Here is a 57,154-nt window from a genome sequence, read left to right as displayed (position 1 = left end):
CGCGACCGCGCCAGGAGTTCCCGGTGCGGTCCATTGTCCCGCTATCTCCCGCTGTCCGCCGTCTCCCGCCCGGCGCCCCGCTCAGTCCCAGGACCCGCGCGCCCGGGGCAGCCCGGCGATCTCCGCCAGGGCCGCCGCGTCCAGCTCCACCCCCGCCGCCTCCGCGTTCTCCACCGCCCACCGCTCCCGCTTCGTCCCCGGCACCGCCACCACATGCGGGCCCTGCCGCAGCACCCACGCCAGCGCCACCTGGGCCACGCTCGCGCCGAGCCGCTCCGCGATCCGCCGCAGCCCGGCCACCACGGGCTGGTTCGCGGCCATCATCTCGGCGGTGAACCGCGGGTGCCGGGCCCGTAGGTCCTCGGGCTCGAAACCCTGGCCCGGCTTGAGCGTCCCGGTCAGATAGCCGCTGCCGAGCGGCATCGCGGCGAGTACCCCGACCCCGCGCGCCGCACACCACGGAAGCAACTCCTCCAGCGCCTCCGGCGACCACACCGACAGCTCCGCCTCGACGGCGCTGACCGGGAAGACCTGCTGGATCCGCTCCAACTGCCGGATCGTTCCCGCATGCGGCCCGGCGCCCGACCGGCGCGGAGCGCGCGCCCCGACCGCGCACAGCCCCAGCGAACGGACCTTGCCCGCCGTCACCAGCTCCGCCATCGCACCCCAGGTCTCCTCCACCGGCACCTCGGGGTCGGCCCGGTGCAGCTGGTAGAGGTCGATCACATCGGTCTGGAGGCGCCGCAGCGAGGCGTCGCAGGCCCGTCGTACGTAACCGGGGCGGCCGTTGGCGACGATGTGCTGATCACCCACCAGGAGCCCGCACTTGGTGGAGAGGAAAGCCTCCGACCGCCGCCCCCTGAGCGCCCGGCCGACCAGCAGCTCGTTGGTGAACGGCCCGTACATGTCCGCGGTGTCGAGCAGCCGGACCCCCGCGTCGAGCGCCGCGTGCACCGTACGCACCGAGCGGTCACCGAGCTGCTGCGACGCGCTGTACCCCCAGCTCATCGGCATACAGCCCAGACCCACCGCGCCCACGGCCAGCCCCGACGCCCCGATAGTCCTGCGCTCCAACTCCCCGAACCCTCCCTCGTTCCCGCGGTCACGGGGCCGTACCGCACCCCGAACCAGGGCCTCTCGTTCGGATCATGCCGGACCCCGCGGGTCCGGCATGATCCGAACGAGAGACCCTAACCTCTGACCCGGCCGCGACTTCGATCAGCCGTCCTGGAGCACTCGCACACCCGTCGCATAGCCTCCTGACCATGACTGCGACGACTGCCCGCGCGACGACCGCCGACGTATGGCTGCCCTTCCCGGCCGAGGAGATCGAAGGGCTCCCCGAAGGCCTCGACTACCTCTTCTGGGACGGCGGCCCGGAGTACCCCGGCGACCCCGCGCACTGTGTGTACTACGTGGTCCCCTACATGAAGGGCTCCGAGATCGCCGTCCGGCCCATGGGCGCGATGAGCGCCGTCCAGGTGGTGCAGACGCTCTCGGCGGGCATCGACCACGTGGAGCCGGGTCTCGGCCTCCTGCGCGCCGGCGTACGCCTCTGCAACGCCAAGGGAGTCCATGAGGCGTCCACGGCGGAGCTGACGCTCGCCCTGATCCTGGCCTCCCTGCGTGACATCCCCGGCTTCGTCCACGGCCAGGACAACGAGGAGTGGCGGTCCGGGTTCTATCCGGCCCTCGCCGACAAGTCCGTCCTCATTGTCGGGTACGGCTCCATCGGCGCGGCCATCGAGGATCGGCTCGCGCCCTTCGAGTGCGCGCAGGTCGCACGCGTCGCGCGCTCCGCGCGGACCACGGAGCGCGGTCCCGTACACACACTCGACGACCTCCCGGCCCTGCTGCCCGCCGCCGATGTCGTCGTGCTCTCCACCCCGCTGAACCCCTCCACCCAGGGGCTGGTGGACGCCGAGTTCCTCGCCGCGATGCCGGACGGCGCCCTCCTCGTCAACGTGGCCCGCGGTGGAGTCGTGGACACCAAGGCCCTGTTGGCCGAACTGGAATCCGGACGGCTGCGCGCCGCGCTCGATGTCACCGATCCGGAACCGCTGCCCTCCGGCCATCCTCTCTGGCATGCTCGGAATGTCTTGATCACGCCTCATGTCGGCGGCAGCACCTCGGCGTTCGAACCGCGTGCCAAGCGGCTGCTGGCCGCACAGCTCACCCGGTTCGCCGCCGGAGAGCCGGTGGTGAACGTCGTCAGCACCACCGGCTGAGGCGCCCCGGGCGACCCGGAGCAGTCACGCCGAGGTGCGTTCCGCATGCACACAGCGCCGCCCACCTCGCATTTCGTCACGGAGCGTAGAGAGGCTATGGCCCTGTGTGACGAACCTGGTGTATCGTCCGCACCGGAGGGCTGCGCCGTGGCAGGGGCGGTGCGGGGGGAGCATCGGAACGCGAGGGGGCGACGGGCGATGTGCTGGGCATGGAGAGACGACCCGAGGCCGTGGAGCGGAGTGCGGCGGCCATCGGCGCTGCCCGGACGCGGCGCCCGCAGGTGGCCGGATTTCACCCCGGGGCGGCGGCCGGGGCCGGGACGGGGAGCCCTCCGGTGAGCGTGCTGGGGACCTGGCTCTCGCCGCGGACCGCCGCCGGCTCCACAGGACTGCTCGCCCGGATCCTGCTCGGCACGGTCTGCGCCGGATACTCGATCGGAGCGGCCTTCGGCTGGGGCTCACCGGAACTGGCCCGCTTCATGGGCGACTTCGGTCTCGCCGCGGCGGCGCTGATCGCCGCCGTCTCCTGCTTCCTCTACGCCCGGGTGAGCGCGGGACGGCTGCGGCCCGCCTGGCTGCTCTTCTCGCTCTCCTCCCTCATGGCGGCCTGTGGCAACGCCGTCTGGGGGTGGTACGAGGTGGTGCTCGGCGTCCCCGTGCCCACACCGTCGGCGGCCGACGCCTTCTTCCTCTGCTTCGCGCCGCCCGCCATCGTCGGCCTGCTCGTCCTCGCCAAACGCCCGGTCACCCGGGCCGGCTGGGTCTGTCTGGCCCTGGACGCCTGGCTGATCGGCGGGTCCCTGCTGACCCTCGCCTGGAGCCTCGCCCTCGCGCACGCCGCGCACATGGCGGGCGCGGAGGAGGCCAGCGTGGGCCCGGCGGCGCTCTCGCTGGCCTATCCGCTGCTGGACATCGTCCTCGTCTCCATGGTGCTCGCGCTGCACTTCCGCCGCTCCGGCGCCAACCGCTCCGCGGTCAACACCGCGATCGCCGCCCTGGCGCTGACCGTCCTGTGCGACGCGGTGTTCACCTCGCCGCTGCTGCGCTCCACCTACCACTCGGGCCAGTTGCTCGACGCCGGCTGGTTCGCCGGCTCGCTGCTTCTCGCCTACGCGCCCTGGGGCGTACGGAGCCGCGCGCCCGGCACCGACCGCCCGGGCCCGCCGCGCGCCATGAGCCGCCCGATCGCCGGGTCGCTGGCCGCGCTGACCCCGTATCTCGCCGCGGCCGTCTGCACGTTGGGCATCCTGTACAACGTGGTCGAGGGCCGCCGGGTGGACCGGGTCGTCATCTTCACCGGCTGCACGGTCGTCCTCGCGCTGGTCGTCCGGCAGGGGATCATGCTGCTGGACAACATCTCCCTCACCCAGGAGCTGGCCCAGAAGGAGAACCACTTCCGCTCCCTGGTCCAGGGCTCCAGCGACGTCATCATGATCGCCGCCCCCAGCGGCACCCTGCGCTACGTCAGCCCCGCCGCCGCCGGCGTCTACGGGCGCGACGCGGAGGACCTCGTCGGCGCGGAGCTCTCCTCGATCATCCACCCCGACGACCTCGGCCGGGTCGTCCATGAGGTGCGGCGCTTCCTCGCCGCCCCACCGCACGAGGAGCCCACCACCCGCATCGAGTGCCGCTTCCGCTCCGGCACCGGCGACTGGCTCCATGCCGAGTCCACCGTCAACCGGCACCAGGGCGGGCTCCTGCTCAACAGCCGGGACGTCACCGAACGGGTCCGGCTCCAGGCCCAGTTGCAGCACAACGCCGAGCACGACCCGCTCACCGACCTGCCCAACCGGGCCCTGTTCACCTCCCGGGTCCGCCAGGCGCTCACCGGCCGCCGCGCCGGAGACGCCGGCACCGCCGTGCTCTTCATCGACCTGGACGGCTTCAAGGCGGTCAACGACACCATCGGCCACCAGGCCGGCGACGAGCTGCTCATCCAGGCCGCCCGCCGCCTCCAGGAGTCCGTCCGGGCCGGCGACACCGCGGCCCGCCTCGGCGGCGACGAGTTCGCCGCGCTCATCATGGGCGACGGCACCCGCGACCAGGGCGCCCGGGAGTACCAGGTCCACGAGATCGCCGAGCGGCTCCGCCTCACCCTCTCCCAGCCGTACCGGATCGGCGTCAGCGAGGTCCGGGTGGCCGCCTCCATCGGCGTCGCCTTCGCCGAGCCCGGCATCACCCCCACCGACCTCATGCGCAACGCGGACCTCGCGATGTACCGCGCCAAGGCCGGCGGCAAGGACCGGGTCGAGCTGTACGCCCCGCAGATGCAGGCCGACGTCGTACGCCGCTCCGAGCTGGCCACCCGGCTGCGCACCGCCCTGCGCGAAGGCGAGTTCGCCCTGCTGCACCAGCCGGTCGTCCACCTCGCCAGCGGTTCGGTGGCCGCGGTCGCCGCCCAGGCCCGCTGGCGCTCCGCCCAGGGCATCCTCTTCACCCCGGCCGAGTTCCTGCGGGTCACCGGCGACGACGACCGCACCGCCGAGCTCGGCCGCTGGCTCCTGGAGGAGGCCGTCAAGCAGGCCGCCGACCGGGCGAGGGCCGGACACCCGGTCGCCGTCTCCGTACGCCTGACCGCCACCCGGCTGCTGGACAAGGCGCTGCCCTTCGGCTCCATCGAGGCGCTGCTGACCCGCCACGGGCTGCCGTCCGGGGCGCTGATGATCGAGGTGGCCGACAGCGACCCCCGGGTCTCCTTCGACGAGCTGGAGCAGCGCCTGGTCGCCCTGCGCCGCCTCGGTGTCCGGATCGCCCTGGACGGCTTCGGCAGCGGCTTCGCGGCCATCAACGCGCTCCGCCGCCTCCCCATCGACGTACTGAAACTCGACCGGAACCTGGTCGAAGGGGTGGTGGAATCGGCCAGGCTGCACAAGATCACCAGCGGGCTGCTCCGGATCGCCTGCGACCTCGGCCTCCAGTCCGTCGCCGACGGCGTCGACGTCCCCGAGCAGGTCCTCGCGCTGCGCGCCATGGGCTGCACCCATGGTCAGGGGATGGCCTTCTCCGGGCCGCTCGACGAGTACCGGCTGCGCCGCGCCCTGGTGCGCGGCCAGTTCCCCGTGCCGGGCGTCCCCGGCCCCCGTACGGTGATGGCGGGAGGCTCGATCCCGCTGCTCACCGGATCACATGCTGAGACGCCCGTCCCACCCACTTGACACGTCATGCGTGCCGGAGAGAGGGTCAATGCCATGCGCACCCGAATTCTCGTACTTGGAAAGCGCGTCGGCTGAAGCAGAGTCACTCCACGACACTCTGCGGACCGCACCCGGCGCGCTCCCCTCGCTTGCCTCACGGCACGAGGGGTTTTTTGTTGCACTGACACCTCTCAAAACGCTGCAAAACACCCGCGAAAACCCTCAGCTTCGAGAAGAGAATGCCGATGACCGAGCAGGCCACCGGGGCCCACCACCCGCAGCCGCGCGCCCGTACCGGCGGACAGCCGTCCGTCACCGTTGAGCACGTCACGGGCGCGCAGTCCCTCATCCGCTCTCTCGAGGAAGTCGGCGCCGACACCGTGTTCGGCATCCCCGGCGGCTGCATCCTCCCCGCCTACGACCCGATGATGGACTCCACCAAGGTCCGTCACGTCCTGGTCCGCCACGAGCAGGGCGCGGGCCACGCCGCCACCGGATACGCGCAGGCCACCGGCAAGGTCGGCGTCTGCATGGCCACCTCGGGCCCCGGCGCCACCAACCTGGTCACCCCGATCGCCGACGCGCACATGGACTCCGTGCCGCTCGTCGCCATCACCGGCCAGGTCGCCTCCAAGGCCATCGGCACCGACGCCTTCCAGGAAGCCGACATCTGCGGCATCACGATGCCGATCACCAAGCACAACTTCCTGGTCACCCGCGCCGACGACATCGCGCACACCATCGCCGAGGCCTTCCACATCGCCTCCACCGGCCGCCCGGGCCCCGTCCTCGTCGACATCGCCAAGGACGCCCTCCAGGCCCGGACCACCTTCAGCTGGCCGCCCGCCCAGGACCTGCCCGGCTACCGGCCCGTCACCAAGCCGCACGCCAAGCAGATCCGCGAAGCCGCCAAGCTGATCACCCAGGCCAAGCGCCCCGTGCTCTACGTCGGCGGCGGCGTCATCAAGGCCGGTGCCACCGCCGAGCTGAAGGTCCTCGCGGAGCTGACCGGAGCGCCCGTCACCACCACCCTGATGGCGCTCGGCGCCTTCCCCGACACCCACCCGCTGCACGTGGGCATGCCGGGCATGCACGGAGCGGTCACCGCCGTCACCGCGCTGCAGAAGGCCGACCTGATCGTCGCCCTCGGCGCCCGCTTCGACGACCGCGTCACCGGCAAGCTGGACAGCTTCGCCCCGTACGCCAAGATCGTCCACGCCGACATCGACCCGGCCGAGATCGGCAAGAACCGCACCGCCGACGTGCCGATCGTGGGCGATGCCCGCGAGGTCCTGGCCGACCTGGTCCAGGCCGTCCAGGCCGAGCACACCGACGGCAACACCGGCGACTACACCGCCTGGTGGAAGGACCTCAACCGCTGGCGCGACACCTATCCGCTGGGCTACGACCTGCCCGACGACGGCAGCCTCTCCCCGCAGCAGGTCATCCAGCGCATCGGCAAGCTCGCCCCCGAAGGCACGATCTTCACCGCCGGCGTCGGCCAGCACCAGATGTGGGCCGCCCACTACATCGACTACGACCAGCCCGCCACCTGGCTCAACAGCGGCGGCGCCGGGACGATGGGCTACGCGGTCCCGGCCGCGATGGGCGCCAAGGCCGGCGCACCCGACCGCACGGTCTGGGCCATCGACGGCGACGGCTGCTTCCAGATGACCAACCAGGAACTGGCCACCTGCGCGCTCAACAACATCCCGATCAAGGTCGCCGTCATCAACAACGGCGCCCTCGGGATGGTCCGCCAGTGGCAGACCCTCTTCTACAACCAGCGCTACTCCAACACCGTGCTGCACTCCGGCGCCGACACCGACGGCACCCCGGCCAAGGGCACCCGTATCCCGGACTTCGTCAAGCTGTCCGAGGCCATGGGCTGCCACGCCATCCGCTGCGAGGACCCGGCCGACCTGGACAAGGTCATCGAAGAGGCCAACTCCATCAACGACCGCCCCGTCGTGATCGACTTCATCGTCCACGAGGACGCCATGGTCTGGCCGATGGTCGCCGCCGGCACCTCCAACGACGAGGTCCAGGCCGCACGCGGCGTCCGCCCCGACTTCGGCGACAACGAAGACGACTGAGAGACAGAGAGAGAACGACTCCCATGTCCGAAAAGCACACGCTCTCCGTCCTGGTCGAGAACAAGCCCGGTGTCCTCGCCCGGATCACCGCCCTGTTCTCCCGACGCGGCTTCAACATCGACTCGCTCGCGGTCGGTACGACCGAACACCCCGACATCTCCCGCATCACCATCGTCGTGAATGTCGAGGGCCTGCCCCTGGAGCAGGTGACCAAGCAGCTCAACAAGCTGGTCAACGTCCTGAAGATCGTCGAACTCGAGCCCGCCGCCGCGATCCAGCGCGAGCTCGTCCTGGTGAAGGTCCGCGCCGACAGCGAGACCCGCTCCCAGATCGTCGAGATCGTCCAGCTGTTCCGCGCCAAGACCGTCGACGTCTCCCCGGAGGCCGTCACGATCGAGGCGACCGGAGGGGCCGACAAGCTGGAGGCGATGCTCAAGATGCTGGAGCAGTACGGCATCAAGGAGCTCGTCCAGTCCGGCACCATCGCCATAGGGCGTGGCGCGCGCTCGATCACCGACCGCTCGCTGCGCGCCCTCGACCGCTCCGCCTGACCGGCGGCGCGAGCGGCCCGCACCGCTCGTATGGCGAGACCCGATCACGTACACGACGCCCCCGCCGTACGGTGGGACGCAACACCTGCACACCAAGGAGAAGACCCAGTGGCCGAGCTGTTCTACGACGACGATGCCGACCTGTCCATCATCCAGGGCCGCAAGGTCGCGGTTCTCGGTTACGGCAGCCAGGGCCACGCCCACGCGCTGTCGCTCCGCGACTCCGGCGTCGACGTCCGCGTCGGTCTGCACGAGGGCTCGAAGTCCAAGGCCAAGGCCGAGGAGCAGGGCCTGCGCGTGGTGACCCCGTCCGAGGCCGCCGCCGAGGCCGACGTCATCATGATCCTGGTCCCGGACCCGATCCAGGCCCAGGTCTACGAGGAGTCCGTCAAGGACAACCTCAAGGACGGCGACGCGCTGTTCTTCGGCCACGGCCTGAACATCCGCTTCGGCTTCATCAAGCCGCCGGCCGGCGTCGACGTCTGCATGGTCGCCCCCAAGGGCCCCGGCCACCTGGTCCGCCGCCAGTACGAGGAGGGCCGCGGCGTTCCCTGCATCGTGGCCGTCGAGCAGGACGCCTCGGGCAAGGGCCTGGAGCTGGCCCTGTCGTACGCCAAGGGCATCGGCGGCACCCGCGCCGGCGTCATCAAGACCACCTTCACCGAGGAGACCGAGACCGACCTGTTCGGTGAGCAGGCCGTCCTCTGCGGTGGCACCGCCGCCCTGGTCAAGGCCGGTTTCGAGACGCTGACCGAGGCCGGCTACCAGCCCGAGATCGCGTACTTCGAGTGCCTGCACGAGCTGAAGCTCATCGTCGACCTCATGTACGAGGGCGGCCTGGAGAAGATGCGCTGGTCCATCTCGGAGACCGCCGAGTGGGGCGACTACGTCACCGGCCCGCGGATCATCACCGACGCCACCAAGGCCGAGATGAAGAAGGTCCTCACCGAGATCCAGGACGGCACCTTCGCCAAGAACTGGATGGCCGAGTACCACAACGGTCTGCCCAAGTACAACGAGTACAAGAAGGCCGACAGCGACCACCTGCTGGAGACCACGGGCCGTGAGCTGCGCAAGCTCATGAGCTGGGTGAACGACGAAGAGGCGTAAGTCTCGGGGGAGCGGGGCGGGTCCCGGGGGCCCGCCCCGCTCCGCATCACCGGAACGTGGCCTTCCGTACGGGTGTACACCGCGTCCACCCTCGTGCGGGTGATCCTTCCACCGGGGCGCAGTCGAAAGCCCTCCGCACCACTACACTTCTCAACACATACACGCGTCAGGGCCCACAGTGTCGTGCGTCTACCACGCGGCTAGCCCCTCCACCGCCTGCGGCCGTCGGGACGGCCGTCCGGCACTGGACTTGTGAGGACTCACGTGAGCTCGAAACCTGTCGTACTCATCGCTGAAGAGCTGTCGCCCGCCACGGTGGACGCTCTGGGTCCGGATTTCGAGATCCGGCACTGCAACGGCGCTGACCGCGCCGAACTCCTCCCGGCGATCGCCGACGTCGACGCCATCCTGGTGCGTTCCGCCACCAAGGTCGACGCCGAGGCGATCGCCGCCGCGAAGAAGCTCCGCGTGGTGGCCCGCGCGGGTGTCGGTCTGGACAACGTCGACGTCTCCTCGGCCACCAAGGCCGGCGTGATGGTCGTCAACGCCCCGACCTCCAACATCGTCACCGCCGCCGAGCTGGCCTGCGGTCTGCTGGTCGCGACCGCGCGCAACATCCCGCAGGCCAACACCGCCCTCAAGAACGGCGAGTGGAAGCGCTCCAAGTACACCGGGGTCGAGCTCAGCGAGAAGGTCCTCGGCGTCGTCGGCCTCGGCCGCATCGGTGTCCTGGTCGCGCAGCGCATGTCGGCCTTCGGCATGAAGATCGTCGCCTACGACCCCTACGTCCAGCCGGCCCGCGCCGCGCAGATGGGCGTCAAGCTCCTCAGCCTGGACGAGCTCCTGGAGATCGCCGACTTCATCACCGTGCACCTGCCGAAGACCCCCGAGACCCTCGGTCTCATCGGGGACGAGGCGCTGCACAAGGTGAAGCCCTCGGTCCGCATCGTCAACGCCGCGCGCGGCGGGATCGTGGACGAGGAGGCGCTGTACTCCGCGCTCAAGGAGGGCCGCGTCGCCGGCGCCGGCCTGGACGTGTACGCGAAGGAGCCCTGCACGGACTCCCCGCTCTTCCAGTTCGACCAGGTCGTCTGCACCCCGCACCTCGGCGCCTCCACCGACGAGGCCCAGGAGAAGGCGGGCATCGCGGTCGCCAAGTCGGTGCGCCTCGCGCTCGCCGGTGAGCTGGTCCCGGACGCGGTCAACGTCCAGGGCGGCGTGATCGCCGAGGACGTACGCCCCGGTCTCCCGCTCGCCGAGAAGCTCGGCCGGATCTTCACCGCGCTCGCGGGCGAGGTGGCGGCCCGGCTCGACGTCGAGGTGTACGGCGAGATCACCCAGCACGACGTCAAGGTGCTGGAGCTCTCGGCGCTCAAGGGCGTCTTCGAGGACGTCGTCGACGAGACCGTGTCGTACGTCAACGCCCCGCTCTTCGCCCAGGAGCGCGGGGTCGAGGTCCGCCTCACCACCAGCTCCGAGTCGCCCGACCACCGCAACGTGGTCACCGTGCGCGGCACGCTCGCCAGCGGCGAGGAGGTCGCGGTCTCCGGCACGCTGGCGGGCCCGAAGCACCTCCAGAAGATCGTGGCCATCGGCGAGCACGACGTGGACCTGGCCCTCGCCGACCACATGGTCGTCCTGCGCTACCAGGACCGTCCCGGTGTGGTCGGCGCGGTCGGCAAGATCCTCGGCGAGGCCGGTCTGAACATCGCGGGCATGCAGGTCTCGCGGGCGGCCGAGGGCGGCGAGGCGCTGGTCGTCCTCACCGTCGACGAGACCGTCCCGCAGACGGTGATCGGTGAGATCGCCGACGAGATCGGGGCCTCCTCGGCCCGCTCGGTGAACCTCACCGACTGACCCGTCCCGCTCCGCACCCGGCTGCCGGGCGCCTCCTCACCGAGGGGCGCCCGGCAGCTTTCTGCGTACGCGGACCCAACCCGCCTCTATGGGCCTCGGGTTGGGTCCTGGGGCCCACGACGGGTGAGGCTGCCCGACCCTAGGGTGTCCGGTTGTCACGTCACTCATGGGCGCCGGGGATCGGATCACGTATGTCTGCTGTCGGTGGCATACCCGTAGCGGGAGGCCCGGCTCCGGCCGCCGCCCCGCACCGTGACCTCCCGGGCCCGCTCGTCGTCGTACGGGTGCTGCTCCTCGTCCTGCTCGGCGCGACGGCGCTCGGCGCGATCGGCCTCTCCGGCTCCGCGATCGCCGCCGACGCCATGGGCGCGCAGGTGCTCGGCATCCTGCTGTACGCCTCCGCGCCCGGCGTGCTCTGCGCGCTGCTGGCCTGGCACCTGCGGACGGGCGGCAGGCTCGTCCGGTGGGGGATCGTCGCCGTCCAGGTGTGGCTGATCATCGGAGGCCTGGGCAACCTGGCGGACGGGTCACCGGACGGGCTCACGCAGCTGGTGCTGCCCGTCGTGATCCTGGTGCTGCTGAGCCGGCCGCAGAGCCGGGCGTGGTTCCTGCTGCCGCCCCGGGAGCGCGGGGAGCCGCCGAGGTTCTCGCTCCCGCACCTGATCACCTGGCGCCGGGACCGGGGGCAGTCCGCGCTGGAGTACCTGGGGCTGGTCCTGATCGTCCTCGCGCTGATCGCGGCATTGACGGTGGGGGGCCTCGGCGGCCGGATCACGGAGGGGCTCCAGTCGGCGATCTGCTCACTGACCGGCAGCTCGTGCCCGGTCCCGGGCGGCAGCGGCGAGGTGGAGGCGGGGGATTCATCGGGCGGGACAGGGGCGGACGGGGGTTCGTCCCAAGGTGCCGATGGAGGCGCGGACGGCGGTTCCACGGTCACGGGTGGTACGGGAGCGTCCGGGGGCGACGCGACCGGCGGTACGGGTGGGCCTGGCGGCACGGGAGGGACCGGTGGTACGGGAGGGAGCGGCGGTACGGACGGAGCCGGCGGGACCACCACCGGCGGGACCACCACCGGCGGCGAGACGTCCGGCTCCACCGGCTCCACCGGTTCTCCAGGCACCACCGGCTCGACCTCAAGCGGCGGCACCGGAGGACCCGACGACGACGGCCGTCCCGGTACCGGCGTGGACACCTTCCCCGAGGACGACGAGGAGCCCGAAGCCGCCTACGACCTGCCGGTCTCCGCAGAGGGGGACGGCGAGAGCGGCGACGGCGGCGAGGAGGCCGGCGAACAGGAGGACTGCGGCGGCTGGGGCTTCTTCGGCTGCGCCTGGGACCGTACGACGCAGGTCTTCAAGGGCCTGGTGATCGACGGCATCTGGGGCGACATCTCCGGGATCATCGACCTGTTCAAGCCCGAGACGTGGGCCGGTCTCGCCGACTACGGCCGCCAGCTCGGCGACCGGTGGATGAAGGATTCGCAGGGCGCGGGCGACAAGTGGAGCGACGGCGACTACCTGGGCGCCATCTGGGACTGGGGCAAGGCCTCCGTCAACACCGTGGTCACGGTCGGGGACGACGTCTTCGTCGGGGACGAGGTCCGCGAGCGCTGGAACAACGGCGAGAAGACCCGGGCCGTCACCGATGTGATCTGGAACGTCGGCTCGCTCTTCATCCCCGGCTACAACGTGGCCAAGGTGGTCGGCAAGGCCGGAAAGCTCGGCAAGGCCGGCAAGGTGGCATCCGAGGTCGCGGACGCGGCGGGCGACGCGGGCGCGGCCGCCCGGCGGGCCCGGCTGGCGTCGGAGGCGGGCGACCTCGACGGCGTACGCAAGGCGGCGAAGGAAGCGGACGAGGCGGCCGACAGCGCGGAGGACGCGGCACGGAGGACCGGTTGTGCCATCGCCTCCGGGCCGCCGCCGCTGGTGCGGTACGGGGGCGGCGGGCCCGGCGGTGTCCCTGGCGACGGTACGGGAGTGCTGGCGGGCGGCCCGCCGGGCCGGGTGGTCGCGGCCAACGGAGGCTGCGACGAGGCGGCCAAGAAGGCGGCGGCGGAGGCGCGGGCGGCGGAACGGGCCGCACACCTGGAGCAGAAGCGGCTGGAGGAGCCGGAGCGGGCGCGAAAGGCGGAGCTGGAGAAGAAGCAGTATCCGGAACCGCAGCGCAACGACACCTCCGACCCGCGCAACTACAACCCGCCGTCCTGGGCCGACGATCTGACGAGCCGCACGCTCGGTGACGCGGACGCGGGCGACGGCTACTGGGCGAGCCGGGACCGCAACCCGGCGCCCAACTGGAAGAACGAGTCCTGGCTGCGCTACCAGGAGCAGATCACGGGGACGAACCGCGGCCAGGAGTACGTCGTTCCGCATCCGCGCGAGGGCAGGCCGGCCGTGGAGTACGACGGCTGGGACTCCTCCCGGCAGACGTATCTGGAGGCCAAGAACGGCTACGGCAGCTACCTCTCCAAGACCGACCCGGGCACGCTCACCGCCTCCGGCAAGGAGAAGTTCGTCGCCGAGGCCCGCGCGCAGGTGGAGGCGGCCGGCGGCAAGCCGGTGGAGTGGCACTTCTCGGACCCGGAGGTGGCGAAGGCGGCGCGCAAGGCGTTCCGGGACGAGGGGCTGCCGGTCAAGGTGGTTCCGACACCGGTGAAACCGGGCGACAGTACGAGGAAGCCCGGGGCCTTCGACGAGTAGCCGCGTTAGCCTGCACGCGAGCCGGCCGAGCGGTCCCGCGACGGAGGAGAGAGATCAGCATGCGACGTGTGGTGCGGGGCTTCTGGGGCCCGAGGCCGGAGCCGGCCGAGGCGCTGGCCGAGCGGTGGCGGCGGACCCTGGAGGGGCTCGCCGGGCTGGTCCCGGAGGCGGCGGAGGCCTGGAGCCAGATCCACGCGAACGGACCCGCCACCGCCCTCACCCCCGAGGGCGAGGCCCTGCTCGAAGCGGTGCGCGCCGCCCGGAGCGCGGCCGACTGGTCGGATCTGACGGGCACCGGGCTGCGGCTGGTCGGCACGGGCACGCCCGGCTGGGAGGCGGAGGTCAGCGGAGTGGCGGGCGGCGCACCGGAGTTCCTGCTCCAGTCGATCGCGGTGGTGCTCCACGCCCCGGACGACGCGCCCGTCCCCGAGGAGGACGTTCTCGCGCTCCTCGCCCGGGTGTGGGAGCCGGACTTCGGCGATGTGAGCGACGACGACGTGCTGGACGCGCTGGAGGACGAGGCCGGATTCTCGGTCGGGGATCCGGCGGTGGGCCGGGCCGGCTATCTCTCTCCGGCCCGCGCCGCCCTCGTACCGGACGGACTGGAGGCGGTCGGCCAGGAACTCCCCGGCGGCGGGCTGCTGTTGAGCGTCGCGCCTCCCGGTGACACCGCGCCGGTGGTGCGCGTGTGCGAGCGCCTGCGCGAGGCGGGGGCCCTGGCGCCGCTGCCCCGCCCGATGGACCGGTCGGTGTTGTGAGCTCCCGGGCCGGGGAGTCCTTCGTGCCGGCCCGCGCGGTGGCCGAGGCCGAACAGCTCCTCGCCACCGCCGTACCGCCGACCGGCCCCACCATCGCGCACGGTGACCCGGCGACGGGCGAGTGGACCGCCACCGAGGGCGCTGGCTTCCGTATCGTGCCGCTCTGGGAGGGCGACCCGCTGACCGGCGTGTACGCCCCCGAGTGGAACGACGCCGAAGACGCTGCCGAGGCCCATCTGGCCGGCCTGGCAGAGAAGTTGGACCTCCGCTGGGGCCCGCACACCACCGTCCGGCTGCATGTGCCGTTGCTGCGCCGGCAGTCCGGCGGCGGCGCGCCCGTGGAGCCGCTGTTCCAGGCGCTGTTCGCCGAGGATCTGTACGGGGACCTGGCGGTCTGGGGGCCGATCGGCGCGGCAGGCCCGGGAGGCTCCGGCGACCGCTGGTTCGCCGTGACGGTCGGCCACAGCGACGGGGACGCACCGCTGGTGCTGGCCGCTCTGGTCAGCGACCGGCCCTTGACGGAACCGGACGGCGGACCCGAAGGTCTTTGAGGAGGGCTTGAGCGGCCTTGCCACTGACGACGGGGGTAGTCATGGAGACGCTCTGGGCGGTCATCGCGGCCTTCGTGGTCCTGAACATCGTGGGCTTCCTCGGAGCCCTCGCCTTCGTCAAGCTCCACCGCCTGCTCGGCCGGCGCCGGGGCTGGTTTCGGCGCTGCTCTACAGCCGCGCCCGCTTCACCGCCATGTGCAGCAGCAGCCGGTCCTCGCCGTCGTTCAGGTCGAGGCCGGTGATCTGCTCGATCCGGGAGAGGCGGTAGTAGAGCGTCTGGCGGTGGATGCCCAGCTCGGCCGCTGTCCGGCTCGCCTGGCCCGCGCAGTCCAGGAACACCTCGGCCGTGTGCGCCAGCTCCTTGTGCAACGGGGTCAGCAGCGAGGCGACCGCCGGGTCGGCCGGATCCGTGCCGGTGCCGGGGAGGGCGGTGAGCAGGCGGTACGGGCCGATGGACGACCAGCGGGCGACCGGGCCGAAGCGGGTCTCGGCGCGGGCCGCGCGGGCCGCCGCCGTGGCCTCGCGCCAGGAGGCCGGCAGCGCGTCCAGGCCCCGCCGGGGCGCCGCCACCCCTCCCGTTGCTCCCGGACCCGCCCCCGTACGCAGGCGCTCCGCGGCGCCCGTCGCCGGGTCCAGCCGGTCCGCCGACCGCAGCCGGATGAGCGCCGCGAGCGACACGGACCCGGATCCGCCGTCACCACCGCCTCCCGCTCCGGTGATCGTCGCCAGTGCCGCCGCCGATGCCACCCCCCGTACCGACGGCGTGTCCTCCGCTTCCCACGGCGTCACGCACACCACCGTGTGCAGCCCCCCCGCGTCCGGGCCCAGCGCCTCCCGCAGCGCCGCGACCGCCGTGTCGTGCTGCCGTCCAGGCCCGGCCGTCAGCACCGCGCCGAACTCCCGCGAGAGGTCCGCGCCCGCCCGCGCCTCGTCGGAAAGCAGCGCTCCGATGCGGGCCGTGACCTCCATCGCGGCGGTCAGCTGCTCATCCGCCGGGCCGGGGTCGGTGTCGAGGAGCCAGACGTAGCCGAGGACGACGCCCCGATGGCGTACCGGAAGACAGAGGCGGTCCCGGAAGACCCCGGCCTCCGGCGCGGCGGGGATGCGGACCGGGCCGGTCGCCCGGGTGATGCCGAACCCCTCGAACCAGGCGCGGACGGCCGGGGTGGAGCGGCGGGTGAGGATCGAGCGGGTGCGGACCGGGTCCATCGCGGTGTCGTCGTCGCTGTCGTGGGCCCCGAAGGCGACCAGGCCGAAATCGCGGTTCTCCAGGGTGGCGGGTGCGCCGAGGAGGGCGGAGATCTCGTCGACCAGTTCCTGGTAATCGCCTGTCACACCGCCATTCTCGCACCCCTCCCCGCCTCCCTTCATACAGATGTCTGAGATGGCGGCCACGGATGCGTGACAGGTGTCGATGGCACAGGCTCGGCGGGGTACCTAGATTTCACGGTGGTTATCCGTGCCGTACCGGTCTGTTCATGTCCGTTCGCATACGTTCAGGTACATATCGTTACGGTCCTTCGTCCGTATATTCGTGGAGGTCCCCGTGCTGGGTCCCGTGATTCTCGCCGCGTCCCGCAGCGACAAGATGCGCCGGTTCATCTCGGCCGCGCCCGGCACCAAGCAGGTCGTCGACCGCTTCATCGCCGGGGAGACCGTCGACCAGGTCGTGCCGATCGTCGAGGACGCGGCGGACAAGGGCCTGGAGGTCACGCTCGACGTCGTCGGCGAGGACATCACCACCCCCGCGCAGGCCGAGGCCGCCCGGGACGCCTATCTGGAGCTCGTCGAGCGGCTGAAGGCCCTGGAGCTGGGCCCGCGCGCCGAGATGTCCGTCAAGCTGTCGATGTTCGGCCAAGCGCTGGAGGGCGGCCACGAGCTCGCTCTCGCCAATGTGCGCCCCGTCGTCGAGGCGGCCGCCGCCATCGGCACCACGGTCACCCTGGACGCCGAGGACCACACCACGCTCGACTCGATGTTCGCCATCCACGAGGAGCTGCGGAAGGACTTCCCGCAGACCGGCTGCGTCATCCAGTCCTACCTCTTCCGCACCGAGGCCGACGCCCGCCGCCTGGCCGCCGCCGGCAGCCGCGTCCGGATCGTGAAGGGCGCCTACAAGGAGCCCGCCTCCGTCGCGTACCAGGACAAGGCCGAGATCGACAAGGCGTACGTCCGCATCACCCGGATCCTCATGGAGGGCGAGGGCTACCCGATGATCGGGTCGCACGATCCCCGTCTCATCGCCATCGCACAGGAGCTCGGCCGGCAGACCGGGCGCAAACTGGATGAGTACGAGTTCCAGATGCTGTACGGGATCCGCAGCGACGAGCACATCCGGCTCGCGGCCGAGGGCCACCGGATGCGCGTCTACACGGCGTACGGCACCGACTGGTACGGATACTTCATGCGCCGCCTCGCGGAGAAGCCGGCCAACCTGCTGTTCTTCGGCCGCTCGATCCTCACCAAGGGCTGAGCCGGCCACCGGGCCGACCCACATCCCCGCCGACACCAAGGAGACAAGGCACTCATGGACGCCGTCACCCAGGTCCCCGCGCCGGTCAACGAGCCGGTTCACTCCTACGCCCCGGGCTCCCCGGAGCGCGCCCGCCTGGAGGCGAAGCTCAAGGAGCTCAGCCACAACCCGATCGACCTGCCGATGACCATCGGCGGCGAGAAGCGGATGGGCGGCGGCGAGCGGGTGAACGTCGTACAGCCGCACAACCACCAGGCCGTCATCGGCACCTTCGCCGGCGCCACCGAGCAGGACGCCCGGGACGCCGTCGACGCGGCCCTCGCCGCCGCTCCGGCCTGGCGCGCGATGTCCTTCGACGACCGCGCCGCGATCATCCTGCGCGCCGCCGAGCTGCTGTCGGGCCCCTGGCGCGAGACGCTGGCCGCCTCCACCATGCTCGGCCAGTCCAAGACCGCCCAGCAGGCCGAGATCGACACCCCCTGCGAGCTCGTCGACTTCTGGCGCTTCAACGTGCACTACGCGCGCCAGATCCTCGCCGAGCAGCCCCCGGCCAACTCGCCGGGCGTGTGGAACCGCATGGACCACCGCCCGCTGGAGGGCTTCGTCTACGCGATCACGCCGTTCAACTTCACGGCCATCGCGGGCAACCTCCCCACCGCGCCCGCGCTCATGGGCAACGTCGTGGTGTGGAAGCCGTCCCCGACCCAGACCCACGCCGCCGTGCTGCTGATGCAGCTCCTGGAGGAGGCCGGGCTGCCCAAGGGCGTCATCAACCTGGTCACCGGAGACGGCAAGGCCGTCTCCGAGGTGGCGCTGAACCACCGCGACCTGGCCGGCATCCACTTCACCGGCTCGACCCCCACCTTCCAGCACCTGTGGAAGACGGTCGGCAACAACATCGCCACCTACCGCACCTACCCGCGGCTCGTCGGCGAGACCGGCGGCAAGGACTTCGTCGTCGCGCACCCGAGCGCCGACCGCGCCGTGCTGAAGACCGCGCTGACCCGCGGCTCCTTCGAGTACCAGGGGCAGAAGTGCTCCGCGTCCTCCCGTGCGTACGTCCCCGCCTCCATCTGGAACTCCGGCTTCAAGGAGGAGTTCGCGGCCGAGGTCGACTCGATCGCGATGGGTGACGTCACCGACCTGAGCAACTTCATCGGGGCCGTCATCGACGAGCGCTCGTTCGCCAAGAACAAGGCCGCGATCGACCGCGCGAAGTCCGACCCGGCGTGCGAGATCGTCGCCGGCGGTACGTACGACGACTCGGTGGGCTACTTCGTCCGCCCGACCGTCATCGTCTGCTCGGACCCCGAGAACGAGGTCTTCACGACCGAGTACTTCGGCCCGATCCTCGCGATCCACGTCTACGAGGACGCGGAGTACGACGCCATGCTGGAGCAGATGGAGTCGGTCTCCGACTACGCGCTCACCGGCTCGGTCATCGCGGGCGACCGCGCGGCCGCCGCGCACACGATGGAGAAGCTCCGCTACGCGGCGGGCAACTTCTACATCAACGACAAGTCGACCGGCGCCGTCGTCGGCCAGCAGCCCTTCGGCGGCGGCCGCGCCTCCGGCACCAACGACAAGGCGGGCGCGCCGCAGAACCTCCAGCGCTGGACCCTGACCCGGGCCATCAAGGAGACCCTGGTCGCGCCGACCGAGTACACCTACCCCCACCAGGGCTGACACCCCTCCCCGGGACGCCGCAGCACGGCGCCCCGGGCCCCAGGGCCTTTTCGTGCAGGCCCCCTGAGCACCGCCCCCCGACCGGTCCCCCAACCGGCCGGGGGGCGGTTTCCACATACGCCCCGGTATGAGGGGCGGAGGCAGGGCGGTACGGATCGCGTCAACTGCCTCTGTGGCACGCGGTCTTGTGGTGAAGGTAATGAACATGCCAAATTCCTTCTCGGTACGTCCCCACACGTCACCCGAGAAGGAGCTCCCCCATGAGACGCAACTCCCGCGCCCGCCTGAGCCTTTCCCTCCTGCTCGTCGCCGGTGCCCTCGGCCTCGGCGCGACCCCCGCCACCGCCGCCGACGTCCACACCGCCGCCGCTGTCCCCTCGGCGATCCCCTCCGCCTCCGCGTACGCACTCGACGCCTCCGTCGAACGCACGCTCGGCGCCGGCACCGCCGGAACCTACCTGGACCGCAAGACCGGTGACCTCGTCGTCACGGTCACCACTGACCGGGCCGAGGAGCAGGCCCGCGCCGCCGGAGCCACCGTACGCAGGGTGGCCCGCAGCGCCGCCCAGCTCGACGCCGCCATGAAGACCCTCGAGACCGAGGCGAAGATCACCGGCACCTCCTGGGGCGTCGACCCGCGCACCAACCAGGTCGCCGTGGAGGCCGACTCCTCCGTCTCCGCACGGGACATGGCCCGCCTCGAAGCCGTCGCGAAGCGGCTCGGCGGTGCCGTGAGCATCAGCCGCGTCCCCGGCGTCTTCGACCGCGAGGTGCTGGGCGGCGGAGCCATCTACGGCGGTGGCAGCCGCTGTTCGGCCGCGTTCAACGTCACCAAGGGCGGGGCCCGTTACTTCGTGACCGCCGGACACTGCACCAACATCTCCGCCAACTGGTCGGCCGCCTCCGGCGGTTCGGTCATCGGCGTCCGCGAGGGCACCAGTTTCCCGACCAACGACTACGGCATCGTCCGCTACACCAACGGCTCCTCGCCCGCCGGAACCGTCGACCTCTACAACGGCTCCACCCAGGACATCAGCTCCGCCGCCAACGCCGTCGTCGGCCAGGCGATCCGCAAGAGCGGCTCCACCACCAAGGTGACCTCCGGCACCGTCACCGCCGTCAACGTCACCGTCAACTACGGTGACGGGCCCGTCTACGGCATGGTCCGCACCACCGCCTGCTCCGCCGGAGGCGACAGCGGCGGCGCCCACTTCGCCGGGACCGTCGCCCTCGGCATCCACTCCGGCAGCTCCGGCTGCTCCGGCACGAGCGGCTCGGCCATCCATCAGCCGGTGGTGGAGGCGCTCCAGGCCTACGGCGTCTCGGTGTACTAGAGCCGGACGCCCGGCGAGAGCCCTGGGGTACGGAGCCGCCGCGACCGGTTCCGTACCCCCATCGGCCCTGCGTGCCTGGTGGGAGCGGGTGCCTGGGAAACTGGGACCATGACCGAGCTCCCCGCGGTGCGCGCCGCCCACACCTATGAGCTGACCGCGGCCGTACGGGACGAGATCCGCACCCTGCTGGACACCGCCTTCGACGGCGACTTCGGCGACGACGACTGGGAGCACGCGCTCGGCGGTGTCCATGCCCTGGTCCGCGACACCGGCGGGCTCCTCGTGGCCCACGGCTCGATCGTCCAGCGGCGGGTGCTCCACGACGGCCGCTCGGTGCGCGCCGGTTACGTCGAAGCCGTCGCCGTCCGTCCCGGCCGCCGCCGCCAAGGGCTCGGCCACCGGGTGATGGGCGCGCTGGAGCGGGTCGTCGACGGGGCGTACGAGTTCGGTGCGCTCTCCGCCTCCGACGCGGGCGCGCCGCTCTACGCGGCGCGCGGCTGGCAGGTGTGGCCGGGCGGCCTCGCCGCTCTCGGCCCGCACGGGACGGTGGCGCTGCCTGAGGAGGAGGGCTCCACCTACGTCCGCCCGGCCGCCGGCCACGCACTGCCCTCGGCCGCGCACCCGCTCGTCTTCGACTGGCGCGACGGCGACCTGCTGTAGGCGGAGCGGCTCGACTCCCTTGCGTGCCGGCCCCACCCCGGAACACCGCCGCCAGGGCGTCGTGGTTTCCCGGGGGCCCGGTAGGTGATCATGCCCGGTCTGTCCCTCTGCGGAGCACCCGACGGAATCGAGATCACCGCTCTCGGACTCGCCCGCCCGACCCGCTCGATCGGCTGCCTCACCGCCCCTGAGCAGGCACGATCCCTCGCCGTGCGGGCGCTGATCCGGGAGCTGCGGGCAGAGCGTGGGGGAGCGGCCGTCTCAGATAGTAGGAAGTCCGACTAACTGTAGAGACAGAGCGGCCCGACTGTCCTAGCTTTGTAGGAGCCGAACGAATCGCTCGATCGAGCGACTGTGGCGGTTGCGGGCGCGCGCCCCGAAGCAGGTCACCCCCTGCGGCGTACGCTCCCCGCTCCTTCCGGCACCTCGAAATCCGATCCCGGTCCCGGCCTCGGCGCCGCACCACGCTGTGCGGCCTGCCCCCGGCATTCATGCGATCTCAAGGAGTCGATCCATCATGGCCAACACCACCACCCGCCGCGTCCGCCACTCCTCCCGCCAGGCCGAGGCCGAGCGCAAGAACGCCGCCGCCGCACTGCAGCGCGCCCTCGACCGCCGCGACAACGGCGGCTCGACCGGCCACTGAGCCGCCCACCGGTAGACCGCTCACCCCCACCCCGGAGCGCCCGAACACCCCGACCGGCCCGAACGCGCATACGTCGCGTCCGTATGGTGGACATCGGATGTCATGGGGTGGGACGCACCGTTAGGCTTCCCCTATGTCTCGCAGCATCGATCTCGCAGTGATCCCCGGTGACGGAATCGGCCAGGAAGTCGTGGCCCAGGGCCTCAAAGTCCTCAACGCTGTCCTCCCGCAGGATGTGAAGCTGGAGACCAAGGAGTACGACCTCGGCGCCCAGCGCTGGCACCGCACCGGCGACACCCTCCCGGACGCGGAGCTGGAGGCGCTCAGGAACCACGACGCCATCCTCCTCGGAGCGATCGGTGACCCGTCCGTGCCGTCGGGAGTCCTGGAGCGCGGGCTGCTGCTGAAGCTGCGTTTCGCCTTCGACCACTTCATCAACCTGCGCCCCTCCAAGCTCTTCCCGAACACCGCGACCCCGCTCGCCGGCCGTCCGGACATCGACTTCGTCGTCGTCCGCGAAGGCACCGAGGGCCCGTACACGGGCAACGGCGGCTCGCTGCGCACCGGCACGCCCGCCGAGGTCGCCACCGAGGTCAGCGTCAACACGGCGTACGGCGTCGAGCGCGTGGTCCGGGACGCCTTCGAGCGAGCAGCCGCCCGGCCGCGCAAGAAGCTGACGCTGGTCCACAAGAACAACGTCCTCGTCTACGCCGGCCACCTGTGGAAGAACACCTTCGACAAGGTCGCCGCCGAGTACCCGCAGGTCTCCACCGACTACCTGCACGTCGACGCCGCGACGATCTTCTTCGTCACGCAGCCGGAGCGCTTCGACGTCATCGTCACCGACAACCTCTTCGGCGACATCCTCACCGACCTGGCCGCCGCCGTCACCGGCGGAATCGGCCTGGCCGCCTCCGGCAACATCAACCCGACGGGCGCGTTCCCGTCGATGTTCGAGCCGGTCCACGGCTCCGCCCCCGACATCGCGGGGCAGGGCAAGGCCGACCCGACCGCCACGGTCCTCTCCGTCGCCCTCCTGCTGCGCCACCTCGGCTACGAGGCCGAGGCCGCCCGCATCGAGGACGCCGTCTCCGCCGACCTCGCGGAGCGCGACGGCGCTGCCACGCGTACGACCGACGAGATCGGTGACGCGCTCGCGGTACGCGTAGCGAGCTGACCCGACGACTCCACTTCGAAGCCGCCGGGTCGCATCAGCGCCCGGCGGCTTCACCTGTGCGGCCCCCGGGTGCCACCATCGACCCCTGGACCGCATTCCCACCATTTCGTGCCTGGCCCCCCGCGAGCGATAATCGAACGCGGGGCCGTGGCTCGTGGTGAAGCTCGGACGTCCTAGGACCTGACCGGAGAGCGTCGGGAGGAGGACGGGCGTGGGCGCGGTCCATCACACACAAGACCGGTGAAGGACACGCACTCATGACGACGCCCACGATCGAGCTCAAGCCCTCCTCGAACCCGCTGTCCGACGCGGAGCGCGAGGCGATCCTGGCCAGCCCCGGATTCGGCCGGCACTTCACCGACCACATGGTGACGATCCGCTGGACCGAGGGCCGCGGCTGGCACGACGCCGAGCTGGTCCCGTACGGCCCGCTGTCGCTGGACCCGGCCAACATGACCCTGCACTACGCGCAGGAGATCTTCGAGGGCCTCAAGGCCTACCGCCAGCCCGACGGCTCGGTCGCCTCGTTCCGGCCCGACGCCAACGCCCGCCGCTTCCAGCGCTCGGCCGCGCGCCTGGCCATGCCGGAGCTGCCGGTCGAGACGTTCATCGAAGCGTGCGACGCGCTGGTCCAGCAGGACAAGGCATGGGTCCCGGCGCACGGCGGCGAGGAGTCGCTGTACCTGCGCCCGTTCATGATCGCCACAGAGGTCGGCCTCGGCGTGAAGCCGGCCAACGAGTACCTCTTCCTGGTCATCGCCTCCCCGGCCGGCGCCTACTTCCCCGGCGGCGTGAAGCCCGTCTCCATCTGGCTCTCCGAGAACCGCGTCCGCGCCGTCCCCGGCGGCGTGGGCGACGCCAAGACCGGCGGCAACTACGCCGCCTCCCTCCTCGCCCAGGCCGAGGCCGCCCAGCACGGCTGTGCCCAGGTCGCCTACCTCGACGCCGTCGAGCACAAGTGGGTCGAGGAGCTCGGCGGGATGAACCTCTACTTCGTGTACGAGCAGGAGGACGGCTCCAAGAAGATCATCACGCCCTCCCTCACCGGCTCCCTTCTCGCCGGCGTCACGCGCGACTCCCTCCTCAAGGTCGCCCGCGACCTCGGTTACGGCTCCGAGGAGGGCCGCGTCTCCATCGACCAGTGGCGCGACGACACCGCGAAGGGCACCCTCACCGAGGTCTTCGCCTGCGGCACCGCCGCGGTCATCACCCCGGTCGGCATCGTGAAGACCGCGAACGGCGAGTGGAACCAGGGCGACGGCACCCCCGGCGAGGTCACCATGAAGCTGCGTGACCGCCTCCTCGACATCCAGCGCGGCATCGCCGAGGACACCCACGGCTGGATGCACCCGCTCGGCTAGGGCTTCCCGCTCCCGGTTCAGGCCGCACCCGGCTCCTTGCCGGTGCGGCCTTTTCCCTCCCCGACGGATAGAGCACTGCTCGAAGGAGGGTCTCAAGAACCTTCCATAGGACCTGTTCCACCTCCTAGAGTGGCACTCTAAAGATCCCGTCCCAGGAGCCTCCATGCCCGCCACCCCCGCCCCCTCCTTCCGCATGCCCCCCGAGTGGGCCCCCCACGAGCGCACCTGGATGGCCTGGCCCGGGCCCAACCCCACCTTCGCCTCCGACGCCGAGCTGGACGAGGCCCGCCGCGCCTGGGCCGCCGTAGCCCGGGCCGTACGCCGGTTCGAGCCGGTCACGGTGGTCGTCGGGCCGGGACAGGAGGAAGGGGCCGCGGCGCTCCTCGGGCCGGACGTGGAGCTGGTCGTCCGGCCGCTCGACGACGCCTGGATGCGGGACATCGGGCCCACCTTCGTCACCGACGGCCGCACGCTCGCCGCCGTCGACTGGACGTTCAACGGCTGGGGCGCGCAGGGCTGGGCCCGCTGGGAGAGCGACCAGCACATCGGCCGTGCCGTCGCCGAGCTGACCGGCACCCCGGCCCACAGCTCCCCGCTCGTCAACGAGGGCGGCGCCATCCACGTCGACGGCGAGGGCACCGTCCTGCTCACCGAGACCGTCCAGCTCGGCGAGGAGCGCAACCCCGGCTGGACCCGCGAGCAGGTGGAGGCGGAGATCCACGCCCGCCTCGGCACCGAGAAGGCGATCTGGCTGCCGCGCGGGCTGACCGGCGACTACGGGACGTACGGCACGCTCGGCCATGTCGACATCGTCGCCGCCTTCGTCCGCCCGGGCACCGTCGTCGCCCACGTCCAGCCGGACCCGGCCCACCCCGACCACGAGGTGACCCGGGAGCTGCTGGCCGTCCTGCGCGCCGCCACCGACGCCAAGGGCCGCCCGCTGGAGGTCATCGAGGTGCCCGCGCCCACCGCGCTGCGCGACGAGGACGGCGAGTGGGTCGACTACTCCTACATCAACCACTACCTCTGCAACGGCGGCGTGGTCCTCTGCGCCTTCGACGACCCGCGCGACGAGGAGGCCGCGGCGATCTTCCGGGGCCTGTTCCCGGACCGTACGGTGACCCTCGTCGACGCCCGTACGATCTTCGCCGGCGGTGGAGGCATCCACTGCATCACCCAGCAGCAGCCGAAGATCTGACCCAGCAGCCAAGGATCTGAACCCGTCCCGGGAGCCCCAGCCCATGACCCCCGCCCCCCGTCGCACCCACCACGCCGCCCCGCCCCGTGAAGCCGTCCTCGCCGCCGCCATGGCCACCATCGCCGCGCGCGGGCTCGACGGGCTGACCATGGCGGGGCTCGGGCGCGAGGTGGGGATGAGCAGCGGGCACCTGCTCTACTACTTCCGGACCAAGGACGAGCTGCTGCTGCGGACCCTGGAGTGGAGCGAGAACCGCCTCGGGGCCGAGCGCCGCGCCCTGCTCGCCGAGCCCGCGACCGCCCGTGAGCGGCTGGACGCGTACATCGGCCTCTACCTGCCCGCCGGCCACCGCGACCCGCACTGGACGCTCTGGCTGGAGGTCTGGGGCCGCTCGCAGAACGCGGACGACGACGCGCGGGCCCGGCAGGCCGCCATCGAAGGGGCCTGGCACCGGGACTTGGTGGCGCTGGTCGCAGAAGGGGTCTCGCGCGGGGAGTTCCGGGCGGTGGACGCGGACCGGTTCGCGACCCGGCTGCGGGCGCTGCTGGACGGGTTCAGCGTCCATGTGACGGTGGGCATCCCGGGGACGGGCCGCGAACAGGTGCTCGTACAGGCGGCGGAGTTCCTGGACGAGACGCTGGAAAGAAGCCGCTGACCGGGCGATGCGACCAGCGTCACGACCGCATCCTGAGACACCACCGTCACGGACGCGTCACTGTGCGACACTTCTGCCGTGTCCTCGTTCGTCATGATTATTGGCAGCAGGCGCGCCGGTCCGCAGTGACCGTCCCGTACCACCCCGTACGGCGCGGCCACCGTGCCCCAGACCCGCGCGCAGACCTCTCGCACCCGCGAGGGGTTTTTTGTTTTCCGGTCCGCACCCGGGCCGGGACGGCGCGCGCGGGATGATGGGGGCAAGTGGAACCAGATCGTCCGGTCCACTCATCCGACAGGAGCCAGATCAGCATGACCACCAAGGCCAACGCCACCGACGACAGTTTCCATGTCTTCGACACCACACTGCGCGACGGTGCTCAGCGTGAGGGCATCAACCTGACGGTCGCCGACAAGCTGACCATCGCCCGTCATCTGGACACCTTCGGCGTGGGGTACATCGAGGGCGGCTGGCCGGGGGCCAACCCGCGCGACACGGAGTTCTTCGCCCGCGCCCAGCAGGAGATCACGTTCGAGAACGCGCAGCTCGTGGCGTTCGGCGCGACCCGCAGGGCCGGTGGCAGCGCGGCCGACGACCCGCAGGTGCAGGCGCTGCTGAACTCCGGTGCCCCGGTGATCACGCTGGTCGCCAAGTCCCACGACCGCCATGTCGAGCTGGCCCTGCGCACCACCCTGGACGAGAACCTGGAGATGGTCCGCGACACCGTCTCCCACCTGCGCGAACAGGGCCGCAGGGTCTTCGTGGACTGCGAGCACTTCTTCGACGGCTACCGGGCCAACGCCGGGTACGCCAAGTCCGTGGTCCGGACCGCGTACGAGGCGGGCGCCGAGGTCGTCATCCTCTGCGACACCAACGGCGGCATGCTCCCCGCCCAGGTCCAGGCCGTCGTCTCCACCGTCATCGCCGACACCGGCGCCCGGCTCGGCATCCACGCTCAGGACGACACCGGCTGCGCCGTCGCGAACACGCTCGCCGCCGTGGACGCCGGCGCCACCCACGTCCAGTGCACGGCCAACGGCTACGGCGAGCGGGTCGGCAACGCCAACCTCTTCCCCGTCGTCGCCGCGCTGGAACTCAAGTACGGCATGAAGGTGCTGCCCGAAGGCGCGCTGGCCGAGATGACCCGGATCTCGCACGCCATCGCCGAGGTCGTCAACCTGGCGCCTTCCACGCACCAGCCGTACGTCGGTGTCTCGGCCTTCGCGCACAAGGCCGGGCTGCACGCCTCCGCGATCAAGGTCGACCCGGACCTCTACCAGCACATCGACCCGGAGCTGGTCGGCAACACCATGCGGATGCTGGTCTCCGACATGGCCGGCCGCGCCTCCATCGAGCTGAAGGGCAAGGAACTCGGCGTCGACCTGGGCGACGACCGCGCCCTGGTCGGCCGGGTCGTGGAGCGGGTCAAGGAGCGCGAACTCCAGGGCTACACCTACGAGGCCGCCGACGCCTCCTTCGAACTCCTGCTGCGCGGCGAGGTGGAGGGCAGGGCCCGCCGCTACTTCCGTACGGAGTCCTGGCGGGCGATCGTCGAGGACCGCCCCGACGGCGTCCACGCCAACGAGGCCACCGTGAAGCTCTGGGCCAAGGGCGAGCGCATCGTCGCCACCGCTGAGGGCAACGGCCCGGTCAACGCCCTGGACCGGGCCCTGCGCGTCGCCCTGGAGCGCATCTACCCGCAGCTCGCCAAGCTGGAGCTGGTCGACTACAAGGTCCGCATCCTGGAAGGCCGGACCGGAACCGAGTCCACCACCCGGGTCCTGATCACCACGGGCGACGGCACCGCCGACTGGGCCACCGTCGGCGTCGCCGAGAACGTCATCGCCGCGTCCTGGCAGGCGCTGGAGGACGCGTACACCTACGGGCTGCTCCGCGCGGGCGTGGAGCCCACGGAGTAGGCGCCGCCTGCCTGTTCACGAGAGCCGCCACCCCGGCCCCGGGGGTGGCGGCTCTCGTACGTTCAAGAGGTGAACACTCAACCCGCCCTGCCCGCCCGGCAGATGAGGCCCGACCAATGTCGACGTGAAGTATTGACGGCTCTGTATCGGCGCGGTTAACTCCAGCCGCAACGCCGGTACCGGTTCCGGAACCGGTACCGGAAACCTCTCCAGCACGTCTCCCGGCCCCTGGAGGCCCAGATGCGCGTCACCATCGCCGATGTCGCCCGTGAGGCCGGCGTCAGCAAGACGACCGTGTCGCGGGTCATCAACACCAAGGGCGAAGTGGACGGTTCCACCGCCGCCCGTGTTCGTGAAGTGATCGCACAGCTCGGCTATGTGCCCAGCTCCGGAGCCGTGGGCCTGGCCCGCGGCTCCAGCCGTACGGTCGGGATGCTCGTGCCCTCGCTGACCTGGCCGTGGATGGGGGAACTGCTCCAAGGCGTCGTCGACACCGTCGAGGCCGCCGACTACGGGCTGCTGCTGTTCACCTGCAACCGGGGCGCCGAGTCCGTCCAGCGCTTCACCAGCCAGGTGTCGGCGCGCGCCTTCGACGGGCTCGTCGTCGTGGAGCCGGAGAACACGCTCGACCACCTCACCGAACTGCACCGCGACGGCCTGCCGATCGTCCTCATCGACGACCGCGGCCACCACCCCGAATTCCCCTCCGTCGTGACCACCAACCACGAGGGAGGAGCGTCGGCGGCCCGCCACCTGCTCGCCGCCGGACGCTCCAGGCCCGTCGTCCTCACCGGACCCCAGCACTTCGGCTGCGTACGGGAGAGGCTCGGCGGATTCCGCTCGGTCCTGCCCGAAGGCCTCGTCGTCGAAGGCGACTTCACCGAGGTCGGCGGCCGGCTCGCCATCGAGCGGCTCCTCGCCGAAGGCGCCACGTTCGACTCCGTCTTCGCGCACAACGACATCAGCGCGGCCGGCGTGCTGCGCGCCCTGCGGGTCGCCGGGCGCCGGGTCCCCGACGACGTCGCGGTCGTCGGCTTCGACGACATCCCGATGGCCGAACACACCGAACCGCCCCTCACCACCGTGCGCCAGCCCACCCGCCGCATGGGTGAGACGGCCGCCCGGCTGCTGCTCTCCCACCTCGGCGGCACGCCCGTACCCGACGGCCCGGCCGTGCTGCCCACCGAACTGGTCGTGCGCCACTCGGCGCCGTGACGGACCGGCCGCCCGGCCGCGCCCCGCCTCACCCCTTCCACCCTCCGCCGGATCGCCCCGACCCGGCAGCCCTTTCCCTGGAGTCGCCATGTCGTCACGCCGTCGCACCACGCTCAGAGCGGTCGCCGCAGCCACCGTCGTGATCGCTCTCGCCGCCGGTTGCTCCGACGCCAACTCGGGCGCAAACAAGAACGGTGGCGGCGCCGCCACCGGCGTACTGACCCTCGGGAAGCCGGACGGGCCGCAGACCAACAACAGCAACCCGTTCCTCAACACCTCGGCGGGCGCCACGCTCGGCTACCGGTACATGATCTACGAGCCGCTGGCCATGACGAACATGATCAAGCCCACCGACAAGGCGGACCCGTGGCTCGCCACCGACTGGGAGTGGGAGGGCAACTTCACCAAGGTCACCTTCACCCTGGACGAGCGGGCGAAGTGGGCCGACGGCAAGCCCCTGACGGCGGCCGACGTGGAGTTCACCTTCAACCTGCTGAAGAAGCACTCGGCGCTCAACTGGAACGGCATCCCCTTCGACGGGGTCGCGGTCGAGGGCGGCAAGGTCGTCCTGACCTTCAAGGAGTCCCAGTTCGTCAACCAGAACAAGATCATCCAGACCTTCATCGTGCCCAAGCACATCTGGGAGAAGGTCGAGAACCCGGAGACCTGGCCCAACCGCACGCCCGTCGGCTCCGGCCCGTACAAGCTCAAGACGTTCACCCCGCAGACCACCACCCTGACCGCGACGCCGACCTACTGGAACGGCAAGACCAAGGTCAAGGAGCTGCGCTACACCGCGTACAACGACAACAGCGCCGCCACCACCGCGCTGGCCACCGGCAAGGTCGAGTGGTCCTTCGTCTTCATGCCGAACCACAAGCAGCTCTTCATCGACAAGGACCCCAAGAACCACAAGCTCTGGTTCCCCTCCGGCCTCGGCATCCACGGCCTCTGGTTCAACACCGCCCGCAAGCCCTTCGACAACCCGGCGCTCCGCAAGGCGATGGCGATGGTCGTCGACCGCAAGGCCATCCACATCCAGGCCCAGGCCACGCTCTACCCGGAGATCACCAACCCGACCGGCATCCCGCTCCCGGCCGGTGAACCCTTCCTCGCGCCGGAGTACCAGGGCGTCAACACCAAGCCCGATGTCGCCGGAGCCAAGAAGCTGCTCGACGAGGCCGGCTTCACGCTCAGCGGGGGCGTGCTCAAGGACCCGTCCGGCAAGCCGGTGACGCTCACCTTCACCGACCCGGCCGGCTGGAACGACTACATCACCGGTCTCGCGATCATCAAGGACAACATCAAGCAGCTCGGCATCGAGGCCAAGGTCAAGACCCAGACCGCCGAGGCCTGGGGCGTGGACGTGGCCAACGGCAACTTCGACGCCACGCTGCGCTGGACCAACAGCGGCGCCACGCCGTACGACATGTACCAGAACGTCATGGACGGCGCGCTCCTCCAGCCCATCGGCAAGAGCTCCCAGCAGGGCAACTTCGGCCGCTTCAAGAGCGACGAGGCCACCGGCGCCCTGAAGGAGTACGCCAACGCCAAGGACGAGAAGACCCGCACCACGGCGCTGAACACGATCCAGAAGATCTTCGTCGAGCAGGCGCCCATGATCCCAACCGCCGCCGCCCCCATCGGCGCCGAGTACTCCACCAAGAACTGGATCGGCTGGCCCACCGAGGCCAACCCCTACGCCCCGCCGCAGCACACCCAGCCCAGCGCGCTGGAGATCGTGCTGAACCTCACGCCCGCCAAGTAAGTACGGGGAAGAACCGGCCATGACCACCGATCAGTCCGAGACCGTACGCACCGGCACCGACGTGGTGCTGGAAGCGCGCGGGGTCACCAAGCACTTTCCCCTGCGCCGCACCGCGCGCGACCTGTTCGCCCGGGAGCGCCGCAGCGTCCACGCCGTCGACGACGTCTCGCTCCAGCTCCGGCGCGGCACCGTCACGGCCCTGGTGGGGGAGTCCGGCTCGGGCAAGTCCACCGTCGCCCGCCTGCTCGCCCAGCTCCATCCGCTCACCTCGGGCGAGATACGGCTGGGCGGCGAGCCGACCGTCGCCGGTCGTGGCCGGTCCTTCCGCCGTTACGTACGCCAGGTCCAGCTGATCTTCCAGGACCCGTTCGCCTCGCTGAACCCGGTGCACACCGTGCGCTACCACCTCACCCGCGCCCTGAAGATCCACGGCCGGGCGGGGAACGGGGACAAGGAGCTGGAGCAGGCGCTGACCGACCTGCTGAACCGGGTCCAGCTCACCCCGCCGCACCAGTACCTGGACAAGTTCCCGCACGAGCTCTCCGGCGGCCAGCGCCAGCGCGTCGCCATCGCCCGCGCGCTCGGCGCCGACCCGCGGGTCCTCCTCGCCGACGAGCCGGTCTCCATGCTCGACGTGTCGATCCGGCTCGGCGTCCTCAACCTGCTCCGCGACCTCAAGGAGCGCCTCCACCTGGCGATCCTCTACATCACCCACGACATCGCCTCCGCCCGCTACTTCGCGGACACCACCCTCGTCATGTACGCGGGGAGGATCGTCGAGGGCGGCGACAGCGAGACCGTGACCCAGCGCCCCGCCCACCCCTACACCCAACTCCTCATCGCCTCGGCGCCCGACCCGGACCGGATCGTCGCCGAGGAGGAACAGGAGGAGACCGGCACCGGCGAACCACCCTCCCTCATCGCCCCACCGGCCGGCTGCCGCTTCCACCCGCGCTGCCCCAAGGCCATGGAGCGCTGCCGCACCGACCTCCCGCCGCGCTTCGACCTGGCGGACGGGCAGTGGGCGGCGTGCTGGCTGTACGAGGGCGTCGGCGCACGGTCGTACGAGAACGAGGGCACGGGCCCGCGCGCCGCCGCGGCCGGCAAGGAGACCTCCCGGTGAAGTACCTCCTCCAACGGCTCGCGTTCTACGCTGTCACCGCCTGGGCCGCCATCACCATCAACTTCCTCATCCCGCGCCTGATGCCCGGCGACCCCGTCCAGGCGCTGCTCAGCCGCTACCAGGGCCAGCTCGACACCAAGGCCATCGACTCCCTCAAGGCCCTCTTCGGCCTCGACGAGCAGCAGTCCCTCTGGCAGCAGTACACCGACTACTGGGCCCACCTCCTCGACGGCGACCTCGGCCTCTCCTTCACCTTCTTCCCGACCCCGGTCAGCGAGGTGATCGTCCAGTCCCTGCCCTGGACGCTCGCGCTGGTCGGCGTCACCACGGTCCTCAGCTTCCTCCTCGGCACCGGCATCGGCGTCTACAGCGGCTGGAAGCGCGGCTCCTGGCTGGACGGCCTGCTGCCGGTCACCACCTTCATCTCCTCCATCCCGTACTTCTGGCTCGGCCTCATCGCCATCGCCCTGTTCGCCGAGAAGTGGTCCCTCTTCCCGAACTCCGGCGGTTACGACAGCGCCCTCGTCCCGGCCTTCGACTGGCCGTTCATCTCCAGCGCGCTCTACCACGCCTTCCTGCCCGGCGTGACGATCGTGCTCAGCGCGGTGGCCGGCTGGATCCTCGGCATGCGGAACATGATGGTCACCGTCTCCTCCGAGGACTACGTGATGGTGGCGCAGGCCAAGGGCCTGTCCGAGCGGCGCGTGATGTTCGGCTACGCGGCCCGCAACGCCGTCCTCCCCAACATCTCCGGCTTCGCGCTCTCGCTCGGCTTCATCGTCGGCGGCACACTGCTGGTCGAGATGGTCTTCACCTATCCGGGCATCGGCTTCCAGCTGCTCCAGGCGGTCGGCGCCAAGGACTACCCGCTGATGCAGGGCGTCTTCCTGATCATCACGCTCTCGGTCCTGGCCGCGAACCTGCTCGCCGACCTCGTCTACGCCGCTCTCGACCCCCGCACCCGGAAGGAGGCGTAGCCCGCCATGTCCATCACCGCCACCGATGTCGCCGTCCTGGACGGCGCGCCCGCACCCGAGGCGCCCACCCGCCGGGCCCGGCTCCGGTTCCTGCGCGGCGGCAAGACCCGGACCGGGCTGCTCATGCTCGCGTTCTTCGTCCTGCTGGCCGTCATCGGCCCGTGGATCGCCCCGTACGACCCCGACGCGATGAGCGACCAGCTCCTCCAACCGCCTTCCGGCGCGCACTGGTTCGGCACCACCCACACCGGGCAGGACGTCTTCTCCCAGATCCTCGTCGGCACCCGGGGCGTCCTGATCGTCGGTCTCGTCGCGGCGGTCATCGCCACCGTGCTCTCGGTCCTCGTCGGGGTCACCGCCGGGTTCCTCGGCGGCGCGATCGACGAGATCCTCTCCGCACTCGCCAACATCTTCCTGGTGCTGCCCGGACTCCCGCTGATCATCATCGTCGCGAGCTTCGTCCCCGACACCGGCGACCTGCTCATCGCCTTCGCCATCGCCCTGACCTCGTGGGCCTGGGGATCGCGGATCCTGCGCGCCCAGACGCTGTCGCTGCGCCGCCGCGACTACGTGGAGGCGGCCCGCGCCACCGGTGAGTCGACCTGGCGGATCATCCTCTTCGAGATCATGCCGAACCTCACCGCCGTGATCGCCTCCGGCTTCGTCGGCACGGTCATCTTCGCCGTCCTCACCGAGATCACCCTCGCCTTCATCGGCGTCGCGGACATCTCGCACTGGAACTGGGGCACGATCCTCTTCTGGGCCCAGTCCAACCAGGCCCTCGCCCAGGGCGCCTGGTGGTGGTTCGTCCCGGCCGGGCTCTGCATCGCGCTGCTCGGCACCGCACTCGCCCTCATCAACTTCGGCATCGACGAGTTCGTCAACCCGCGCCTGCGCACCGCCACCGGCTCCTCCCGGAAGGTGAAGATGCGCGTCGGCTTCACCCCGGTCGCCCGGAAGCCGCTGAACGGCGGCCATCGCCAGCACAGCAGCAAGGAGCCGCGCCCATGAGCGCCGAGCCGGTCCTGACCATCAGCGGACTGAACGTCGACTACGGCACCGACGAGCGGGCCGTGCACGCGCTAAGGGACATCGACCTCACTCTGCACCGAGGCGAAGTCCTTGGCCTGGCTGGCGAGTCGGGGTCGGGCAAGTCGACCCTCGCCTACGCCGTGACCCGGTTGCTCGCGCCGCCCGGCGTCATCACCGGCGGAGAGGTGCACTACCACCGGCCGGGCGGCGACCGGCTCGACATCCTCTCGCTCTCGCCGGAGCAGCTGCGCGCCTTCCGCTGGCAGGAGCTGTCCCTGGTCTTCCAGGGCGCGATGAACTCGCTCAACCCGGTGCACACCGTCCACAGCCAGCTCACGGACGTCCTGAAGGCCCACCGCCCCGACCTGAGGAAGGCCCAACGGACAGACCGCGCGAAGGAGTTGCTCAGTCTGGTCGGCATCTCCGCCGACCGGCTCGCCGCCTACCCGCACCAGCTCTCCGGCGGCATGCGGCAGCGCGTGATGATCGCGATGGCGCTCGCGCTGGAGCCCGAGATCGTCATCATGGACGAGCCGACGACCGCGCTGGACGTGGTGATGCAGCGCCAGATCCTGCGACGGCTGGTCCAGTTGAGGGAACAGCTCAACTTCTCCGTCGTGTTCATCACCCACGACATCTCGCTCCTGATCGAATTCTCGGACCGGATCGCGATCATGTACGGGGGCCGCATCGTGGAGGAGGCGGGCGCGGCCGAGATCTACCGCGACCCGCGCCACCCCTACAGCGACGGCCTGCTCCACTCCTTCCCGGCGCTCCACGGCCCGCGCCGCGAACTGACCGGCATCCCCGGCTCACCGCCGCACCTGTCCGCGATGCCCGCCGGCTGCGCGTTCCACCCGCGCTGCGGCAAGGCGTTCGAGCCGTGCGCCGTACGGGTCCCGCCGCTGGCGGCCCCGGCCCAGGCGCCGGCCGAAGACCACCGCACGGTCGCCTGCCATCTGCACGGCTGACCAGGCTGCCCCACCCGACCAGGCTCCTCCCTCTACGTACGGAGACCGGATGAACCTCGCCACCACCCCGCAGCGACTCCTCCGTCCCACCGCGGTACGCGGACTCCCGGCCGGCTTCCGCTGGGGCGTCGCCACCTCCTCGTACCAGATCGAAGGAGCGGCCGCCGAGGACGGCCGTACGCCCTCCATCTGGGACACCTTCTGCCGGGTGCCCGGCGCCGTCGAAGGCGGTGAGAACGGGGACGTGGCCTGCGACCACTACCACCGGATGCCCGAGGACGTGGAGCTGATCGCGGGCCTCGGCGTCGACACGTACCGCTTCTCGCTCGCCTGGCCCCGCATCCAGCCGGGCGGCCGGGGCCCGGCGAACACGAAGGGGCTCGACTTCTACAAGCGGCTCATCGACGAGCTCCACGGGCGCGGCGTCACACCGTGGATCACGCTCTACCACTGGGACCTGCCGCAGGAGCTGGAGGACGCGGGCGGCTGGCCGGTACGGGACACCGCGCTGCGGTTCGCCGAGTACGCCTCCCTCGCGTACGAGGCACTCGGCGACCAGGTCGAGCACTGGACCACGCTCAACGAGCCCTGGTGCTCGGCGATGCTCGGTTACGCGTACGGCCTCCACGCCCCCGGCCGCCAGGACTTCGGCGCCTCGATGCACGCCGTCCACCACCTGCTCCTGGGCCACGGGCTCGCGGCGCGGGCGATGCGGGAGGCGGCGGGAAGCAGCCCGCTGGAACTCGGCATCACCCTCAACCTCGGCACCGCCACGCCGGAGACGCCGAGCGAGGCGGACCGGGAGGCGTGCCGCCGCGCCGACGGCATGGGCACCCGCCTCTACCTGGACCCGCTCGTCCACGGCCGCTACCCGGAGGACATCGTCACGGACCTGGCCGCCCAGAATATCGAACTCCCAGTGGAGGATGGCGACTTGGCGGCCATCTCCACACCTCTCGACATCCTCGGCGTCAACTTCTACCGAGGCATGCAGTTCTCGGGCACCACCGAGGACGGATCACCGACCGACGCCGAAGGGCTGCCCGTCGTCCGGGTGGTGGAGCGGGATCTGCCGCGTACGGCCATGGACTGGGAGATCACGCCGACCGAACTCACCGACCTGCTGGTCCGGTTGGAGAACGACTACGGGCTGCCGACCGTCATCACCGAGAACGGTGCCGCCTTCGATGACACCGTGGCCGCCGACGGCACGGTTCCGGACGCCGACCGCACCGCGTATCTCGCGGATCACATCGACGCGGTCGTCGCCGCCCGTGCCCAAGGAGCGGATATCCGGGGATACTTCGCCTGGTCGTTGATGGACAACTTCGAGTGGGCCTACGGCTACGACAAGCGGTTCGGCATCGTCCGCGTCGACTACGCCACTCAGGCCCGCACGCTCAAGGACAGCGCCAAGTGGTACCGCGACACGATCCGGCTCACCCGGGACGAGCAGCGGTAGCCCTCCACAGGCCTTGCCCATAACCCCACAGACCCCTCCAGAACTCCACAGACCCCTTCCCCTCTCCAGTGACCCACCTGACCCCGAAATGAGAGCGCTCTCAAAAATGTCCCGCATCCCGCACCTCCGCCCCCGCAAGGGCAGAAGCAGACCCGCCACGGCCGCCCTGGCCGCCGCCGCGGTCCTGGCCACCCTCCTCGCCGGAGCCGCGCCCAGCCAGGCCGCCGCCGAGGACCCGGCCCCCGTCCTCATCGACCGCTTCGAAGGCGAGGTGCCGCTCGGCAACAACCCGCCCGCCGACGCCATCTTCACCTGGGGCGGCAACGCCACCGACCATCCGCAGCTGAAGCTCGCCGAGCGCGCGGACGCGCCCGAGGGCGGACACGTCCTCGAAGGCTCCTACGACATCAGCGCCTGGGGCGGGTTCAGCCACGAGTTCGCCGTGGACACCCCGCCGCAGAACTGGACCGCGCACAAGGGCATCCGCTTCTGGTGGTACGGCCAGAACACCGCGCCGCTGCCCCCCGGTTCGGGCAAGCGGATCAACTTCGAGATCAAGGACGGCGGCGCGAACGGCGGCGCCTCCGAGCTGTGGACCACCTCCTTCACCGACGACTGGGAGGGCTGGCAGCTCGTCGAGATCCCGTTCGCCGACTTCGTCTACCGGGCCGACTACCAGCCCGTCGGCGGCATCGACCAGATCCTCGGCCTGAACGAGATGTGGGGCTACGCCTTCACCATGCCGACCGGTGCCCCCGGCACCTTCGCCCTGGACGCCGTCGAGCTGTACGGCAAGGCGGACCCGGCGCTCACCGCGAGCGTGGTGACGAACGCGGCCGTGCACCCGGTGAAGAACGGCGCGAGCGCGGACATCACGCTCTCCGTCGCCACCACCGGCTCCATCCCGACCGAGGAGCCGGTCACCGTCTCGTACGCCACCAAGGGCGGCACGGCGGTCGCGGGCAAGGACTACACACCGGTCACCGGCACCCACACCTTCCCGGCCGGCACCGCCTCCGGCACCACGCACAAGGTGACCGTCCGCACCGCGAAGGCGTCCAAGCCCTCGGAGGCGAAGACGATCCCGCTGGAGCTGACCGTCACCGGAGCCAAGGCCCCGGCGGAGCACCCGCAGGTCGTCATCGACGCCCACGGCCTCCCGTACCAGAACGCCAAGCTGCCGGTGAAGCAGCGGGTCGCGGACCTGCTGGCGCGGATGTCCCCGGCCGAGAAGGCCGGCCAGATGACCCAGGCCGAGCGCAACGCGCTCCGCACGCCCGGTGACATCGCCGCGTACGACCTCGGCTCGCTGCTCTCCGGCGGCGGCTCGGTCCCCACGCCCAACACCCCCGCCGCCTGGGCCAAGATGGTCGACGCCTACCAGCTGCGCGCGCAGGCCACCCGCTTCCAGATCCCGCTGATCTACGGCGTGGACGCGGTGCACGGCCACAACAACGTCGTCGGCGCGACGATCATGCCGCACAACATCGGCATCGGCGCGGGCCGCGACCCGAAGAGCGCGGAGAGGACCGGCGCTATCACCGCGAAGGAAGTCCGCTCCACCGGCGTGCCGTGGGACTTCGCGCCGTGCGTCTGCGTCACGCGCGACGAGCGCTGGGGCCGCTCCTACGAGGCGTTCGGTGAGGACCCGGCGCTGGTCGAGGCCATGGAGACGGTCATCCAGGGCATGCAGGGCGCGCCGTCCGGCAAGGACCTGCACCGCAACGACAAGGTGCTCGGCAGCGCCAAGCACTTCGTCGGCGACGGCGGCACCGAGTACGGCTCCGCCACCACCGGCTCGTACACCATCGACCAGGGCATCACCAAGGTCACCCGCCAGGAGCTGGAGGCGGTCCACCTGTCGCCGTTCGCGGAGTCGGTCAAGCGGGGTGTCGGCACGATCATGCCGTCGTACTCCTCGCTCGACATCATCGGCGACGACCAGGGCCCGCTGAAGATGCACGCCCACGCCGAGATGATCAACGGCGTCCTCAAGGACCGCATGGGCTTCGAGGGCTTCGTCATCAGCGACTGGCAGGCCATCGACCAGATCCCCGGCGACTACCCGAGCGACGTCCGTACGTCCATCAACGCCGGACTCGACATGATCATGGTCCCGACCGCGTACCAGGAGTTCACCAAGACGCTGAAGGAAGAGGTCGCGGCGGGCCGGATCAGCCAGGCCCGGATCGACGACGCGGTCTCCCGCATCCTCACCCAGAAGTTCCGCCTCGGCCTCTTCGAGAAGCCGTACGCGGACACCACGCACCTGTCCAAGGTCGGCTCGGCCGAGCACCGCGCGGTGGCGCGGGAGGCCGTCGCGAAGTCGCAGGTGCTGCTGAAGAACGAGGGCGCCGTCCTGCCGCTCAAGCCGAACCAGAAGGTGTACGTCGCCGGGTCCAACGCCGACGACATCGGCAACCAGGCCGGCGGCTGGACGATCAGCTGGCAGGGCTCCTCCGGCAGGACCACCCCGGGCACGACGATCCTGGAGGGGATGAAGAAGGCGGCGAAGACCCCCGAGTCCGTCACCTACTCCAAGGACGCCTCGGCCGCCACGGACGGTCACGACGTGGGCGTGGTGGTCGTCGGCGAGACCCCGTACGCCGAAGGCATCGGGGACGTCGGCAACGGCCACGACCTGGAGCTGACGGCCGCCGACCAGGCCGCGGTCGACAAGGTCTGCGCCGCCATGAAGTGCGCGGTGCTCATCGTCTCGGGCCGCCCGCAGCTCATCGGCGACCAGCTCGGCAAGATCAACGCGCTGGTGGCCTCCTGGCTGCCGGGCTCCGAGGGCGACGGCGTGGCCGACGTGCTCTACGGCAAGCGCGCCTTCACCGGCCAGCTGCCGGTGACCTGGCCGAAGTCCGAGGCGCAGCTGCCGATCAACGTCGGGGACACGGCGTACGACCCGCAGTTCCCGTACGGCTGGGGCCTCACGACCCTGAACAGGCCGCCGGCCGGCGGCGAGCTGACCCTGGCGGCCCTGGCTCTCGCCGCGCAGGTCGCGGAGAAGGCGAAGCTGGGGAAGACCCCGGCGGGCAAGGCGATCGTGGACCAGGCGCGGCTGCTGGTCCAGCAGAAGATCAACGGGAAGTTCACGCAGGCGGTGTCGAAGCCGTTCGCGGAGGCGGACCACCTGCTGCTGAAGGGTGACCTGACGGGCGCGGTGGCCAAGCTGCGCACGGCGTACCGGGCCGCGTAGGCACACCGCTCTCCAGGCGGGCGACGGCGTTCGTCGCCCGCCTGGAGTAGCGTTAAGTATGAGGAAACGGTTCTTCCCCACGCTGCTGGCGGGCCTGCTGCTCATCATGGCGGCGGCTGCACTCGCCCTGACCTCCCCTGCGTCGGCCGCCCCCGCGGCGACGATCACCGACGCCGCCCAGGCCCTGCGCGAGGACCCGGTCTTTGTGGATCCGGCCGCCCGCGATCAGCTCTCCGTCGCTGACGAGAAGGCCCTGGAAGCCACCATTCAGAACGCGGACAAGCCGGTCTTCGTCGCCGTCCTGCCCGACACCGAGGCCTTCCCCGAGAAGGGCCTCCTCCAGACCCTGCGCAGCGACACCGGCATCACCGGCGTGTACGCCGTACGCCTCGGCGACGGCTTCGACGCGGGCGCGGACCCCCAGGTCATGCCCACGCGGGCGGTCGACAACCTCACCGCCTCGGTCAAGAACCCGGCCACCGACACCGACGTGACCGCCCAGCTCAACGCCTTCGTCGACCGCGCCGTCGAACAGGCCCGGGGCACCGCCCCCGCCTCCTGGTCCGGTGGCGGCGGCGCGGCCGACGAGTCCGGCGCCCCGGTCTCCGGCCTGATCACGCTCGGCGCCCTGGTCGCGGCGGGCGGCGCGGGTGCGTACGCGATCTCCCGCCGGAACAAGCGTCGAAAGGCGCAGGAGGAGCGGGCGGCGCTGGAGAAGCTCCGGGTCGTGGTCGACGAGGACATCACCGCGTACGGCGAGACCCTGGAGCGCCTGGACTTCCACCCGGCCGAAGCGGGCGCCGACGACACCATGCGCGGCGACTACGAGCGCGCCCTGGACTCCTACGAGAGCGCCAAGACCAAGATGGCCAAGGCCGAGCACCCCTCCGACGTGCGCGGAGTCACCCAGTCCCTGGAGGACGGCCGCTTCTCGCTCGCGGTCCTGGAGGCCCGACGCACGGGGGCGGCGATACCGGCCCGCCGCCCACCGTGCTTCTTCGACCCGCGCCACGGCCCGTCGGTCGCCGACGTGCTCTGGACCCCTTCCGGCGGCGCGTCCCGCGAGGTCCCGGTCTGCGGCGCGGACGAGGCCCGGCTGAGCCAGGGCCAGGACCCCATGAGCCGCACGGTCGACGTCGGCGACGGCCACCGCCGCCCGTACTGGGAGGCGGGCCCGGCCTACGGCCCCTGGGCCGGCGGCTACTTCGGCGGCGGCCTGCTCCCGGGCCTCCTGGTCGGCACCATGCTCGGCTCGATGCTCGCGACACCGGCGTACGCCTCCGAGTACGGCGGCGGTGACTTCGGCGGCGGCGGTGAGTGGGGCGGCGGCGACTTCTCCGGCTCGGACTTCGACACGTCGGGCTTCGGCGGGGGAGGCGGCTTCGGCGACGGCGGCGGGTTCGGTGGCGGCGGCTTCGACGGAGGCGGCTTCTGACCGCCTCCGGCCGGTGGGGGCTACCTCCGGCCGGTGGGGGCTACCTCCGTCCGGTGGGCGGGGCCTACCGCACCGCCCACCACACGAGCACGCCACCGAGGACGATCAGGGAGCACAGCACCACATTGATCCGCTTGTAGTCGACGAGGACGGCGGCGAACTCGCGGAGGGTCGCGTTGGGCCAGAAGTACGCGGCGGTGGGCGAGCCCACGACCTGCCCCCGGATCCGCATCCGGCGGGCGGTGAGGGCGGCCCGGAAGACGTGGTAGTTGTTCGTGACGACGACGCACCGGTAGTCGGGCTTGGCCCGCTCCATGATCGCCTTGCTGAACCGCAGGTTCTCCTCGGTCGACGTCGACCGGTCCTCCCGCTCGATCAGATGGGCCGGAAACCCTTCGGCCACCAGGTGATCGGCCATGGCGTGGGACTCGGGCAGCTCCTCGTCCGGCCCTTGTCCGCCGGAGGTGATGAGCACGGGCGAGCCCCCGCGCCTGGCGAGCCGCGCGTGCACGTCCTGCCCCCGCTTCAGCCGGCTCGCGAGGAGCGGCGGCACGGTGGTGCCGCCGATGAGCCCGGACCCCAGCACGACCACGAAGTCGGCCTTACGGCGCACGCGCAGGCGCCCGTAGAGAAACGCGTAACAGACGAAGCACAGGAACAGGAACGAGAAGTAGAGCGCCAGCCCACCGGCGGCGGCCGCCACCCCGATCAGCACCGGATTCCGCACGCTCACGGCGGTGGCCAGCAGCGCGACGACCCCGACGATGGCGAGGGCGGCGCCCAGCGAGAGCAGGTTGGACGGACTCCTGCCCTCCTTGCGCAGCATCCGTACGCCGTTGACGAAGAGGAAGTACGTCAGCAGAAGGACGGCCACCGCCCCCAGCACGAGCAACGACCAGGCGGCGACCGCGCCCGAGGTGGACTCGGACCGGATGAGCTCGTACAGCCAGGCCGCGAGTGCGCAGAGCACGGCAAGCCCCAGAACGACGGCGTTACTGAACTTCCTGCGGTCGTGCAGCACGCTCACGCAGAAGACAAGGAAGAGGAGCGCCGCAGGGGCGTAGACGAGCATGGGCACAGGGTAGGCGGCGGGGTCCGGGCGGTTGACGGCGAGGTGGCTCCCGGTGATGACCGGAAACAGCCGCTGTGTCAGGCTGCGGCGCATGGGGTGGACATACAAGGTGCATGGGGGAGTGGCTGCCGGGTCGGGCGCCGTGGTGCTGGCGTTGGCCGCGCTGACGTGGATGCCGGGGACTCTGCCGCTGTTCGAGCCGCAGTGGCCCATGGTGGTGGCGTTTCTGCTGGGCTTCCTGGCCCTCTTGTCGGCGCTCGCACGCGTCCTGCCGGCAGGGTCGGACAAGAGCCAACTGTGGCAGGCCTTCCGGTGTCTTCCCGGCAGAGCGCAGACGGGACTTGCGGCCCTGGCCGTGGTGGGTGCACTCCTGGCGTTCGGCGCAGGGGCGGGGGATTCGAGAGACGTCGAGGTGAGGGACGGCAGCTACTTCGCCTACGACGCGCAGGCGCACCGCATGGTCGAGGTCGCGCAGAGCGAGTACCAGGCCCTCCTGCCGGGCAGCCGCCGGATGTTCTTCGCGATCCCGGGCGTGCTGCTCGTCGGCGCCTCCTGCATGGTGCTGGCCGCAGGGGAGCTGCGCCGGGCCGACCGTGGGCCGGTGGGTGCCGGAACCGGCCACCGCTGACGGCGCGTGAATTCAGGGCGTGCCCTTTGTGGGGTGTGAGCCGTTGAACCGGTCATGAAGAAGCGAAGCGTTCTCGCCGCCGTCACTCTCGCCACCGGAGCGGTCATCGCCGCCATCGCCCCGCACCCCGGAGGCGGGGACACCGCCCACGCCGCTGAGCCGCCCATCAGCCTCGGCGCACTGGACAACGTCAGCGAGCTCGGCAAGGTGGTCGACGGTGCGGCGGAGACGACCTCCTCCACCGCGGGCACGGTGACCACCACCCTCTCCGACGCCCGGTTCAGCTGAACCGACAGACAGACGACAAGGCGGCCCACCGGGAAGATCCGGTGGGCCGCCTTGTCGCGTGCCCGGCTTTCGCTCCCGACCGACCGACCGACCGATCCCGGCACGGACGGTCGGGTCCGACAGGCTGGACCCTTCCTACGGTGAACGGGAAAGGAAGGCGGGACAGGGTTGGAACGACTGAACGAGGCCATGGACCACATCGAGTCCCATCTCGGTGAGCGCATCGAGGCCGCGGAACTGGCGCGCATCGCCATGACCTCGGAGTACCACTTCCGCCGGATGTTCTCCGCGCTGGCGGGCGTTCCGCTGGCGGAGTACATCCGCCGTCGCCGTATGACCCTCGCGGGCGCCGAGGTCCTCGGAGACCCGGACCGGACGCTGCTGGACGTGGCCGTGCGGTACGGCTACGACACGGGGGAGGGCTTCGCCCGCGCGTTCCGGTCGGTGCACGGCATCGGACCGGGTGAGGCCCGGCGGAGCGGTGCGGTCCTGCGGTCCCAGCAACGCCTGACCTTCCGGCTCGTCGTCGAAGGGAGCAGTGCCATGCGCTACAGGCTGGTGGAGAAGGAAGCGTTCCGGGTGGTGGGGAGGAAGGCACGCGTCCCTCTGATCCACGAGGGACCAAATCAAGCCATCGCGGAGTTCATCCGTGGCATCGGCCGGGAGGAGCTGGACCGCATCGCGGCCCTCTCCGACCAGGAGCCGGCCGGACTGGTGGGGGTGAGCGACCAGCTCGACCCGAGCCGGGCGGAGGGCACCGAGCTGGACTACTACCACGGGGTGGTGACCGGTCTGCGGGAGCCTCCGGCGGACCTGGACTCGCTCACCGTACCGGCTGGTTCCTGGGCGGTCTTCGAGAGCGAGGGCCCGTTCCCGCAGGCCCTCCAGCACCTCTGGCGGGACGTGTTCACCCAGTGGTTCCCCTCGAACCCGTACGCCTCCCGGCCCGGCCCGGAGATCCTGCGCGTGCGGCTGTACGAGGAGGGGAAGCGGGCGGAGGCGGAGCTGTGGATCCCGGTGGAGCGGACGGATCGGGGGCCGAGCGCGTAGGCGGGAAAACGCCGGTTTACGGCCAGGGGGCATATGCGCTTCCGTGTTGGTCCAGACCTATTGTGCGAGGGCTCGCCGCTCGCTAGCTTTCTCTCGGCGGCGCGCGCTGATCGGTTCGGCTCTTCCCATTCGCTGATGCACCGTCATGTGCATCGACTGAAAACGGAGTTACCGACATGCGTACACGCATCACCGCGCTCGCGGTCACGGCGGTCGCGGCAGTCGCGATGGTCCTCGGCACAGCCTCCACGGCCTCCGCGACCGGCCCCGGCTTCTGGCTCCGCAGCCACCACGGCAGCCTGGCGGAGTGTCAGGCCGTCGGGAACGCCGGCGCCGACAACGCTCTCTGGAGTCGCGTCTTCATCTGCAACCCGTACGCGGGCAAGCCCGGCGTGTACGAGCTGTGGGTGCGCTACTAGGCCGTCCCGTACTCATGAGGCCGCCCCGCTTTCGGCAGAGATGCCGGGGGCGGGGCGGGCGAGTGCAATGGCTTGAAGTGTCCCTGTTGGTGCGTTTTCGGCAGGTGCGGTCAGGGAATAGTCCGCAGCGGAAGCGAAATCGCCTGCTCGTGAAGTGAGTAGCGAGCTTTTAGCGGGGGTGGGTATGGGGGCTTTCTTGATGCTTCTCGCGGGGTTAGGCGGCCTGGTCGGATGGTGCGCCTTCATCCTGGGGCGGCGAAACCGTACACAGAATTTAGATGGGTTGCTCATCGAGCAGGATGCCACGCAACGAGCGCGGCGGGCGCGGATGGATATGCGCTAGACGCGAACTCGGTCTCGCGCCCTGTGGGGGTGTATACCTCGGACGCGCCGGGCCTGTGTCAATGCGGCGCTGCACCCTGAGCACGGCTCTTGAGGGCGGTGCCGCTGTGCACGTAGGCGCCCCAGGCCGCGGGGTCGACGGTGAGGACGGGGCCGTCGGTCACCTTTGGAGTCGCCCATCTGAATGTGCGGAATGCTCTCCTCCAGAATGAAGTGGAGAAGCGGCCTGGGTTGGCGCTCCAGGATCTTCTGGCGGTCGAACCGGTCCGCCACTCGCTTGTCCTTCATTTCCAGCGGAGCGGATGGAGACGGTGCTCCGGATCGAGCTGCGCGACAGCGGCGTCGGCGAGGTCCGGGCTGCGAACGGCTGGCCGGACGTGGACGACGAGGGTGGCCGCGGGCTGCTGCTGGTCTCGGCTCTGGCGGATGAGTGGGGGCCGCGGAGCGGAATCCCGGCAAGACCGTGTGGTCGAGTTCGGTCTCGGATGACCTTGCCGTTTCGGCAAGCGCATTTGTCGTTGCGTCCGCCCTTTGTGCACCATCTCCACCAACTGGAGGTGGTCCGTATGACCGACATGAAGCAGCAGCGGTACGACGTGGTGATCGTGGGAGGCGGGGCGGCAGGGCTCAGCGGGGCGCTGACCCTGGCGCGGGCCCGGCGCTCCGTGCTGGTGATCGACGCGGGGGAGCCCCGTAACGCTCCCGCGTCCCACGTGCACAACTACCTGGGCCGCGAGTCGACCCCGCCCGGCGAGCTGCTGGCGATCGGGAGGGGCGAGGTGGCCGGGTACGGCGGGGAGGTCGTCGAAGGGCGAGTGGCCTCGGCCGAGCGGCTGCCGGAAGAAGGCGGCTTCCACGTGGTGCTGGAGGACGGCCGGAGCGTCGAGGCGCGCAGGCTCCTGGTGACGACGGGGCTCGTGGACGAGCTGCCGGCCGTACCGGGTCTTGCGGAGCGCTGGGGGCGTGAGGTGCTGCACTGCCCGTACTGCCACGGGCGCGAGGTGGCGGACCGCCCGGTCGGGATCTTGTCCGTCGGCCCTCTCGCCGTACATCAGGCGCTGATGTGGCGGCAGTGGACCGATGACGTCACGCTCTTCCGCCACACGGGCCCGGAGCCGACGGACGAGGAGTACGAGCAGCTCGCCGCGCGGGGTGTGGCCGTGGTGGACGGTGAGGTGGAGGGGCTGGAGGTCGCGGAGGACCGTCTCACCGGCGTACGCCTGGCGGGCGGCCGGGTGATCCCGCGCGAGGCCCTCGTCGTCCAGGCCCGTTTCACCGCCCGTTCGGCCGTGCTCGAATCGCTGGGGCTGGTCCCGGTCGCGCAGGAGATGGGCGGTGAGGTGATCGGTACGTACGTCCCCACCGACCCGGTCGGCGCGACGGAGGTCCCCGGTGTCTGGGCGGCGGGCAACGTCACCCGCCTCACCGAACAGGTCATCGGCGCCGCTGCCGCCGGGCTCATGGCGGCGGGCGCGATCAACGGCGACCTGATCGCCGAGGACACCCGTAACGCGGTTGAGGCGCGGCGGCGGGGCTGAGCGGCGTCGTACGCGGGGGCGGGCGCTCGTAAGGCGGGATGCTCAGGTGCCGGAGGCGAACTCCGCCTCGTCCACCTCGGTCGTCGGGAGCGGCCCGCCCGCCTCGTCGACCCGGTCGGAGGCGAGCAGCCACGCGCCGTCGGTTCCCCGGGCGAAGGTCATGGTGCGGGGGAGTGACGATTCCTCGCACTCCGGCGAGCCGTCCTCGACCTCCTGCGCGGTGAACGCGAAGTAGAGGCGGGTGTGGTCGGTGAGTTGCAGCGTGGCCGTCCCGTCGGTGACGTTCACGGCGGTGACTTCGACGTCGACCCGCGCCTTTGCGTAGCCGATGGAGAGGTCCTCGTACCGCAGGCCCTTCTTCACGAGCGCGGCCAGCTCGCTCCGGGCGCGGGGCGTCATGGCCGGGGTGGTCCGCAGGCGCCCGCTCGCCGCTTCCACGGTCGGACGGGCCGCGGTCAGCATGTCGGCCCGCTGTTGGAGGTACTCCTTAGCGAGCCGCGTGAGTTCGGTGGTGTCGGCGGCGCTCGCCGATGACGTAGTCCGGGGCGGAGGCGTCCCGGTGGGGACCGGCAGGTAGATGAGCGTGAGTACGGCCGCCGTCGCGGTCACGCCTGCGGCGACGATGCGTGCGGGTCCTGGACTGACCATGATCTCTGATCCCCCTGATCACTCCGGTCGCGAGCCGGTCGTCCTGCTGCGTCAGTGCGTCCTGCATGTCAGAAGCACGTGGGCGGACGCACCGTTCCCGAAGGGCGATTTCCGGATCAGGGAATGGCCGGTTCCTGTCCGAAGGCCCGGGAAAACCCCCCGCGGATCCGGCTTCGGCATGTCAGGATCCGGCGCATGTCCGTTCCGCACCTGCGGGGCACCGCTTCACGCAGCCGCCTCCCGGCCGCTACCGGACCACGGGCGGAGAGCTGACCCAGACGCTGGACCGGGGCCGGGGCCGACGTCCGTGCTTCGTAGGCGGGGAGACCGAGGCGGGTCCCGTGGCCGGGGCCCTGGCCCTGTGCGGCGGGGCGGGCGGCGGCTTTGCGCCGCATCACGATCCATTTCCAGCAAGTCGCGTGCAGGGCAGAAGAGTTGAGGGGAATCTTTCAACGCCTCAACTCACCTACCCGAAGGGTTACCCCTCATGGCCGGCGTGCTCCGTAAGCTCCTCGTACCTGCCCTGCTCGCACTGACGCCCTTGACCCTGTCATCGCCCGTGGCGGCAGCCGCCGCTGCTCCCGCCGCCGCCTCCGCCGAAGTGGGGCCGGCTGCCGGTGTCATGTGTCTGAACAGCAACTATCCGACCACCCGCATCGTCAATGTGGTGTCGTGCAGCTCCGGGGCCGGGGAGCGCTGGACCGTCAGCGGGGAGGCGGTCTTCCAGTCGGCGCACCCCGGCATGTGTCTGACCAGCGACTACCCGCGAACCCGGATCGTCAACGTCGAGCCGTGCAACTCCAGCACCCGTCAGCGCTGGACCGTCAGCGGGGAGGCGATCTTCCAGTCGGCGCACCCCGGCATGTGCCTGTCCAGCGACTACCCGCGGACCCGGATCGTCAACGTCGAGCCGTGCAACCCCTCCGGGATCCGGCAGCACTGGACCGTCAGCGGGGAGCAGATCAGCATGACCCTGGTGTGACCCGCTGATCCGCCATCAGGAGGCACCGGGGCTCTGCGGCTTCGGTGCCTTGCGCGCAACGGCGTCCGCACGCAGGGCGATCGCTGCCCAGACACCCGCCAGGACCAGCGCACCCGCCACCATGGCGGCGAGCTCCGGCGTCTCCGGGCGCCAGCCCAGGGAGAGGCGGGTGCCGACGAGGAGGAGGATGACGGCGACCGTGCCCGGCGAGGGGACCGGCACCTTGGCCGCCGCGGCCCGCAGCACGGTCGCCGCCGCTAGGCCGGTGGCGGCCCAGACGGCCAGGTAGGTCCACGGCGACCCCGGGGCGGCGGCGAGCAGCCCGTAGTCGTCGGGGCCGAGGCGGAACAGCGAGCCGGCCCACGCCATGCCCACACCGAGCGCCGTGACGCCCACCACCCACAGGGCGTGGCGCCACAACGGGCCGGGCCGCACGGTCACTTCGTCGTCTGCGAGAACGCCCTCACCGGACGGGTCCAGGAAATCCATCACGCTCCTGAAGACGCCCGGCGGGGCCGGTACGTTGCGTCGGACGGCCATCACTTGTTCGAACCGGGCCGTGCCCCCGTGCCGGGCTCAGCCCGGGAACCGGCCGCGGGCCTCCTCGATGTGGCCGAGGTGCCGCTGCGTCCAGTCGCACATGAGGTGGACCGTCTCCCGCAGGCCCTGGCCCGGCCCGGTGAGGGTGTACTCGACCTTCGGCGGCACGGTGGCGTACACGGTCCGCTCGACCAGGCCGTTGCGCTCCAGCATGCGCAGGTTCTGCGTGAGCATCTTGTGGCTGATGCCGTCGACCTCCTGGAGCACCTCGCTGAAGCGCAGAGTGCGGTCGCCGAGGGCCTCGATGATCAGGAGCGCCCACTTGTTGGCGACGTCCGAGAAGATCTCCCGCGCCAGCGAGTCCGCGCGCCGGAGGTCCGCCTCGTCGGTCGAGCCGCTGAACTGCTTGGTCACCATGAGGTTCCTCCGTCACCCGAAAGTGCGTTCTTCCATGTCAGCGTTGACTCTCCTACGGTTCCTGAGTAACCACAAGAGACCACCAGGTCGTCACGAGGAGGCGCGGAACATGGCCATCACCCTGTTGGACCCCGAGGGGCTGCCCAAGGTCGGCGTGTACCGGCAGGTCGCCGTCGCGACGGGCTCGAAGCTCGTCTTCATCGCCGGGCAGGTCGCCTGGGACGCGGACGGCACCACGGTCGGTGAGGGCGACCTCGCCGCCCAGGTGGAGCGGTGCTACCTCAACATCGGGACCGCGCTGGCCGGGGCCGGGGGTTCCTTCGACGACGTGGTGAAGCTGACGGTGTACGTCGTCGACTGGACGCCCGACAAGATGCCGCGGTTCCTGGAAGGCGCGGCCCGGGCGGCGGCGAAGCTCGGCGTCACCCCGGTCCCGCCGGGCACGCTGGTGGGCGTCGCGGCACTCGACGTACCGGAGCACCTGGTGGAGATCGAGGCGACGGCGGTCCTGGACTGAGACGCCTCCGGCCCATCCGTTCCCGTGCTCTTCCGGCGTAACGCGTCCAGGCGAATGGCGGAGCCCGGGCCGACGGAAGCGCCCGGCTCATGTGTGAGCCTGCGCTTCGGGGATACGCGGAGGGGGCCGGGCGCCACAGGGGTGCCGGTACCTCTGCAACGTAAAGGGAGACTTTCGTGGGCATCATCGCCTGGATCCTCATCGGCCTGTTCGCGGGACTCATCGCCAAGGCGCTGACTCCGGGCAAGGACCCCGGCGGGTGCCTCGTCACGATCGTGATCGGCATCGTGGGTGGTCTGCTCGGCGGCTGGCTGGGCAAGGTGATCTTCGGCGTCGACTCGATCGACGGATTCTTCAGCCTGTCGACGTGGATCGCCGCCATCGTCGGTTCCGTGATCGTTCTGCTGCTCTACCGCGTGGTCACGGGCGGACGGTCCCGCTGACGCGGCCCGGCGCCCCGGCCCGGCATCCGAAGCGTGCCCTGTCTCGTTCTCTCCCTCGACGGGTCGATTCATCCGTATTTGCCTACATTGGCAGAGGGCCAGTAGGGCAGCCGTAGCAGGAGCCATCGCCGAAACATCTGCAGAAGACAAACAAGAGGAAACGACGACATGACCGACACCTCGCGCAAGCCGACCACCTCCGACTCCGGCGCCCCGGTGGAGAGCGACGAGCATTCGCTCACCGTCGGCCCGGGCGGACCGATCCTGCTCCAGGACTCGTACCTGATCGAGCAGATGGCCCAGTTCAACCGCGAACGCATCCCCGAGCGCCAGCCACACGCCAAGGGCAGCGGGGCCTTCGGGAAGTTCGAGGTGACCTCGGACGTGTCGGCGTACACGAAGGCCGCGCTCTTCCAGCCCGGCACCACGACCGACCTGGTCGCCCGGTTCTCCACCGTCGCAGGGGAGCGGGGCAGCCCGGACACCTGGCGGGACCCGCGCGGCTTCGCGGTGAAGTTCTACACCAGCGAAGGCAACTACGACATGGTGGGCAACAACACCCCCGTGTTCTTCGTGAAGGACCCGATGAAGTTCCAGCACTTCATCCGGTCGCAGAAACGCCGTGCGGACAACAACCTCCGCGACCACGACATGCAGTGGGATTTCTGGACGCTCTCGCCGGAGTCGGCGCACCAGGTCACCTGGCTGATGGGCGACCGCGGTATTCCGCGTACCTGGCGCCACATGAACGGCTACACCTCGCACACGTACATGTGGATCAACGCGCAGGGCGAGCGGTTCTGGGTGAAGTACCACTTCAAGACCGACCAGGGCATCGAGACGTTCACGCAGGACGAGGCCGACCAGATGGCCTCGGCGGACACGGACTACCACACGCGTGATCTGTTCGAGCACATCCGCGACGGCGAGTACCCGAGCTGGACGCTGAAGGTCCAGGTCATGCCGTACGAGGACGCCAAGGACTACCGGTTCAACCCGTTCGACCTGACCAAGGTGTGGCCGCACAGCGACTACCCGCTGATCGAGGTCGGCCGGATGACGCTGGACCGCAACCCCACGGACAACCACGCGGAGATCGAGCAGGCGGCGTTCCAGCCGAACAACTTCGTCCCCGGCATCGGCCCGAGCCCGGACCGGATGCTCCTGGGGCGCCTCTTCAGCTACGCGGACGCGCACCGCTACCGCATCGGCGGCAACTACCAGCAGCTGCCCGTCAACGCCCCCGTCGCCCCGGTGCACACGTACTCCAAGGACGGGGCGATGGCGTACCGGAAGACCAGCGACCCGGTCTACGCGCCTAACTCCAAGGGCGGCCCGGCGGCCGACACGGAGCGCTACGGCACCCCGCCGAGCTGGTACGCGGACGGTGACATCACCCGGGCGGCGTACGTCGACCATGCCGAGGACGACGACTGGGGTCAGGCGGGCACGATGGTCCGCGAGGTCCTGGACGACGCGGCGCGGGACCGGCTGGTGGACAACATCGTCGGCCACCTGCTGAACGGCGTGACCGAGCCGGTGCTGCAGCGGGCGTTCCAGTACTGGTCGAACGTGGACAGCGCGCTCGGCAAGCGCATCGAGCAGGGCGTCCGGGCGAAGTCCGGCGAGAAGGACCCGAAGGCGGGGGAGCAGGGCAACCCGGCGCGCTCGTCGATGCAGCACAAGGCCTGATCTCCGGGCGGCACAGGCCCCCGCCCCGTCACCGACGGGGCGGGTGCCTGTCGTGTGCCGGACAGAAAGGGTGGTTCCCCTTCCCGCGAGGCAGGGGAATCACGGGAGGGGCGGAAAGTGGCGGTGGTTCGGGTTCACGCTTTTACGCGAGGCAGCACGCGGGGGAGCCGGCGGCCTACGAGTGTCGCATGGCAGGACGAGCCGGACATCTGACGACCGCCTGCCGCATATCGACCAGAGGCAGGGCCCTGCCAGAGGCAGGGCCCTGCCAGGGGCTACGCCCCCTCCCACGTCTCCGGCGCCCACACCCCCGACCGCCGCAGCGCGTTCGAGCAGTGGCGGAAGATCTCGTCGATCTCGACGACCAGGGCGAGCTTCGGGCGCTGGCCCTTCAACGTCATCGCGTCGAAGAACGGGGCGTCCGTGAGGATGCGGGCACGGCCGTTGACGCGGAGGACGTCCATCGCGCCGGGTATCAGGTAGAGCAGGCCCACGTGCGGGTTGGACAGGATGTTGTGGAAGCTGTCCGCACGACGGTTGCCCAGGCGGTCGGGGAGGGCCAGGGTGCCGGGGTCCAGGACGTGGGTGAAGCCGGGGCCGTCGCCGCGCGGGGTGACGTCGCAGTTGCCGGCGGCGTCGGAGGTGGAGACCGCGCAGAACGGGGAGCGGGCCAGCAGGTCCAGGTCGTCCTCGGTGAGCCGGTCGTGGACCTTGTCGATCACGATCGGGTGCGGGGTGCCCAGGATCTCGCGCAGCTCCTCCGCCGAGCCCAGAGGCACGGCCCCGGCCAGCGGGCCGGAGGTGAGCGGGCCGGAGATGGGGGTGGCGGGGTCGGCGGCGTAGGGCAAGGAAGCGCTCCGGGCTCGTGGGGTGCGGCGGTGTGGGGTCGGACCGGCGCTGTTAGGGTGACCTTACTTTGGGTCCCCTGTCACGCCTTCTCCGGGGTGCCCGGGTGCGGACGGCCGCGCGCCGGAGCGCCCCGCCGACAGAACGCGCCGATGAGCAAGGGTGAGACACCGTGCACCACCGTAATCCGGCAGCCGCCGCCCCGGCGGCGAGGCCGTGAGCGGCTCGACCCTCCTGACCAAGGAGAAAGCGGCGGACGGCAGCGGGAAGGAGATGAGGGCCAAGCGCAGCCGGCCCGTCCTCGCCCTCGGGCTCCTGGCCTCCCTCGGCGTCCTGGTCCTCGTCGTCGCGGCGAGCCTCGCCATCGGCTCCGGAGACGTACCCCTCCGCGACGTGCTGCCCGGCGTCTTCGACCCCGACCTCACCGTCAAGGGCCAGCTGGTCATCCAGGAGGTCCGCATCCCGCGTACCGTCGCCGGGCTGCTCGCCGGTGCGGCGCTCGGCCTCGCGGGGACGGTCATGCAGGGCGTCGCCCGTAACCCCCTCGCCGACCCCCAGCTCCTCGGCATCAACGCGGGCGCGTCCGTCGCCGTCGTCTGCTCGATCACGCTGTTCGGTTTCACCGTCGCCACCCAGTTCATCTGGTTCGGCTTCCTCGGCGCGCTGCTCGCCGCCCTGCTCGTCTACGGGGTCGGCTCGCTGGGGCGGGAGGGCGCGACGCCCGTGAAGCTGGCCCTGGCCGGAGCCGCCACCGCCGCCGTCCTCACCTCGATCACCAGCGCGATCCTGCTCCAGGACCGGGGGAGCTACGACCAGTTCCGGTTCTGGCAGCTCGGCGCGCTGACCGCCCGTTCTTCCGAGGTGCTCTGGCAGGTCTCGCCGTTCATCCTCGTCGGAGCCGTACTCGCCCTCGCCCTCGGGCCGCAGCTCAACGCCCTCTCGCTCGGCGACGACCTCGCGCGCGGCCTCGGCCAGCGGGTCGGAGCCGCGCGGATGATCTCCGCCGGTGCCGTGGTGGTGCTCTGCGGTGCCGCCACCGTCGTCGCCGGGCCCATCGGCTTCGTCGGCCTCGCCGTACCGCACGCCGCCCGCCTGATCACCGGGCCGGACTACCGCTGGGTGCTGCCGTACAGCATGGTCCTCGCCCCGATCATGCTGCTCGTCGCGGACATCATCGGCCGCGTGATCGCCCCGCCCGGCGAGGTGCAGGTCGGCGTGATCACCGCCGCGATCGGCTGCATCCCGTTCATCTGGCTCGTCCGGCGCAGGAAGCTGGTGGAACTGTGAGCCTCGTCGCCAAGGACGCCGGTGCGGACCGGCTCGCCGACGCCGTACGGCAGATCGACGCCGTACGCGGGCGGCGGCGCCGGCGGTCCGTGACCGTCGCGGCCGTCCTGCTCGTCGCCGTGGTCGCCGTCTTCGGCCTCTCGCTCAGCGTCGGGGACATGGTCATGCCGATCGGGAAGGTCGTCGAGACCCTCCTCGGAGGCGGCGACGGAGGCTCGCGGTTCGTCGTCCTGGAGCTCCGGCTGCCCCGCGCCCTCCTCGCGGTCCTCGTCGGCACCGCGTTCGGCCTCTCCGGCGGGGTCTTCCAGACCGTGCTGCGCAACCCGCTCGCCAGCCCGGACCTCATCGGCATCAGCGCCGGGGCCAGCGCCGTCGCCGTCACCGCCGCGCTGCTCTTCCAGGTCAGCGGACTCGCGCTCTCCGCGTGCGCGCTGATCGGCGCGATCGGCGCCGGAGCCGCGATCTATCTGCTCGCCTGGCGGCAGGGCGTCGCCGGGCAGCGGCTCGTCCTCGTCGGGATCGGCGTCGGCATGGGCCTCTCCAGCGTGGTCTGGTACGTCATGGCCCGCTCCGACGTCACCGACGCGCAGGAGGCCTTCCGGTGGCTGGCGGGCAGCCTCAACGGGCGCTCCTGGAACCAGTTCTGGCCGATCCTCGGGGCGCTCGCGCTCCTCGTCCCGCTCACCGCCGTCGCCGCGCACGCCCTGCGGCCCCTCCAGCTGGGTGACGACGCCGCAGCCGGACTCGGTACGAAGGTGGAGCCGAGCCGGCTCGCCCTGCTCGGGTGCGCCACGGCACTGGCGGGGGTCGCCACGGCGGCGGCCGGGCCCGTCGGGTTCGTGGCCTTCGTCGCCGCGCCGATCGCCCGCCGGCTGGTACCGGGCCGGGGCGCGGCCCTGCCGCACGCGGCGCTGACCGGCGCGCTGCTGGTGCTGGTCGCCGACTTCGCCGCCCAGCACATGCTGCCCTCGGTGCAGCTGCCGGTGGGCGTGGTCACCAGCATCATCGGCGCGCCGTACCTGCTCCTGCTCCTGGCCCGCGCCAACCGCGTCGGCAGCGGAGGCTGAGATGCCGGTTCCTCGAGACGACGACAACGAAAGGCGTGGCCCGGTCGTGGCTGAGCACACTCTTCAAGCCCGGGACGTCCGGCTCGGCTACGGCGACCGGGAGATCGTCGCCGGTCTGACGGTGACCGTCCCGCCCGGGAAGATCACAGTCATCGTCGGCCCCAACGCCTGCGGCAAGTCGACGCTGCTGCGCGCGATGGCCCGGCTGCTCGCGCCCTCCGCCGGCGCGGTGCTCCTGAACGGCCGGTCGATCCAGGAGATGCCGACCAAGGAGGTCGCGGCCGTCCTCGGCATCCTGCCGCAGAGCCCCACCGCTCCCGAGGGCATCACCGTCTCCGACCTGGTCGGCCGCGGCCGCTACCCGCACCAGGGCTGGTTCCGCCGCTGGGGCGCGGAGGACGACGAGGCGGTCGCGCAGGCGCTGCTCTCCACCGACGTACTGGAGCTGGCCGACCGGCCGGTGGACGAGCTGTCCGGCGGCCAGCGCCAGCGGGTGTGGATCGCGATGGCGCTGGCGCAGCGGACGGACATCCTGCTGCTGGACGAGCCGACGACGTATCTGGACGCCAGCCACCAGCTCGACGTGCTGGACCTGCTCACCGACCTCAACCGGGAGCGCGGGGTGACGATGGTGGCCGTGCTGCACGACCTGAACCTCGCCTGCCGGTACGCGGACCACATGATCGCCATGAAGGACGGGCGGATCCTGGCGGAGGGCCGGCCGGTCGACATCGTGACGGAAGAGCTGGTCGGCGAGGTGTTCGGGATGCGCTGCTCGGTGATCGCGGACCCGGCGTCGGCCACGCCGATGGTGGTGCCGCTGGGCCGCCACCATGTGAAGGACCCGGCGGCCTGATCTACGTACGGAGACGATTCGGACCGTACGACCCCACCCGATGGCACCGTTGTCATTAGGTGAGGCTAACCTAAAGGGTATGAACGCTTCCGCTCCCCGCCGCACCCGCCGCACGCCCGTCCTGATGGCCGGTGCCGTCGCCGCCCTGCTCGTCGGCGTCTCCGCCTGCGGTACGTCGGACGACTCCTCCGACACGTCCGCCTCCCCGTCCTCCGCCGCCTCCGAAGGCGCCTTCCCGGCCAAGGTCGCGACGAAGTTCGGCGAGGTCACCGTCGAGAAGCAGCCTCAGCGCATCGTCGCGCTCGGCTGGGGCGACGCCGAGACCGTGCTCGCGCTCGGCGGCCAGCCGGTCGGGGCGAGCGACTGGCTGCCGTTCGGCGGCGAGGGCGTCGGGCCGTGGGCGAAGGGCATGTACGACAAGGCGCCCGAGCTGATCGGCACGATGGAGCCGGAGTTCGAGAAGATCGCCTCGCTCCAGCCGGACCTCATCGTCGACACCAAGTCCAGCGGCGACCAGACGCGGTACGACACGCTGAAGAAGATCGCTCCGACCGTCGGCGTGCCCAAGGGCGGCGACCAGTACATGATCTCGTGGGAGCAGCAGACCACCATGATCGCCGCCGCGATGGGCGTGCCCGAGAAGGGCAAGGAGCTGATCGCGGAGACCGGGAAGAAGTTCGCGGCGGCGGCCAAGGCGCACCCCGAGTTCAAGGACGCCACGATCGTCCTCGGCTCGCGCACCTCCGAGGGGTACGGCGCGTACGTCGGCGGCACCGGCCGCGTCGACTTCGTCGAGCGCCTCGGCTTCAAGAACAGCCCGGCCGTCGAGGCCAAGGCCGACGGCGGCTTCTCCGTCTCCATCTCCAAGGAGAACCTGGAACTCCTGGACGCCGACCTCACGGTGATGACCCCGATCGGCATCCCCGCCACGGACATCAGCGACGACCCGCTGTACAAGGCCGTCCCGTCGGTCAAGGCCGGCAACGCCCTGATCTTCGACGACAAGGACATCGCCCAGGCGTTCGCCACGGACTCCATCCTCTCCGTCTCGTACGCCCTGGAGAAGGTCGTCCCGCTCTTCGCGGAGAAGGTCGAGAAGTAACCCGTACCCGTACGAAGAAACAGCGCGCCCCGGGTGTCCGGGGCGCGCTGTTGTCCATACGGGTACGGATCGGCCGTCACGCCTGCGGCGCGGCCGCCTTGATCGCGGAGATGTCGAAGTTCAGCTTGACCTTGTCGCT

Annotated in this window: 49 protein-coding genes and 1 pseudogene (1 of these 50 running past the window's edge); 42 read left to right on the top strand and 8 right to left on the bottom strand. The window is 70.9% G+C overall.

Annotation, left to right across the window (positions count from 1 at the left end):
- Window positions 1-81 precede the first annotated feature (81 nt).
- The gene (locus ACIRR8_RS05230) at window positions 82-1,038 is read right to left on the bottom strand and encodes an aldo/keto reductase (RefSeq protein WP_404060664.1); all 957 of its coding nucleotides are present in this window, start codon (window positions 1,036-1,038) and stop codon (window positions 82-84) included.
- 227 nt (window positions 1,039-1,265) lie between these two features.
- On the opposite strand from ACIRR8_RS05230, the gene ACIRR8_RS05225 reads away from it, so the two are divergent.
- The 9 genes from ACIRR8_RS05225 (at window position 1,266) to ACIRR8_RS05185 (ending at window position 14,984) form a co-directional block, all read left to right on the top strand.
- Window positions 1,266-2,228, top strand: a complete 963-nt coding sequence (locus ACIRR8_RS05225; RefSeq protein WP_404059159.1) for a 2-hydroxyacid dehydrogenase — start codon at window positions 1,266-1,268, stop codon at window positions 2,226-2,228.
- 335 nt (window positions 2,229-2,563) lie between these two features.
- Window positions 2,564-5,383 (top strand): putative bifunctional diguanylate cyclase/phosphodiesterase, encoded by a 2,820-nt coding sequence (locus ACIRR8_RS05220; protein ID WP_404060662.1) that lies wholly within the window; start codon window positions 2,564-2,566, stop codon window positions 5,381-5,383.
- 218 nt (window positions 5,384-5,601) lie between these two features.
- Window positions 5,602-7,458, top strand: a complete 1,857-nt coding sequence (locus ACIRR8_RS05215; protein WP_404059157.1) for an acetolactate synthase large subunit — start codon at window positions 5,602-5,604, stop codon at window positions 7,456-7,458.
- Window positions 7,459-7,481: 23 nt separating this feature from the next.
- Entirely contained in the window at window positions 7,482-8,009 is a 528-nt protein-coding gene (gene ilvN, locus ACIRR8_RS05210; RefSeq protein ID WP_003966072.1) for an acetolactate synthase small subunit, read from the top strand.
- Window positions 8,010-8,117: 108 nt separating this feature from the next.
- Complete coding sequence (gene ilvC / locus ACIRR8_RS05205) at window positions 8,118-9,119, top strand: ketol-acid reductoisomerase (RefSeq protein WP_404059154.1); 1,002 nt, start codon at window positions 8,118-8,120, stop codon at window positions 9,117-9,119.
- Window positions 9,120-9,383: 264 nt separating this feature from the next.
- A complete protein-coding gene (gene serA, locus ACIRR8_RS05200) occupies window positions 9,384-10,976 on the top strand; it encodes a phosphoglycerate dehydrogenase (RefSeq protein WP_404059152.1) in 1,593 nt (530 codons plus the stop codon).
- 191 nt (window positions 10,977-11,167) lie between these two features.
- Entirely contained in the window at window positions 11,168-13,675 is a 2,508-nt protein-coding gene (locus ACIRR8_RS05195) for a Tox-REase-5 domain-containing protein (protein WP_404059149.1), read from the top strand.
- A 59-nt stretch (window positions 13,676-13,734) separates the two neighbouring features.
- Window positions 13,735-14,433, top strand: a complete 699-nt coding sequence (locus tag ACIRR8_RS05190) for a hypothetical protein (protein WP_404059146.1) — start codon at window positions 13,735-13,737, stop codon at window positions 14,431-14,433.
- A complete protein-coding gene (locus ACIRR8_RS05185) occupies window positions 14,430-14,984 on the top strand; it encodes a hypothetical protein (RefSeq protein ID WP_404059143.1) in 555 nt (184 codons plus the stop codon). Before ACIRR8_RS05190 ends, ACIRR8_RS05185 begins: the two co-directional genes overlap by 4 nt.
- A gap of 168 nt (window positions 14,985-15,152) precedes the next feature.
- On the opposite strand, the gene ACIRR8_RS05180 is transcribed toward ACIRR8_RS05185, so the two are convergent.
- Complete coding sequence (locus ACIRR8_RS05180; RefSeq protein ID WP_404059140.1) at window positions 15,153-16,319, bottom strand: PucR family transcriptional regulator; 1,167 nt, start codon at window positions 16,317-16,319, stop codon at window positions 15,153-15,155.
- A gap of 211 nt (window positions 16,320-16,530) precedes the next feature.
- On the opposite strand from ACIRR8_RS05180, the gene ACIRR8_RS05175 reads away from it, so the two are divergent.
- The 20 genes and pseudogenes from ACIRR8_RS05175 to ACIRR8_RS05080 all read left to right on the top strand — a co-directional run bounded on the left by ACIRR8_RS05175 (window position 16,531) and on the right by ACIRR8_RS05080 (window position 41,281).
- A complete protein-coding gene (locus tag ACIRR8_RS05175) occupies window positions 16,531-17,457 on the top strand; it encodes a proline dehydrogenase family protein (protein WP_404059138.1) in 927 nt (308 codons plus the stop codon).
- Between the two features lie 54 nt (window positions 17,458-17,511).
- Window positions 17,512-19,143, top strand: a complete 1,632-nt coding sequence (pruA, locus tag ACIRR8_RS05170; RefSeq protein WP_404059135.1) for an L-glutamate gamma-semialdehyde dehydrogenase — start codon at window positions 17,512-17,514, stop codon at window positions 19,141-19,143.
- Between the two features lie 260 nt (window positions 19,144-19,403).
- Entirely contained in the window at window positions 19,404-20,477 is a 1,074-nt protein-coding gene (locus tag ACIRR8_RS05165) for a S1 family peptidase (protein WP_404059133.1), read from the top strand.
- A 108-nt stretch (window positions 20,478-20,585) separates the two neighbouring features.
- Window positions 20,586-21,137, top strand: a complete 552-nt coding sequence (locus ACIRR8_RS05160; protein ID WP_404059130.1) for a GNAT family N-acetyltransferase — start codon at window positions 20,586-20,588, stop codon at window positions 21,135-21,137.
- A gap of 87 nt (window positions 21,138-21,224) precedes the next feature.
- A pseudogene (locus ACIRR8_RS05155) lies at window positions 21,225-21,422 on the top strand (LysR family transcriptional regulator); the annotation flags it as partial.
- A gap of 232 nt (window positions 21,423-21,654) precedes the next feature.
- Window positions 21,655-21,783: a hypothetical protein gene (locus tag ACIRR8_RS05150; RefSeq protein ID WP_015611586.1), complete on the top strand. Its 129-nt coding sequence runs from the start codon at window positions 21,655-21,657 to the stop codon at window positions 21,781-21,783.
- A gap of 133 nt (window positions 21,784-21,916) precedes the next feature.
- The gene (locus ACIRR8_RS05145; protein WP_404059127.1) at window positions 21,917-22,960 is read left to right on the top strand and encodes a 3-isopropylmalate dehydrogenase; all 1,044 of its coding nucleotides are present in this window, start codon (window positions 21,917-21,919) and stop codon (window positions 22,958-22,960) included.
- A 257-nt stretch (window positions 22,961-23,217) separates the two neighbouring features.
- Entirely contained in the window at window positions 23,218-24,321 is a 1,104-nt protein-coding gene (locus tag ACIRR8_RS05140; RefSeq protein WP_404059124.1) for a branched-chain amino acid aminotransferase, read from the top strand.
- A 163-nt stretch (window positions 24,322-24,484) separates the two neighbouring features.
- Window positions 24,485-25,519, top strand: coding sequence for an agmatine/peptidylarginine deiminase (locus tag ACIRR8_RS05135; RefSeq protein ID WP_404059121.1), 1,035 nt, complete (start codon window positions 24,485-24,487; stop codon window positions 25,517-25,519).
- Window positions 25,520-25,562: 43 nt separating this feature from the next.
- Complete coding sequence (locus ACIRR8_RS05130; RefSeq protein WP_404059119.1) at window positions 25,563-26,174, top strand: TetR/AcrR family transcriptional regulator; 612 nt, start codon at window positions 25,563-25,565, stop codon at window positions 26,172-26,174.
- A 311-nt stretch (window positions 26,175-26,485) separates the two neighbouring features.
- Window positions 26,486-28,093, top strand: coding sequence for a citramalate synthase (gene cimA, locus ACIRR8_RS05125; RefSeq protein ID WP_404059116.1), 1,608 nt, complete (start codon window positions 26,486-26,488; stop codon window positions 28,091-28,093).
- Between the two features lie 240 nt (window positions 28,094-28,333).
- On the top strand, window positions 28,334-29,308 hold the full coding sequence (locus tag ACIRR8_RS05120; protein ID WP_404059113.1) for a LacI family DNA-binding transcriptional regulator: 975 nt from the start codon (window positions 28,334-28,336) through the stop codon (window positions 29,306-29,308).
- A gap of 88 nt (window positions 29,309-29,396) precedes the next feature.
- Window positions 29,397-31,076, top strand: a complete 1,680-nt coding sequence (locus tag ACIRR8_RS05115; protein ID WP_404059111.1) for an ABC transporter substrate-binding protein — start codon at window positions 29,397-29,399, stop codon at window positions 31,074-31,076.
- Between the two features lie 19 nt (window positions 31,077-31,095).
- The gene (locus ACIRR8_RS05110; RefSeq protein WP_404059108.1) at window positions 31,096-32,199 is read left to right on the top strand and encodes an ABC transporter ATP-binding protein; all 1,104 of its coding nucleotides are present in this window, start codon (window positions 31,096-31,098) and stop codon (window positions 32,197-32,199) included.
- Window positions 32,196-33,176, top strand: coding sequence for an ABC transporter permease (locus ACIRR8_RS05105; RefSeq protein WP_398723713.1), 981 nt, complete (start codon window positions 32,196-32,198; stop codon window positions 33,174-33,176). Before ACIRR8_RS05110 ends, ACIRR8_RS05105 begins: the two co-directional genes overlap by 4 nt.
- Window positions 33,177-33,182: 6 nt before the next feature.
- Window positions 33,183-34,187: an ABC transporter permease gene (locus ACIRR8_RS05100; protein WP_404059105.1), complete on the top strand. Its 1,005-nt coding sequence runs from the start codon at window positions 33,183-33,185 to the stop codon at window positions 34,185-34,187.
- Window positions 34,184-35,179, top strand: a complete 996-nt coding sequence (locus tag ACIRR8_RS05095; RefSeq protein WP_404059103.1) for an ABC transporter ATP-binding protein — start codon at window positions 34,184-34,186, stop codon at window positions 35,177-35,179. The genes ACIRR8_RS05100 and ACIRR8_RS05095 overlap by 4 nt, the downstream gene beginning before the upstream one ends.
- Window positions 35,180-35,228: 49 nt before the next feature.
- Complete coding sequence (locus ACIRR8_RS05090) at window positions 35,229-36,641, top strand: GH1 family beta-glucosidase (protein WP_404059100.1); 1,413 nt, start codon at window positions 35,229-35,231, stop codon at window positions 36,639-36,641.
- A 106-nt stretch (window positions 36,642-36,747) separates the two neighbouring features.
- Complete coding sequence (locus tag ACIRR8_RS05085) at window positions 36,748-39,846, top strand: glycoside hydrolase family 3 N-terminal domain-containing protein (RefSeq protein ID WP_404059097.1); 3,099 nt, start codon at window positions 36,748-36,750, stop codon at window positions 39,844-39,846.
- A 58-nt stretch (window positions 39,847-39,904) separates the two neighbouring features.
- Window positions 39,905-41,281: a hypothetical protein gene (locus ACIRR8_RS05080; protein ID WP_404059094.1), complete on the top strand. Its 1,377-nt coding sequence runs from the start codon at window positions 39,905-39,907 to the stop codon at window positions 41,279-41,281.
- Between the two features lie 64 nt (window positions 41,282-41,345).
- Here ACIRR8_RS05080 and ACIRR8_RS05075 read toward each other — a convergent pair whose 3' ends face one another.
- Window positions 41,346-42,353 carry a YdcF family protein gene (locus ACIRR8_RS05075; RefSeq protein ID WP_404060660.1) on the bottom strand — a complete coding sequence of 336 codons (1,008 nt, stop codon included), beginning with the start codon at window positions 42,351-42,353 and terminating at the stop codon, window positions 41,346-41,348.
- Window positions 42,354-42,474: 121 nt separating this feature from the next.
- On the opposite strand from ACIRR8_RS05075, the gene ACIRR8_RS05070 reads away from it, so the two are divergent.
- The 5 genes from ACIRR8_RS05070 to ACIRR8_RS05050 all read left to right on the top strand — a co-directional run bounded on the left by ACIRR8_RS05070 (window position 42,475) and on the right by ACIRR8_RS05050 (window position 46,618).
- A complete protein-coding gene (locus ACIRR8_RS05070; RefSeq protein WP_404059092.1) occupies window positions 42,475-42,981 on the top strand; it encodes a hypothetical protein in 507 nt (168 codons plus the stop codon).
- A 54-nt stretch (window positions 42,982-43,035) separates the two neighbouring features.
- Window positions 43,036-43,269, top strand: a complete 234-nt coding sequence (locus ACIRR8_RS05065; RefSeq protein WP_030574839.1) for a hypothetical protein — start codon at window positions 43,036-43,038, stop codon at window positions 43,267-43,269.
- Between the two features lie 189 nt (window positions 43,270-43,458).
- A complete protein-coding gene (locus ACIRR8_RS05060; protein WP_404060657.1) occupies window positions 43,459-44,319 on the top strand; it encodes a GyrI-like domain-containing protein in 861 nt (286 codons plus the stop codon).
- A 176-nt stretch (window positions 44,320-44,495) separates the two neighbouring features.
- Window positions 44,496-44,738, top strand: a complete 243-nt coding sequence (locus tag ACIRR8_RS05055) for a hypothetical protein (protein ID WP_404059089.1) — start codon at window positions 44,496-44,498, stop codon at window positions 44,736-44,738.
- A 917-nt stretch (window positions 44,739-45,655) separates the two neighbouring features.
- A complete protein-coding gene (locus ACIRR8_RS05050) occupies window positions 45,656-46,618 on the top strand; it encodes an NAD(P)/FAD-dependent oxidoreductase (protein ID WP_404060654.1) in 963 nt (320 codons plus the stop codon).
- A 42-nt stretch (window positions 46,619-46,660) separates the two neighbouring features.
- Here the strand turns inward: ACIRR8_RS05050 and ACIRR8_RS05045 are convergent, their stop codons facing one another.
- Complete coding sequence (locus tag ACIRR8_RS05045; RefSeq protein ID WP_404059086.1) at window positions 46,661-47,266, bottom strand: hypothetical protein; 606 nt, start codon at window positions 47,264-47,266, stop codon at window positions 46,661-46,663.
- A 487-nt stretch (window positions 47,267-47,753) separates the two neighbouring features.
- Between ACIRR8_RS05045 and ACIRR8_RS05040 the strand changes: the two genes are divergently transcribed.
- The gene (locus ACIRR8_RS05040) at window positions 47,754-48,248 is read left to right on the top strand and encodes an RICIN domain-containing protein (protein WP_404059084.1); all 495 of its coding nucleotides are present in this window, start codon (window positions 47,754-47,756) and stop codon (window positions 48,246-48,248) included.
- A 15-nt stretch (window positions 48,249-48,263) separates the two neighbouring features.
- On the opposite strand, the gene ACIRR8_RS05035 is transcribed toward ACIRR8_RS05040, so the two are convergent.
- Both ACIRR8_RS05035 and ACIRR8_RS05030 read right to left on the bottom strand, forming a co-directional pair.
- Entirely contained in the window at window positions 48,264-48,737 is a 474-nt protein-coding gene (locus tag ACIRR8_RS05035; protein WP_404060651.1) for a hypothetical protein, read from the bottom strand.
- A gap of 87 nt (window positions 48,738-48,824) precedes the next feature.
- Window positions 48,825-49,205: a winged helix-turn-helix transcriptional regulator gene (locus tag ACIRR8_RS05030; RefSeq protein WP_404059081.1), complete on the bottom strand. Its 381-nt coding sequence runs from the start codon at window positions 49,203-49,205 to the stop codon at window positions 48,825-48,827.
- Window positions 49,206-49,314: 109 nt separating this feature from the next.
- Between ACIRR8_RS05030 and ACIRR8_RS05025 the strand changes: the two genes are divergently transcribed.
- The 3 genes from ACIRR8_RS05025 to ACIRR8_RS05015 all read left to right on the top strand — a co-directional run bounded on the left by ACIRR8_RS05025 (window position 49,315) and on the right by ACIRR8_RS05015 (window position 51,857).
- A complete protein-coding gene (locus tag ACIRR8_RS05025) occupies window positions 49,315-49,722 on the top strand; it encodes a RidA family protein (protein ID WP_404059079.1) in 408 nt (135 codons plus the stop codon).
- Between the two features lie 176 nt (window positions 49,723-49,898).
- Complete coding sequence (locus ACIRR8_RS05020) at window positions 49,899-50,165, top strand: GlsB/YeaQ/YmgE family stress response membrane protein (RefSeq protein ID WP_404059076.1); 267 nt, start codon at window positions 49,899-49,901, stop codon at window positions 50,163-50,165.
- Between the two features lie 168 nt (window positions 50,166-50,333).
- Window positions 50,334-51,857 carry a catalase gene (locus ACIRR8_RS05015; protein WP_404059073.1) on the top strand — a complete coding sequence of 508 codons (1,524 nt, stop codon included), beginning with the start codon at window positions 50,334-50,336 and terminating at the stop codon, window positions 51,855-51,857.
- 275 nt (window positions 51,858-52,132) lie between these two features.
- On the opposite strand, the gene ACIRR8_RS05010 is transcribed toward ACIRR8_RS05015, so the two are convergent.
- Window positions 52,133-52,705 (bottom strand): MSMEG_1061 family FMN-dependent PPOX-type flavoprotein, encoded by a 573-nt coding sequence (locus tag ACIRR8_RS05010; RefSeq protein ID WP_404059070.1) that lies wholly within the window; start codon window positions 52,703-52,705, stop codon window positions 52,133-52,135.
- Between the two features lie 214 nt (window positions 52,706-52,919).
- Between ACIRR8_RS05010 and ACIRR8_RS05005 the strand changes: the two genes are divergently transcribed.
- The 4 genes from ACIRR8_RS05005 to ACIRR8_RS04990 all read left to right on the top strand — a co-directional run bounded on the left by ACIRR8_RS05005 (window position 52,920) and on the right by ACIRR8_RS04990 (window position 57,015).
- Window positions 52,920-53,990 carry a FecCD family ABC transporter permease gene (locus ACIRR8_RS05005; protein WP_404059067.1) on the top strand — a complete coding sequence of 357 codons (1,071 nt, stop codon included), beginning with the start codon at window positions 52,920-52,922 and terminating at the stop codon, window positions 53,988-53,990.
- Complete coding sequence (locus ACIRR8_RS05000) at window positions 53,987-55,057, top strand: FecCD family ABC transporter permease (protein ID WP_404059064.1); 1,071 nt, start codon at window positions 53,987-53,989, stop codon at window positions 55,055-55,057. Before ACIRR8_RS05005 ends, ACIRR8_RS05000 begins: the two co-directional genes overlap by 4 nt.
- Before the next feature lies 1 nt (window position 55,058).
- Window positions 55,059-55,913 (top strand): ABC transporter ATP-binding protein, encoded by an 855-nt coding sequence (locus tag ACIRR8_RS04995; protein ID WP_404059061.1) that lies wholly within the window; start codon window positions 55,059-55,061, stop codon window positions 55,911-55,913.
- Window positions 55,914-55,992: 79 nt separating this feature from the next.
- Entirely contained in the window at window positions 55,993-57,015 is a 1,023-nt protein-coding gene (locus ACIRR8_RS04990) for an iron-siderophore ABC transporter substrate-binding protein (RefSeq protein WP_404059058.1), read from the top strand.
- 76 nt (window positions 57,016-57,091) lie between these two features.
- On the opposite strand, the gene ACIRR8_RS04985 is transcribed toward ACIRR8_RS04990, so the two are convergent.
- On the bottom strand, window positions 57,092-57,154 hold the 3' portion of the coding sequence (locus tag ACIRR8_RS04985; protein WP_404059056.1) for a YceI family protein. Its footprint extends 564 nt past the window's final position; only the last 63 of its 627 coding nucleotides appear in the window; its start codon lies off the right edge, out of view; its stop codon occupies window positions 57,092-57,094.

The organism is Streptomyces sp. NPDC101178 (assembly GCF_044767965.1).
Lineage (GTDB): Bacteria > Actinomycetota > Actinomycetes > Streptomycetales > Streptomycetaceae > Streptomyces.
This window is presented reverse-complemented; position numbering and strand designations above follow the sequence as displayed.

Excerpts from the sequence above, each read along its gene's own strand:
- ACIRR8_RS05225 (WP_404059159.1), top strand. The coding sequence starts at position 1,266 with ATGACTGCGACGACTGCCCGCGCGACGACCGCCGACGTATGGCTGCCC.
- ACIRR8_RS05215 (WP_404059157.1), top strand. The coding sequence starts at position 5,602 with ATGCCGATGACCGAGCAGGCCACCGGGGCCCACCACCCGCAGCCGCGC.
- ilvN (WP_003966072.1), top strand. The coding sequence starts at position 7,482 with ATGTCCGAAAAGCACACGCTCTCCGTCCTGGTCGAGAACAAGCCCGGT.
- ACIRR8_RS05195 (WP_404059149.1), top strand. The coding sequence starts at position 11,168 with ATGTCTGCTGTCGGTGGCATACCCGTAGCGGGAGGCCCGGCTCCGGCC.
- ACIRR8_RS05190 (WP_404059146.1), top strand. The coding sequence starts at position 13,735 with ATGCGACGTGTGGTGCGGGGCTTCTGGGGCCCGAGGCCGGAGCCGGCC.
- pruA (WP_404059135.1), top strand. The coding sequence starts at position 17,512 with ATGGACGCCGTCACCCAGGTCCCCGCGCCGGTCAACGAGCCGGTTCAC.
- ACIRR8_RS05165 (WP_404059133.1), top strand. The coding sequence starts at position 19,404 with ATGAGACGCAACTCCCGCGCCCGCCTGAGCCTTTCCCTCCTGCTCGTC.
- ACIRR8_RS05160 (WP_404059130.1), top strand. The coding sequence starts at position 20,586 with ATGACCGAGCTCCCCGCGGTGCGCGCCGCCCACACCTATGAGCTGACC.
- ACIRR8_RS05150 (WP_015611586.1), top strand. The coding sequence starts at position 21,655 with ATGGCCAACACCACCACCCGCCGCGTCCGCCACTCCTCCCGCCAGGCC.
- ACIRR8_RS05145 (WP_404059127.1), top strand. The coding sequence starts at position 21,917 with ATGTCTCGCAGCATCGATCTCGCAGTGATCCCCGGTGACGGAATCGGC.
- ACIRR8_RS05140 (WP_404059124.1), top strand. The coding sequence starts at position 23,218 with ATGACGACGCCCACGATCGAGCTCAAGCCCTCCTCGAACCCGCTGTCC.
- ACIRR8_RS05135 (WP_404059121.1), top strand. The coding sequence starts at position 24,485 with ATGCCCGCCACCCCCGCCCCCTCCTTCCGCATGCCCCCCGAGTGGGCC.
- ACIRR8_RS05130 (WP_404059119.1), top strand. The coding sequence starts at position 25,563 with ATGACCCCCGCCCCCCGTCGCACCCACCACGCCGCCCCGCCCCGTGAA.
- cimA (WP_404059116.1), top strand. The coding sequence starts at position 26,486 with ATGACCACCAAGGCCAACGCCACCGACGACAGTTTCCATGTCTTCGAC.
- ACIRR8_RS05120 (WP_404059113.1), top strand. The coding sequence starts at position 28,334 with ATGCGCGTCACCATCGCCGATGTCGCCCGTGAGGCCGGCGTCAGCAAG.
- ACIRR8_RS05115 (WP_404059111.1), top strand. The coding sequence starts at position 29,397 with ATGTCGTCACGCCGTCGCACCACGCTCAGAGCGGTCGCCGCAGCCACC.
- ACIRR8_RS05110 (WP_404059108.1), top strand. The coding sequence starts at position 31,096 with ATGACCACCGATCAGTCCGAGACCGTACGCACCGGCACCGACGTGGTG.
- ACIRR8_RS05100 (WP_404059105.1), top strand. The coding sequence starts at position 33,183 with ATGTCCATCACCGCCACCGATGTCGCCGTCCTGGACGGCGCGCCCGCA.
- ACIRR8_RS05095 (WP_404059103.1), top strand. The coding sequence starts at position 34,184 with ATGAGCGCCGAGCCGGTCCTGACCATCAGCGGACTGAACGTCGACTAC.
- ACIRR8_RS05090 (WP_404059100.1), top strand. The coding sequence starts at position 35,229 with ATGAACCTCGCCACCACCCCGCAGCGACTCCTCCGTCCCACCGCGGTA.
- ACIRR8_RS05085 (WP_404059097.1), top strand. The coding sequence starts at position 36,748 with ATGTCCCGCATCCCGCACCTCCGCCCCCGCAAGGGCAGAAGCAGACCC.
- ACIRR8_RS05080 (WP_404059094.1), top strand. The coding sequence starts at position 39,905 with ATGAGGAAACGGTTCTTCCCCACGCTGCTGGCGGGCCTGCTGCTCATC.
- ACIRR8_RS05075 (WP_404060660.1), bottom strand. The coding sequence starts at position 42,353 with ATGCTCGTCTACGCCCCTGCGGCGCTCCTCTTCCTTGTCTTCTGCGTG.
- ACIRR8_RS05065 (WP_030574839.1), top strand. The coding sequence starts at position 43,036 with ATGAAGAAGCGAAGCGTTCTCGCCGCCGTCACTCTCGCCACCGGAGCG.
- ACIRR8_RS05060 (WP_404060657.1), top strand. The coding sequence starts at position 43,459 with ATGGACCACATCGAGTCCCATCTCGGTGAGCGCATCGAGGCCGCGGAA.
- ACIRR8_RS05055 (WP_404059089.1), top strand. The coding sequence starts at position 44,496 with ATGCGTACACGCATCACCGCGCTCGCGGTCACGGCGGTCGCGGCAGTC.
- ACIRR8_RS05050 (WP_404060654.1), top strand. The coding sequence starts at position 45,656 with ATGAAGCAGCAGCGGTACGACGTGGTGATCGTGGGAGGCGGGGCGGCA.
- ACIRR8_RS05045 (WP_404059086.1), bottom strand. The coding sequence starts at position 47,266 with ATGGTCAGTCCAGGACCCGCACGCATCGTCGCCGCAGGCGTGACCGCG.
- ACIRR8_RS05040 (WP_404059084.1), top strand. The coding sequence starts at position 47,754 with ATGGCCGGCGTGCTCCGTAAGCTCCTCGTACCTGCCCTGCTCGCACTG.
- ACIRR8_RS05035 (WP_404060651.1), bottom strand. The coding sequence starts at position 48,737 with ATGGATTTCCTGGACCCGTCCGGTGAGGGCGTTCTCGCAGACGACGAA.
- ACIRR8_RS05030 (WP_404059081.1), bottom strand. The coding sequence starts at position 49,205 with ATGGTGACCAAGCAGTTCAGCGGCTCGACCGACGAGGCGGACCTCCGG.
- ACIRR8_RS05025 (WP_404059079.1), top strand. The coding sequence starts at position 49,315 with ATGGCCATCACCCTGTTGGACCCCGAGGGGCTGCCCAAGGTCGGCGTG.
- ACIRR8_RS05015 (WP_404059073.1), top strand. The coding sequence starts at position 50,334 with ATGACCGACACCTCGCGCAAGCCGACCACCTCCGACTCCGGCGCCCCG.
- ACIRR8_RS04995 (WP_404059061.1), top strand. The coding sequence starts at position 55,059 with ATGCCGGTTCCTCGAGACGACGACAACGAAAGGCGTGGCCCGGTCGTG.
- ACIRR8_RS04990 (WP_404059058.1), top strand. The coding sequence starts at position 55,993 with ATGAACGCTTCCGCTCCCCGCCGCACCCGCCGCACGCCCGTCCTGATG.